Below are 40,873 nucleotides of genomic sequence, written 5' to 3' on the forward strand. Positions count from 1 at the left end.
ATTATAAACAGAAGGTTCAAGATGGTAAAAACAAAATGAGTGTCCTGAATGCTGTTAGAAACAAAATAATCCACAGAATCTTTGCCGTCATAAAAAACCAAACCATTTATAAAAATGATTTGGTTTTGTCATAGAAATCGAGATGACGATTGTATTATAACGATCATATTCACAACATACTGTAATGTTGCTTTCTCTTTTAAATTAGATATGCTGCAAAATCCAGCCTATCCAATTTAATTATACTTTAATTATTAAATGCATTATATTAACACTATGAAATCAAAAAGCCTCTCCTTAATAATTGTATTTGCGCTGTTATTTGTAATTACGAGAGTTAAAGCACAAACCGGCTTATCTCCAGTAAAAGTCAATCTTCAACTCATATCCGATCAATTATCATATCCCACAGCATTTGCGGMGCCAAATGATAAATCTGGTAGTTTATTTATTTGCGAACAAAAGGGGCGGATCAGAATTATCAAAAATGGTAAACTTCTATCCAAACCCTTTTTAGATTTCACAGATGAGGTACTGATGATGGGAAGTAGTGATGAAATGGGATTGTTGGGGCTGGCCTTTCATCCTCAATACGCAGAGAATGGCAAGTTCTATGTTTACTTTAGCAAGCGTGTTCCTAAAACTCCGGGCATAGACCATCAAAGTATTATTCGTGAATACAAAGTTTCTACAGAAAATCCTGATCTGGCTGATAAAACCAAATCAAGGGAAGTTTTGGTTATTGATGAACCTGAATCTAACCACAATGGAGGAGACCTAAAGTTTGGCCCTGATGGGTTCTTATATATAGGCCTAGGAGATGGCGGTGCATATAATGATATGCACGGTACTTATGGCAATGGACAAAATTTAAATACTTTACTTGGTAAAATACTTAGAATTGATGTAAATACGCTTCCTTATGCCATTCCAAAAGACAATCCATTTATAGGAATGGAGAATACAAAACCTGAAATTTATGCATATGGTTTTAGAAACCCGTGGCGGATTAGCTTCGACAAACTTAACGGAAGATTGTTTGCCGGAGATGTGGGTCAAAAGAATTGGGAAGAAATTGATATTGTTACCAAGGGTGGAAATTATGGCTGGCGGGTTAGGGAAGGTACACATGTTAAATCTCCAAATGATCCTGATCCAAAAAACTGGATCAACCCAATAGCCGATTATGGCCGTAATGAAGGTATCAGTGTTACCGGTGGCTTTCTTTATCGCGGTAAACAACTCCCGCAGCTTTTCGGTAAATACGTTTTTGGCGATTTAATGGGAACCATTTGGTCATTAACCGACATTAACAAAGAACTCTGGAAAATGGAAAAACTCTCTATTTCCCGGGAACCTGGAAATTGGCAGATCTATAGCTTTGGTGAGGATCGTAACGGCGAAATCTATCTGCTTGTTAACCTGATTGAAGAAGAAAAAGGTGCGATTTATAAGATCATACCGGGTAAGTAGTTTTTACTTTCTTACCCATCTTTTTTTGAATTACTTCAAAATGAGGAAGCTCATTAGGACTAACCATCGAAATTGCTTCTCCGGGTGTGTCAGCACGGCCAGTTCTTCCAATACGGTGAATATAATCTTTAGGTGACCTTGGAAGTTCATAATTAATCACAAAAGGAAGGAAATTAATGTCAATTCCTCTCGCCATTAAATCTGTTGCTACTAAAACCCTAAGTTTACCAGATTTAAAATGAGATAAAGCCTCTGTTCTTGCTCCCTGGCTTTTTTTACTGTGAACAGCTTTTGCGTCAATATTATTTTTACGTAGCTTGTTTACAATGGCATCAACCTGATGAACCGAAGAAGCAAATACCAACACTTGTTTCATTTCATGATGATTGATCAGATGACGTAAAAACGGGCCCTTTTTCTCATCTGTAACTATATACGCTATCTGGTTGATAAGGTCAAGTGAATCTTCTTCAACCTCAATTTTAATAACTACCGGATCATGTAGTAAGATTTGGTGAATGTGTTGCAAATCATCACTCAATGTAGCAGAAAACAATATATTTTGGCGCTTTTTAGGTAAAAGAGAAATGATTCTGTTTACTTCCTCTTTAAACCCTAGATTAAGCATCTTATCTGCTTCGTCTAGCACCAATGTTTCAATGGTAGATAGGTGCACGGCATTTGATTCTACCAATTCCAATAACCTGCCGGGTGTAGCAACAAGCACATTTACACCTTGTAAAGCCATCATTTGCGGGTTAATAGAAACACCGCCATATACTGCCAATGTTTTAATGGGCACAGTGAGGGCCTTACTAAAAGTCTTAAAAACATCTTTTACCTGTTCGGCTAGTTCACGTGTTGGTACTAAAACCAATACATTCGCATGGCGATTTTTTACCCCTGCTGTTTCTTGCAAATTCATTAGAATTGGCAAAACATATCCCGCAGTTTTTCCAGAACCTGTTTTAGCTATACCCAGCACATCTTTTTTGTTTAATATGGCTGGTATAGCAGTTTGTTGAATAGGAGTAGGTACTGTGAAATTCTGATTTACCAATGCTTCTAATAAAGCAGTCGATAAACCTAAGGAGGTAAAAGACATATTACTTAATATTTGCCGTAAAAATACACAAAAATCGTGTGCCAAAACTTGCCAATGAAAATTGATTTTTTCTGCTTATTTTACATCGGTAAAAGCTATACTGATTATATGGATGTTGGTAAAGGACTCTTATTCTTTTTTGGTGCTTTAGGCGTATTTAACGGGCTCATTTTGAGCGTTTATTTTTTCTTTTTTACCAAAAAAAAACATCTGTCAAATCTATTTTTTGGAGCATTGCTCCTGGCTATAAGCCTAAGGATAGGTAAATCTATTTTTGTAAGTTTTTATCCCTCACTTGCTAAAATTTATCTGCAGATAGGCCTTACAGCATGTTTTTTTATCGGACCTTTTCTTTATTATTTTCTAAAATCAACTATAAACCCTGGTGCGCCTTTAACAAGATCTTCTAAATGGAGTATTGCTGTGTTGTTTGCCATTATCCTTATCCCGGGAATTATATATCCTTATCAAACCTATCCATAGCTTTGGAACAATTATTTTGTACAGATTATCTACGCAGAGTGGTTTGCTTATTTGGTAGCTTCAGGCTTGGTATTAAAAGATATATTGAAAAAACTGTTTGCAAAAGACTATAAAATGAAAGCCTCAGAAATATGGCTCCTTACTGTTTTTGGTAGCACAGCTCTTATCTTTGCCTTTTTCCAGTTGGCTTTGTGGAGAGCCTCGTTTTCACTATATCTCAACGGTTCTCTCGCATTTTCTTTTTGCTTATACATGGTCGTTTTTACGCTTCTGTACCGAAAAAAAACAAGCGACTTATTCATTTTGGGACAGAGCAAGTATCCTAACAAGAAAGTAAGCGACCAGGAGGCAAATACCTTATTTGCACGGCTTGAAAAAATAATGACTGAAAAAGAGTTGTATAAAAATCCGGACCTTAAGTTAAATGAGCTATCAAAAGAAACTAATATTTCCAGTCATCAATTATCTCAACTCCTTAATGATAATCTGGGCAAAAATTTCACTACATATGTTAACGAATTTAGGATCAATGAGGCTTGCAAAATAATGGCTTCAAGTAATCGCTTAACGTTAGAATCTGTTGGTTACGAAGTTGGGTTTAATTCCAAATCCACATTCTTTGCTACTTTTAAAAAGCTTACCGGCACAACCCCAGCTAATCATCAGCAAAAAATACAGATAGACAATATTGCCTACAGTACGGATTTATAAATTCGTACTCCTGATTCCCGATTGCTGCACTTCTAACGGGGAATTGTTTTGGACTTTTGAAAAAAAGTATCCAATACACCACTATGTCCAAAGTTTTTATAATACTATTTATCCTGATCTTTTTTGCCAGAATTAATACTCATGCCCAGCTGGGTAATATTAAGGGAACCGCCGTCGACATGAATACTCGTAAAGGAGTTGAGTTTGCAGTAGCGACCTTACTTTCGGCTAAAGATTCATCTATGATTAAAAGTGTTTTTGCAGATACATCAGGATTTTTTCAGCTAACAAACATACAAGATGGCATCTATATACTGTTGGTTTCCTCCATGGAATATCACAAGCAATATCAGGGTCCTCTGCAGATCAGTTCTGCTCAACGGGTTATAGATCTTAAGGAGGTGCCTATGCTTATCAACCAAAGGATTTTGAAAGGGGTAGAGGTGGTTGGGCAAGTTCCTTTATTTAGAAATAGACCAAACGGGACAATTGAAGTCAATGTGGCCAATACAATTTTAGCAACAAGCACTTCAGCAATTGAAATTCTTTCCAAATCCCCAAATGTTAGCGTTGCTGAAGAAGGAGTGTCTGTTAGGGGGAAGGGAGAATCCGTTATTTACCTAAATGGAAGGCGAATAACTACCGAACAGCTGTCTTCTATTTCCTCTTCACAGATCAGGAAGATTGAAATTATTGCAAATCCCTCTTCAAAATATGATGCGGAAGGTAAATCAGTTATTAATGTGATAACGGTTACAAATGCCGAAGAAGGATATAAAGGGAGTTTTAAACAGATATTTACCACTTCAGATTTTAGTTCTCCAAGTGCAAATACCAATATAGATGTCAACTATAAAAAGGACAAACTATCCTTAACAGGAAGCTATGGGCTATTGCTGGGTAATACCAGAGAAATATTAAATACCACAAGGTCAAGATTAAAGTTTGTGGATCATTTTAGCTCTGTACTCATGACTGACTGGAATAGGAAATATGATAATTTCTCTAATTATAGTCTTGGAGGACAATACGATCTCGACGAAAAGAGTTACCTCTCGGCCGAATATAGTGGATCTTATAATGACTTAGGTGGAAGTACTAAAAGTGAAAATACCATCACTTCTACCTTAATGAAGGGATTTTTTAGGAGTGACATAGCTAATGATAATGTAATCAATAACAACTCCATTAATCTTAATTACAACAGAGATATAGACAGCCTTGGTTCTTCTTTATTTATTGGCGGCCAATACGCGGGGTATATTTCGAAAACAGACGATGATATAAATGAAAATAAGTTAGTTAACGGGCAGGGGTCCTATAACGTTTTAAATAATAAAGCAGGTTATAGAATTAGATTGGCAAACGCCCAGACAGATTATACTAAGGCATTTAATTTAAATAACAGACTTGAATTCGGAGCTAAATACAGCTTTGCTAGTAATAAATTCTATTCAGATTTCTTTACAGTTAAAAATGGAAATGATTTTGTGCTGGATGAGACACGTTCGGCAGACTTTAAGTATCAGGAAAATATTCCTGCTGCATATCTGAATTTCAATGGTCAAATGAGCCTAAAGGTAAACTATGGGATAGGAGTAAGAACCGAATGGACCAGTTATAAATTGGAAACTGATGTTCAGGGACTAGAAGAGATAAAAGACAATTACCTTAATTTTTTTCCGAGTGCCTTTATCGCTGTTAAAATCTCTGATCAGCTTCAGTTTAGAATGTCTTATACTTCGCGGATAACCAGGCCAAGGTATCAGGCTTTAAATCCTTCGGGTATTTATCAGGATGCTTATACCAGTATACAGGGGAATCCTTACTTAAAGCCCGAAAGAACAAATTCTTTTGAGTTAGGAGCATCGTTTAAAAAGTACAATTTTACAGCAGGATATTCAGATACAAGGGATGCTATTACCGGGGCAGCAATACAAGGCGAAGCCGAAAATACCTATGTATTAAAACCATTAAACCTTAGTAAACTTAGTTCCTGGTTTGTTTCCTTGTCCATTCCCTTTAACCTAAACTGGTTTACATCTATGAACACAGTTGATCTAACTTATAATAAGTATATGACTGGCGACTTCCCTTATGGTTTGATGACAAGCCGCCCACAGTTCCATTTTTATTCCAGCAATAATTTTAACATCAATAACTTGTTTAAAATTCAAATATTAGGCAGGTACACAGGAGACAAGTATGACGGGATTTTTTATAGACATAACCAAGTTTTAGCCGCTTTGGGTGTTGAAATGGATTTTTTTAATAAAGCTTTAAAACTCAATTTACTAGCCAACGATATCTTTCGGAAGGATAAACCTGCGGGTTATTATGAAATTGGTGAGACTTATATTKAATTTGCAAGAAAGAACAATAACAAATATTACCGGATTACCCTTGCTTATAGTTTCGGCAGACTTAAAAAGGTTACTTACATTAATAAATCTACAGGGCGCACAGAGAACAGCAGGGCTCAGTAATCACGATTTTCGTCATTTCTTCTTGTTGATCTCCAAATAATAGCGGTTCTCTTTGGGATCAAGTTTTTCTATCGCGCAACGAAGCATTGCTATAGGCATTGAGCGTGCAAAATTGTCTAAGAATTCAATTAGAACTAATTTGTCTCTTTTACCGGCCTCCCTTATCCAGCTTCCAGCTGCCTTTTGAATAAGATCGTGCTCATCGTTTATCAATATCTCCGCAATCTTGAAAGTGTCTGATAAGTCATTTTGCCTGATAAAAAAATAAGTGCTTACAATTGCCGTTCTTCGTTCCCAAACATGATCAGATTTAGCAAGTTTGTATAAAATGTCTCTTGGCTTATCAAACAAATAACCACCAACAACATACGGGGCACTTCTATCAACCAAATCCCAATTATCTATTTTGTCATGACATTTAATATAAAGATCAAATAACTCTTTTTTCCTTAATGGGGTTGTTTTCTTATTCCTTGCCTGAAAATCCATTATGCTTACCGCACCCATTCGTGCTTCATAATACTCACTTCCTATTAATTTTTCAATTTCATCAATAGGCATTTCAATGAACTGTTTTGCTAAATCAAAAATAGCCGCCATTCTAACACCCAAAAATTTATGTTTAGGATCTTTATCTCTAAAAAATCGCTGAACATTCTCGAGCTCAGTAATTGATTTTAGAAGTGAAAGCTGTGTTTCGAATATTTTAGCCGTCAATTCAATCATTTTTACACATCTATTAACTATTAAATAGTATGATACGGTTGAGGTACAGGTCTCTGTGGGATTTTGGCTTCCTTACATGCGTTAACCAAACTTAATGAAAAATAAACTATTTTGCATTGGTAGTTATAAGATCTTCATACCCGTCGCGATTATTACTAATGGAAGGAATAACCTATAAAGAGATAAAACCTAATCCATCTCTTTCTACATTTGTAGACAGCTTTTGGATGCTGTCCAATAAAACCGATCATGAAAAAAGAGTCGTCATTATGCCTGATGGCAGGATAGACCTTTTCTTTTCCTTAAAGGAACCGTACGAGCTTACGCTATTAGGACTGGAAGATGCACCTTCTCAGGGCACCCTGATGCCAGAAACAGTTATGCTTGCAGTTAGCTTCAAATTGCTTGCTATTGAATACTTGTTTGATAGGAAATTTCCAACCCTCGTTGATGCAGTTTATGTTTTGCCATCAGATTATTTTGGAATTACCACAGAAAGCTTTAGTGATTTCGAACAGTTTTGTAATGTACTTACCGATAAACTATTAAATAAGTTAAATAATATAGAGGTCGACTTGCGTAAACAAAGATTATTTGAGCTGGTATATACTTCCGCCGGATCAATCACTATCCAGGAAATTGCTGAAACACTACATTGGACAAGCAGGCAAATTAACAGGTATTTTAATGAATGGTTTGGTATTTCATTAAAAGCTTATTGCACCATTTTAAGGTTTAGGGCTTCTTTTACTCAGATAAAAGAGGGTAAACTATTTCCAGAGCAGAACTTCACAGACCAATCGCACTTTATAAAAAATGTCAAAAAATTTGCCGGTGTTACCCCTAAAGAACTAAGTAAGAACGAAAACGACCGATTTATACAATTTTCAACATTGCCGAAGAAGTAGTTTTGTATTGTAAAAACTAAATTTTCAATTATGTTGATTCAAAATAAAAGAATAGCTATTGTAGGTGGCGGACCCGGGGGCCTTACTTTAGCACGACTACTACAACTTAAAGGTGCAGATGTAAAAGTATACGAGAGAGATTTTAATTCATCTGTAAGGGTACAAGGCGCCACATTAGATCTTCATGAAGAATCGGGCTTAGAGGCACTTCGCAGAGCAGGATTGATTGATGCCTTTTATGCTAATTACCGCCCGGAGGCGGGCAAATTGCTTGTGTTAGACAAAGATCTGAATATTAAATTGGATGGACATTCTGAGGAAGATCATGATGAGGGTCGTCCCGAAATAGACAGGGGGCCATTACGAAACATACTTCTTGAATCGCTAAAGCCGGATACAGTAATATGGGACAGTCAGTTTGTTTCCACGACACCGCATAATGATGGTTGGAAACTATTGTTTAAAAATGGTACTTATGCTGAAGCAGATATCTTAATTGCTGCCGATGGAGCCAATTCTAAAGTCCGTTCATACTTAACAGGTATAAAGCCTATTTATTCAGGTATTTCAATTGTAGAGGGGAATATTTATCATGCTAAAGAAAACGCACCGGAGCTGTATAATATACTTAACGATGGCAAAATATTTGCCATGGGAGATCAAAAGTCATTGATTTTAAGCTCGAAAGGGGATGGGACGCTTTCTTTTTACACCGGTTGCAAAGTGCCAGAATTTTGGGTACGCGATAGCGGTATCGATTTTGCAGATAAGAAACAGGTATTTGAATGGTTCAAAAAAGAATTTGGATCATGGCACATTACATGGCAGGAATTATTTGCCAGCAATGAGGTATCTATTGTTCCACGGCCACAATATCACTTTCCACTAGACCAGCAATGGCCTACATTAGCTAATCTTACCATGATTGGAGATGCCGCCCATCGTATGCCACCATACGCCGGAGAAGGTGTAAATATGACCATGCAGGATGCATTTGAATTGGCTGACCATCTTTCTGATGATAAATTCCCAGACCTCCAAACTGCCATAGCTGCGTTTGAAAAACAAATGTGTGCAAGAGCTTCTGCCGTTACCAAAATGACTTTAGAACAAACTGAAATGCTTCATTCTGATGATGCCATTACCAAATTAATTCTACTGTTCAGTGGTTTCAGTGGAGAAGAGGAGGTGCTGGGATCTTAAATTGCTTTAAGTGATGCGAGAAACGCTTACTGTGCCATATACACCATTCTTTATAATTCATTGGCCCAAATCCACCGTGTATGACTAATGTTTCGGGTTTCATAAAATGCTGATCAAAATCAGCAAGTTCAGTCATTAATTGTTGAATAGCACCAGGTAGATCCGGATAAATTAGTTGATCCGAGATTTCCCCAAAAATCACATTTCTTGGGATTCCTACCGCAGTATAGATGTTGATCTGTTTTGCTACCTGTGCCTGCTGTTCAGAAACTTCGCAAAAAGGTTCCTTTTTACCGTTGGTGTATTGCACCTGATCTATCAGGTGTTCTACCATTTGTTGCGGTTTCATTTTACCCCAAACGGCTGGGGTATTTGGATTAAGCTTCAGAAATAAGGCTTCCAAATATTTTCGGTTATTAGTATCGATCAAGTTGGAAGCCACCGTTAAAGGATTACTGGCTGTTTTCATTTTTTATACCCTTTAATATGGCATAGATAGCCATTGAATGCCCATGGCCCAGGTCATATTCCTCTTTTAACCAATTCACAATTTCACCTGCTTTTACACTAGGAAGAAGCTGCCCGTTTGAGGTGAATTTTTTCTCCTCCGCTTTATTCTTAAAATCCTGTGGATCTAACCCGGTTTTTTCTTTGATGGTCTTTAAGTATCCTTGAAATGACATATTGTTGAGTTTATAAATGTTTATTCTTTGGTATAAAACAAATATAGAGGTAAGTAAGTTAAACTTACATGGTGATAAAAGACAATTAATAGGGGTGATTGCGACATCATCATCTTTATTTAGTCAATAATCTATAAATTAACAGAAATTACAACCAATGAGTAAACATAGTGCCGGTATATTGCTGTATAGGATAAAAAATAAAGAACCAGAAGTTTTACTCGTTCATCCTGGCGGCCCCTTTTTTCGTAATAAGGACAAAGGTTGGTGGACTGTTCCTAAGGGCGAAATATTGCCTAATGAAGATACTTTACAGACGGCTTTGCGGGAATTTAATGAAGAAACAGGTTATCTGCCTCATGGAGATTTTAAAGCGTTGAAGCCAGTGGTTCAGAAGGGTGGTAAAATAGTTAATTGCTGGGCTGTTAGCGGCGATTTAGATGCCGACAACATCACATGCAATACCTTCCCTTTAGAATGGCCGCCTAAATCAGGTAAAATTGTCGATTTTCCAGAAATAGATCAGGCCCGGTGGTTTTCTCTAACGCAGGCCGAGGAATTTATCAGTCAGCAGCAATGCGAATTTCTTAAAGAGCTTAAAAATATGTTTCTATAGTGTTGTAAATTATCTCGGGTTATTAAAACTGCCTATAAAGATCATATCGTTATAGTTTTCAAGGGGATTGTCTATGCTAAGCTCGTCATCTGCATAACAAAGAATAGAGTTTACCGTAGAAATTCCTTTACTGATACAGGCCTGATAGATGTCTACTTCTGTTTGGTCATCCCAGATCGGTAGCTCTTCAATGGCAGCCTGAATGCTGATTCTTTTGCGACCATGATAAATGGTCAGCCAGTCTGCATCGTAGTCATACTCCTTGCCAATGTCTTTGCTGAACTGAGAGCGAAGTTGGAAATCAGGTGCATTTCTGGAATAAGCTTCATCTGTATTAAAACTGTTATTGTCTTTCAGAAATTTACTCTGATCAAAGTATTTATAGAATTGCTCTTCTGTTTTATTTTGTGACATTCCTGCCCAGATATGGATGAGTTGCTCTGCCATGTTGTGTTTTTCTTGTGCTTTCAGCTGGCTGCGTTAGTCGTAATGGCCTCAAGGTACGGATTTTTTAGCTTACACGAATAAGCTATTCATTTTCAACAGACAAAAAGAAGGACTGTCTACTGGAGGCAGACCTTCTAGGTAACTTTAGTCTAATTAACTGTAAGAGATGCAAGCATCTGAGCTTTAGTAAGTTCCTTTGATGTATAATGCAGACTCAGCTCATGATTTGGATTGTTTTTTATCAGCGATAACAGCTCTTTTACGGAGATCACCATAGTTAAATCAGAACCAGTCGCATTGGCAAATGACCAATCTTTCAGTTTCTTTCCCTTTTCATCTTTTAGAACTATATTTCTATTCGTGCCTGCTCCCTTTAAAGTGCAGTGTATGTAATTGATGCGCAACTGATCATTAACATTTGCCTTATCAAGTTGCAGTACCCTTAAGCTCAATTGCTCGTTTACCGACTGTTTAAGAATAAGCTTGTTGTTTAAGTAAATCTCATAACTGTCCAATCCAAATTTCGTGGTGAAACCGAACGTGGTGAAACATAATGTAATCAGCGTAAATATCTTAATAAACGCCTGATTGAATGTTGTAGTTTTCATAATGCAATTTTTAAATTTAAATACCTGAACAATATTAGCTGAAAAGGAAACCATGCAAAAAAATAGTAGACCAGTAAACGAAAAAGTAGACGAACCTCTACTTTTTATGCCGTTCGTCGAAATAATTTTGGAGGTTTAGCACTTTTAAGTTCCTTTATATATGATATTTAAATATGGACTTTCTTGACAAGCAGCTTAAGCTGCCATTTTCAAAAGGGACTGTTTCCCTAAAGTATGTCCTGGCTCATAGTACCTATTGGTTGTTGATCACAGGATTCTTTATATATGAGAAAAGATACCTCATATACAAAGCCAGTATGCCTTATTTTGTTGCTTGCGTAACTGTAAGAATTGCTCTGCTAATTGTCATAGCCTACCTTAACCTTCACTTTTTCTTGCCAAAATACCTGCTAAAGAAACGCTACTTTATATATTCCGTGGCAGTTATTGCTTCAGTAATAGGGTACCTAACAGCCCAGAGTCTTTTTGATTTTTATTTGTATGGTTATGTTATAGGCCCTATGCGCAACAGCGATTTAATGGAAAGTCTATCTTACAATTTCTTTAGCACGTTATGGTATTTAGGTTTAATGCTGGCGCTTAAATTAAGTATGGATTGGTATGGGCAACAGCTTCTCATTCAGAAAATTACCGTAGAAAAATTAAATGCAGAAGTTAATTTTCTTCGTGCCCAGGTAAATCCACATTTCCTGTTCAATATATTAAATAACTTGTATGCATTAACACTTAAAAAATCAGAACTAGCACCAGATGTAGTGCTTAAGCTATCAGAAATGATGGAATATATGCTATATGATAGTACTGATGCAAAGGTACTGCTGGAAAAAGAAATTGCTTACTTAAGTAATTACATTGAATTAGAGCGACTCAGATTTAGTGCTGATTCTGCTATTTTATTAAATATTAATGCTGAACTAAAAGGTCATGAAATTGCCCCTTTATTGTTGCTGCCTTTGGTAGAAAACGCTTTTAAACATGGGCTTAGTAAGCAAACTGAAAATAGTTGGCTTACTGTTGATATAGCATTGAATAATGCAACATTAACAGTTAATATAGAAAACTCAAAACCATCAACAGTTTCTAATAAAGGCAAGGGTGGAATAGGGCTTGATAATTTAAGAAAACGTTTGGAGCTGCTTTATCCGGCTAAACACCAACTTGAATTTGATGATAAGAAAAATGTTTTCCATGCCAGGCTGGTAATTGAATTATAACTAAATGGATTGAAATTAGAAATAATGCTGAGAATTGTTGTTGTAGATGATGAACCGCTAGCGCTTGAAATATTGGACGGTTACTTAAAACGTATCGACAATGTACATTCTGTGTCGTTGTTTGCCAACACACGAGAAGCMTTGCGTTTTTTGCAAAATCAACCTGTCGACGTACTATTTATCGATATTGAGATGCCGGAAATGACAGGTATTGAATTTCTGAACGAATTAACAGATCCACCACTTACAATTTTTACAACTGCTTACCGCGATTATGCTTTTGAAGGTTATGAAATGGGAGTAGTTGATTTTTTATTAAAACCGATTTCTTTTAATCGTTTTAAGCAGGCTATTGAAAAAATCACAGAATTCTTAACCTTAAAAGCGCAGAATATAAATATTGATGATAATCCTGCCTTTCGGGAAACTGATTTTATTTTTGTTAAAAGCGGTGTGCAACGCATAAAACTGCATTTTAATGATGTTACCCACATTCAAGGGCTTAAAGACTATGCAATAATTTATGCTTATACCGGAAAAATCCTGCTCAAAGGGTCAATTAAAGCAATGCTTGATATTTTTCCGCACGACCGTTTCATTCGGGTACATAAATCCTTCATCGTATCCATTCAGAAAATAACGCGTCTGGAAAGGAACAGAATTGTACTGGATGGTTATCAAATTCCTATCGGACGAAATTTTAAAAATAACCTTGAAAAAGCACTCAATATCTAGGTATCTCCTTCTTTATCCTTAAAATGTTTGGAACTTAATTTTTTGTTATTTATATTGTAGATACATTCATCGCGAATTAATCAATCGCAATGGTGCTGTAACCAAATTTACTGTTAAATATTAAGTCCCTAGTATGAAACGAGCAATATCCATTTGTATGGTATGTATTTACATAATGCTACCAACACCATTCCCTTAAAAATTCTGGAGCTCTCCAAGTGCTAAATACCGTGTCTACCTAAATCCCTATACTATGCGTGTTCTGTACTATTATTTAAATCATCTAAAGCTTAAATTAATCTTTGTGGATATCAATTATTTGCCACCATGACTAAATTGTTTTAGCTGATCTACTATTCCAGGAATTCCCTGGTCATTCAAAAAACTAAAACTAAATCCTAAAACTAATATTATGATGAAAAGAATATTTTATTCGGTCATATTTTCTATGCTGTCCTTTCATGCGATGGCTCAGCTTAAGATTATTGGCAAGGTTAGCGATGCAAAAGACAACAGTCCTTTACCAGGTGTAAGTATCCTGGTAAAAGGTACCACACTCGCTACTTCCGCCGATGCCAGCGGGAATTACGGCATTGAAGTAAAAGGAGAAAACGATATTTTGGTTTTCTCGTACACTGGTTATACTACTCAGGAAGTTAAAGTAGGCGCCAGAAAAACCATCAATATCCAATTAGCTGAATCCTCAAGCGGTTTAAATGAGGTTGTGGTAATTGGATACGGTACTGTAAAAAAATCTGACCTTACGGGTGCTGTAGTTACAGTTAAAGGCGAGCAACTGATGGATAAACCTGTGGCTAATATATCTCAGGCTTTGCAGGGTAAAGTTACCGGTGTAGAGGTTAGTATTAACAGTGCTGCTCCGGGTGCGGCCGCAAAGGTAAGGGTAAGGGGTATTGGCTCAATTAACTCCAACATAGATCCATTGTATGTAATTGATGGGGTAGTTGGCGTAGATCCAAACTCTGTTAACCCTTTGGATGTAGCTTCGGTTGAGGTACTAAAAGACGCTTCATCAACAGCTATTTATGGATCAAGAGGTGCAAATGGTGTAATTATGATTACCACAAAACGTGGGAAAAAGGGTGATGCCACTGTTTCTTATGAAAACAATATGAACATAAGTGAGCTATACAGGCATTTACCTACATTAAATTCTGAACAGTTTGTGAAAATATACAACGAGTCTTTTGCAAATGGTCAAAAGTTTGATCCCGCTGGCGCAGTTTGGGCACCTCCGGTAGAACTAAATCATGCTAATTTTCCATTACTTTTTGATACGAACGATAAACCAATTTATGATACAAACTGGGAAAAAGAAACTTATAAACCTGCTTTTTCGCAAAGTCACCAGTTGAATATCCAGGGTGGTAACGAAAAATCAGTTTACAGTTTGTCTTTAGGTTACCTGGATCAGAATGGTTTGGCGCCAACCTCAGCGTTTAAACGCTATTCTGTAAAAATGACAATGGATAATGATGTTAAAGACTGGCTCAAAATAGGTGGAAACATAAACCTGATCAGAAGTTCCCAGCGTTTAGTAACCGACGGAAATGGTAGCTTAAACGTTCCCAGGGCAGTAACAGAAGAAGTGCCTATTGTTCCGGTAAAATATCCGGATGGATCATGGGCAGGAAATTTTGATATTGCCGGACTAGAAGGTGCTCCAAATCCTGTTCACATTGCTAACGAAAGATATACCATCAATAACAATATGCAGATGCTTGGCGATGTATATGCGGTATTACATCTTACCAAAGATCTTGATTTTAAAACTGACTTTGGATATAACCTAAGTGGACAGAARAATAACTTTTATTCTTCTTTAAATTTACCTCACTTATCGCAGGATCAGGGAGGGGTAGCCAATATTAATTCATACCTAAACTATTACTGGCAAACAGAAAACTACTTAACCTGGAACAAGCAGATAAACGACAAACAAAAATTAACCGCATTACTTGGGGTATCTTTTCAAAGAACCGGTTATGAAAGAGTCCGTTCAGAAACGCAATCATTTATTGATGATATTTTCCAATGGCATTATCAACAAGCCGGCTCGGTTAAAAGTGCCAACGAATCTCAAGATGATCAGTCGTCCCTTGCTTCTTTCTACGCTCGTCTTACCTATAATATAGACGAGAAATATTTGTTTACTGCAACAGGTCGTTATGATGGGTCTTCCAGGTTTGGAAAGAACAATAAATATGCATTCTTCCCGTCTGTAGGTGCTGCGTGGCGTATTTCGCAGGAAGATTTTTTAAAGGATAACAAGTCAATTTCTAATTTGAAAATACGGGCAAGTTATGGTACATCTGGTAACCAGGAAATAGGGCAGGCGCGTTCTCTTGCACAAATTCAACCAAATACAACTGTTTTGAATGGTGCAGCTCAGTCTACATTGCTCCCTAGTTATATTGGTAACCCAGATTTAAAATGGGAAAGATCAATACAAGCAGATGGAGGATTGGAGTTAGGGCTATTTGAGGATCGTGTTAATCTTACTGCTGATTATTACAACAGAGTAACCAAAGACCTTTTACTTCAAACACCAATCCCATGGTCGGCCGGCGAGGTAAATGCCAACGTTTACAAAAACGTAGGTTCAGTAAGGAATTCAGGAATTGAGTTAAGCTTAAATACAGTCAATGTTAAAAATGAAGATTTTGAGTGGTCAACAACCTTCCTGTTTTCAAGCAATAAAAACAAAGTACTGAAACTGAATGATGGCAACGCCGATATCTTCCCTGGACCAAACTTCCTGGGCGAAAATTTCGTGATCAGAGTAGGTGAGCCCATCGGATCTTTTTATGGAATGACCCGTCTTGGAACGTATAGCGATTCTGAAAGCGCTGAAGCCGCGGCACATAATTTAAAACCTGGGGATAGAAAATACATTTACAACCCAGATGGTAGTAATTATTACAGCATCATTGGCCAGGCTTATCCAAAATGGACCGGAAATTTCAGTAGTAATTTTAAATATAAAAACTGGGATTTTGCATTTGATATCCGCTTTGTTCAAGGTGTAAATACTGCTGCTAACTTTAAACACTCGGTTGAAGACAGGCAAACACTTTCAAATAGTCTGGCAACTGTGTTAAATGCATGGACTCCAACAAATCAGAACACCTCTGTTTCTCAGGTTCGTAATTACAGATTTGCTCAGGATTCTCATTTTGATACCTGGTGGGTAGAAGATGGTTCATTTATACGTGGCCAGAACTTTATGTTAGGCTTTAGTTTGCCTTCGGCTACAGTAAGTAAATTACATCTTAGTCGCTTGCGCGTTTATGCCAGTGTTCAGAACTTATTTCTCATAACAAAATATACCGGATATGACCCTGAGGTAGATACGTTTAATTCTGGTTACGGTTCTAACTCAGCATTTTCTCAAAATTTGGATTTCTTTTCTAATCCTCGTCCGCGTGTATGGAATCTTGGTTTACAGGCATCATTCTAAAATTTACTCATATGAAAACGATAAAAAATATAATATTGGTAGCATGTATATTACTTACGTGCTCTTGCAAAAAGTTTCTGGAAGAAAAACCCACTTATTTTCTGACACCAGAATCTGACTTGTCAAGCGAAAAAGTGGCCAGAGGGTTTGCAAATGCAGGTTATCAAAATTTGCAGGGCTTATTAGCAGGCCAACCTTCATCTTATGGAGGTAATACCTGGAATCTAATGGAGTTTGTAACCGGTAAAGCAAATAGCGATCTGGGCCAAACGGGCTTCGTTAATTTTTCTAATTTATCTTACAATGCAACCTCATTTTATTTCGACACATGGTGGAGACAGCTTTACCTTGGTATTGGTGCGTGTAATCTGGCTATTCAAAAAATACCAGCCATTAATGCTACAGGCCTAACAGATGAGGAGAAAACCAACATGCTGGCCGAAGTACGTACGTTAAGGGCATTGTATTATTTTTATTTGGTACGTATGTACGGTGCTGTTCCAAAGGTGACCGAAACACCTAAGGACCTTAACCTGAATTTTCCGCGTACAGCAGCAAAGGAAATATATGATAGCATTATTATACCTGACCTGTTGGAGGCAGAAAAATCAACGCTTGCATGGAAAGACGCTACAGGACTAGTATCTATGGGAGCAGTAAAATCAATACTGGCCGACGTATACTTAACCTATGCTGGTGCCGCAATTAATGGTGGAAATCAGTTTTATGCGGAATCGGCTAAGCGATCTTTAGATGTGATTGAGAAAGGCGGTTATACCTTGTTTCCTGAATATACAGATATGATTAAACCTTCAAATAAAAATACTGGCGAGTTCATATTTCAGGTACAATATGCTGCAGCTGTTCCTTCAAATAATCCGCTAACACCATTAACCATTCCTAATTTTTCGGGTATCTCTAAATATTCTGATGAATACGGATCGGTTTATCCAACTCCGCAGTTTATTCAGTCGTTTGCTGCAGGCGATAAAAGAGTTGCCGAAAGACAGTTTTTCTACAGGAGCTATCCAAATATAAAAACCGGACAAACAGTTACTTTCAGACAGGCTTATATTTATAAATGGTTCGATACAGATGCTGTTTTAAATACCGTAAAATCAGATCTTAATTTTACCCTATACCGCCTGCCCGATGTACAGTTGATGTATGCCGAAGCTTCTAACAGAGCCGAGGGAGGGCCTAATTCTAAAGCTATTGGGTATGTAAATGCCATTAGAAACAGGGCAAAACTTGCACCTATCGGAGCGTTGTCTCAAACAACATTTGAACAAGAGGTATGGTTACAGCGAAATTTTGAACTTTGTTTTGAAAACAAAATGTGGTTTGACATGATCAGAACAAGAAAAGTACACAACGATGTAACAGGAAACTGGGATAATTTTGTTGGGCACAGAACTACTTTTGGAGCTACGTTCGCAGAAAAACAATTGCTATTTCCAGTACCACAACAGGAAATTAATGTTAATCCAAATCTGTTACCAAATAATCCAGGTTTTTAACTTAACATCTTGTTAAAACCAAAGTATAAGGAGGGTGTTCAAAAGGGTAAGGCCGTCATTCTGAATTTATTTCAGAATCTCGCAATTACTATTCAAAACCCGCTTAAACGGGATCCTGAAATAAATTCAGGATGACGATAAGCATAAGTAAATAGTAAATATACCTTTTTGGACACCTTCTTTTTAACTATCATCAAATCAGCTTAAAACGTAATACTTTTGCATCAACATTATATAAATAAACAATTAAGATAATTGTTTGTTGTTCTATTGTAGTAAGTGCCAAATAGCATTTGCCGGCCAAATATATCGTCTAACCTGATTTGCAACATGATCTGCAAAAAGAAAAGCATAGATAAGTGTTTTAGTCTGTTAATATTTACTTGTTTTTGTTGTGCTTTTTTGTTTCGTAACCAAGCTATCGCTCAGCAAACATACAATGTTCGCTATAGTTTTGAAAAAGATACTATTAAAGTAAGTGGCGGTCAAACCTTTTCGAATAAACTGATCATAGAGAACCTGTCAGATAAAGCCGTTTTACTAAGTTCCGAAGCAATTAAAACACAGACACTTGCAGGTATGATTACGCTTCCTAAAAGCATTAACTTAAATGCCAAAGAGAAAAAGGCATTCCCATTGAAATACATTACCGACAGAAAAACAATAAACAAAAACATACAAGCTTTTACTGTATCCATTAAATCAGACGATGCGCAGTTAAAAATCCAGCCTGCTGTTTCTTTTTATACGCTATTAAGTGATGCGACTGGGCTGGCTATCAGTACCGAGCAATCAGAATTTTACCTCAATCAGGTTACCGGTCAATCTCAGATCATGCTGTTATGTACCAACAGAGGGATAGTCCCAATTTCCTTCCGCCTGATACTTACTGAAGTGCCAGAAGGTCTGGAGTTCACCGGCGAGAAAATGTCGTTGGTTTTGCRGCCGGGTGCTCAGCAATTGTTGCCTTTTAATGCGCGGAACAAACTGAACAATAAAATTGCTGCCGATTTTAATGTAACCATCCAGGCAGTGGATCAGGGTGGTAATCAGCTGGCGCTAAAAAGAATCAGAATCATGAGTGTCAGCAGTGTAAGAAGATATGGGGCAGGTGATAATCCATATGGCGAAAATCTGAACAATACAGCCGCTTTAAGATATATGAGCATGAGCCAGAACAGCTCATTTTATCAGATGCAGGCTAACGGAAAACTTAACCTATCCAACAATGCCGACCTCCATTATCGTTTCAATTTGGATTATTACCAGGATTTGCAAGGCATTAACCTGTACGATAGTTACCTTGACTACCAGCATAAAGACTGGGGATTAAAGATCGGTAGCATTTATGAAAATCTTGATTATGTCCTAAGTGGTAGAGGCGCTAAAGCTACCCTTAATTTCAATGAAGATAAGAGTCTAAGCATATATGGCATGCAGAACAATTATATGCTGATGAGCCAGGTAACAAACTCATTGGAAGGCCCAACTATTATTGCAGCAAGCTATGCCTTTAAAACCATTGGTGATCAGCATGGCAGGCTAACATATCTTCACAGTCAAAATGGTTTCTTCGGTGTGAACAACCAACAGGTAAGTGGAAAAACAGCCGTCAGGTTAAACGCCACCCAGCAATTAGATCTCGAGGGTGGCTACAGTTTAGAAAAAGCAAATAACCACACAGGCAAACATGCAGCCGCTTTAGGTATAAATTACACACTTAATGCAGGTAGCTATCAATTTATCACTAACAATTATTACAGTACATCCTATTATACCGGACTGCACAGAGGCCTTTTCCAGAGTGATAACAGAGTCGTTAAAACAATGGAAAAAAGTACACTTTCTGCAAGGATCAGTATTTTAAACAATTCGCCGGAGTATCAGGATATTGGAAACCGCTATAACTTTAGTGCAAACAAAAACATCATCAATGTTTACGAGGTAGGTTACAGTATCCTTATGGGGAAGATCAACCTCGATTTCAGACCTTACTTTATGGATCAATCACTTCAGGGGATGCAATTGCTTACACAGCTTAACCAGGATTTTAAATGGAGATCATCTTCAGTCAGAATGCAGGCTAACCTCAATTTTTTTAACAACAACCATAGTTTATCTATTAATGCTGATTATGGATATACCTATAAAAATACTTCTAATGAACCAAAACCGCCATTTCATTCACTTCGCCTAAATAGCAATTACGGTAATCGTCTGTTTGGCTTTACCAGCTACATTCAGCTCAATCCTTATTATTTAAGCGATTCTTTTTCTGCAACAAAAGATGCCGACTATAAGTTGTATTCATTTGGGCCAAATACCAGCTTTACATTGTTTAGAAACAGGTTAAATGTGCAACTGGCAACATTGTATAATTATTACGGTTTTACCCAAACCAAAAATTACGCTTTGAACGGCAGTGCCAAATGGATGATAAAGGGAAACTGGGCATTAACTACCGACTTGTTTTACAGCGTAATGAAAACAAAAGTACCATTTGACTATTACGCAATTAATTCATTCAATTCCAATACCTTCAATACTCGTCAGATTAGGGTAGGTATAGAAAAGCAGTTTTCAGGATTAAATAAAAGCAAGGGAGAGAAGCTGGAGTTAGCATACTTCGAAGATTATAACAACAACGGCATCAGAGATCCAAATGAAAAAGGTGCCGAAGGCATAACCGTTAAATTAAATGAAGAAACAGCGCGGACCAATTCAAAGGGCACTGTTAAGTTTTACGAGGTGAAACCTGGTAATTATACTGTTTATGTGGTTAATAGTAAGAATTGGGGAATGCAGGAACCGATATCAATTATCATTACTAAAAACAAATCGATGGAGATTCCGTTGGTAAAAACTATTGTTTTAAAAGGGAGAATGCAGGTAATAGAAAAAAGCTATCAAAACACCAGTCCGATCCTTTCTGGAATACGTGTCAACGCAAAGGATGCAGGTGGAAAAATATATAAAACACTAACCGATGCTTCGGGAAATTACTCTTTTTATCTGCCTGCAGGTACATATGCCGTTTTTGTCGAAACAGAAGGTATGTCATTTAGCATCGGCAACTCCGAAAATAAAGTAGAGCTAAGTCCGGATAAACCAGATAATCAATTGAATTTTGAGATTAAAGACGAGCGGCGCAAGGTAGGAGTAACCCGTTTCTAAAGCGCTACAAAACTAAAAATTATGGTTGTACTGTAAGATCCTGCAGGTTTTCCAAGCAGCTTATTTGTTTCGCTTGCCGGAATACTATACAGTACATTTAAATTTCTGTCGATTACCGGATTTGCGGTGTTTATAAGCTGTTGTGAGGTTGTAGAGAGTGTAACTGTGTTCATGCCCGTCTGGCCCACCATGGGGCCTATTCTGAGCACATTTAACGGAATCTGATTGGCGCCCGAGCTAAAGCTCTGGGTTAAAGCCCTTACATACAAATTATAGGGTGTGGTTTTACTGATTTTGATATGCGCAGGCATTTGTTTGGAAACTCCTTGCTGATAATCATTTGCTGAAGAAAAGGCCAAAGAAACATTGGTTTGATTGGCTACAACTTCAGAAAGGTCGCTAACGGTAACTTGCAAATTACCAGAACGTGATGTTTGCAAAGTTCCGGAAGGATAGGCCGTACTAAGTTTGTTCCAGGTAAATGTAATGGGCACAAGGTAAGTTCCAGCCTGCACAAAGCTTTGCTTAAGGTTGGCTCCGGTGATGCTAAATGCAGCGTTGAGCACCTGATTGTTATTTGTTGGGACGCCTATTCCTGTAGTGGTAGTTAGTGCCTGACTGGTGGTAGACAAATTAATGGCTGTTGCAGTACCAATTCCGGTTAATGTTCCAGATACCTGGCTAACAGCCGATGAAGGTAGCTGATTATATGGCAAACTTGTATTAAAAGTAAAAAGGCTGCTGCCGGTTTGCAGGTTTAATATATACGGTACCGTATTGGATACGGATATGGTTTTTGTAACCGATAAACCATTTGCAGCACGGTAAATACTAAAACTATTCACTGGTAAATTAACGGTTCCCAATGTGACCTGAGGGGTCATAAATGCAGGAATAGTGATGTCGAAATTAGGAGTGGTTGGTGTAATCCGGTTAGGACTAAGCACGCCTGTATAAAATTGTATTGGCGTACGGTATATTCCAGCAACCCAGGTGTTTGCAGCTGAGTTGATACGGTAATCTACCACAAAAGCTCCGGATGAGAGATTTGCAAGCGCAGTATACATAACCTGATAGGCCGTGGTAAGTGTAACTTCGGTAGCCGAACCAAGAACCGAAAGTGAGCCAATACTTCGTATCTTTAAAAATGCCGTATTTAGTGGCACTGTTGCTGTTCCGCCTACAGTATTTGCAAAATTAGCTGTATTTGCTTTAATCTCAATAACAGGAATAAGACCTATAAGACCATTATAAGTTCCTGAATTTAAAGTTACAGTATAATTGCTGCGTGCCGTTATGTTGGCCTCAGGCAATGTTACAATTATCTGAGCATTAAGTGGAATACACACGCCCATATAAAGCAGCAAAATAAAACTAATATGTAACTTCTTTTTCAGCAACTTTTAAATCGTATTGGCTTCCCGCATCTAAAATCGCGACGGCTAAATAGTTTCCCTTCAGGTTGGCAGGTAAGTCCAGGTTTACCCATTGCTCTGCACCCGGAAGCATTGCAATAGCAATAGATTTTATAGGGATTTCTTCACCTGTATCTTTATTGGTGAGCTCAAATCTAACATAGGCGTCTTTATTGATCTGTCCGGAATTTTTCACCTTTACGGCCATTTTTCGGATACCAGTCTTGCTATTACCGGAAATGCCTTTGTCCACAAAAGCCAGGAATTCCAGGTCACCGGCAGGTAAACCCACTGGCATATGATAAACCTGAACACCAACCTCTATAAGCACATTAACACCTACTTCAGCCTGGTTTGGTTTTTTCTTCATCTGTTCTTTAACCTGTGTAAAAAAAACCATACTATGTGTTAACCTTTTGGAGGTGTCGTTCTTAGGGATTACCAGTGAGAGGTTTACTTCTTTTGTTTCTCCGGGTTTCAATCCAAAACTACCTGCTGAAAGCTGGATCCATTTTCCATTGGAATCTTTGATTTGGCCTACAGGGAAATAGCGTTTTGTTCCTGTTGAATCACGATCCCAATCCTTTATACCGGAGGTGAAGTTAAATTCATTTTTCGAATTGTTAACAAAGGTAATTGCTTGCGTAACGGTTTCGCCAGGCTCTCCTTTAAAAAGAATTCGCGAAGGGCTAACGGACAAGCCCTGACCATGTGCAAAACTTATAGTAAGGATTGGCAGCAATATCCAACTCAGCAAAACAATGTAATGCCTCGTTAATGAATCACAATAAGGCATCTATAACTGTGTTGCTGTATAGATAACCGTTGTAGAATATACCTCGTTTGCTTTACCTAACAAAGGAGCAGCATCCGGAATTGAATAGTTTACATTATACGTTGCTCCGGTAGTTGCTGTCGCATCCGATACCAGTTCGCCTGGTGTCATTGACAATGGTTGCATAGTGAGCGTTCCTCCATTTGCCGTTGCAGGATCAACACTTACCTGAACCACACTTAACGGAACAGCGGTTTGCGCCGGATATACGGTGAATTCAGCCTGAGCCGCAACAGTTATATCGTAATTCTGATTACTGATAACCGTAAAATGCCCAACCTTAGGTTGAGTTTGCGCTACGGTATAATCTGCAGCTGTAGCATACAAAAAGTTTACGGTAGGATCAGCACCAAGATCTATAGAGATTACTGGAGCAGTTAAATCAATATTTACGGTTACAGGCGCAGTCTGATCGGTCTGCGCGTTGGCTGTAATGCTGAAAAGTCCAGCAGAAAGCACTAAGGTTGCTAATAGGGATTTGGTTTTCATCTTAGGGAGATTATGTTCAAACTATAATTAGAACACAAAAGCAGACAAAAAGTTTTTTAAAATGATAAAAAGAATCTTTTCTTTATATTTATAAGGGTTGTACTTCATTATAAAAAACAGTAAATTCAACTTAACCAATGTAGGATACTATTGAATTTTAATTTAATGAATATAAATGGCCATATTTTGATACAAATAACCCTTTATTAAAATTCTCATTAGGTGAAATAATTTTATCCGTTTTATCGCTTGGACAATATTATAGGGATAAAAGAAAAGAGCAAGAAGAGGTGTTTAAAGAGTTTCAAAAACTTGGCAATTTCGATATCTGGCCATTTCTAAATCAGCAGGAGTATGACGAACAACTAAAACATCAGCCTTTTTTAATTGGTCAAAAATTGGGATGACGTAAAAGTCACCAGTTTATTTCTTGTACATTTTCTTTTGCTATCCTTTTGCTATTGTTTTGCTTCCCTTTTACTATTGTTTTGCCTGAGCAATACAGTGGTAGAATTAACGCCAAAATTAGACGATGTATCGGCCAAATCTGACTAACACTTAATATTCGTTTTTGGGTATATTCGTATATGGAATAATTAAGTTCCTGTTAAACAAATAGTTATGGCTCGATTAAAATCTCGGATACTAGGCCCAATGACAGGGAAACTAGCCTATTTGGTAGGTTACGAAAGACTTGGACAGCCCGTTCTAAGAATGAAACCCAAAAAACGTAAGAAAAAGAAACCAAGAACAGATGCTCAGAAAGCAGTGAATTTACGATTTAAAATAGTGAATTTATTTATTTCTGCGATCAATGATTTTACCAATGTTGGCTTTAAGCTTGATGTTGCCGGAACAACAAAAACCGCTCAAAACGGTGCTTCTTCCTATAATATCAGAGAGGCAGTTATTGGCGAATATCCACATCTTGAACTTGATTACACAAAAGTGATGATTAGTAAAGGTGAGTTACCATGCCCGATAAATCCGAAAGTTGAACTTGAAAACAATGTTTTGACTTTTAAATGGCATGTAGACCCCCTATGTGGTTATCCACTCAACAGAGATCAGGTAATGATGCTTGCTTACTTGCCTGCAAACAATACGGTACGATTTGTTTTAAGCGGCGCCAGAAGAAATGCTGGAACTGATACCCTCCTGGTACATCTGGAGAAAGGGGATAGCGAGCAATCTAAAAAGGATGATGTTATAGAAACGTATATTGCATTTATTTCTGACGACAGGCTAAGCATTTCCAATAGTGTATATGTAGGTCGAATTGAGGTTGGTAATTTCAAGAATATCAAGATGATAGAAAAATTTTTAACTACGAATTGATAATTATATTATAATTATTAGTATTGCTATTTGGACTTAATCTAAATAACTCTATATTTGCAGCATAAAAATGCCACACGGTTCGGACCCGTGTGGCTACCGGCTAAGCCGGCTCACCTTTAATCGTAGTTAAAAGTCATGCAAATTAAGAAATTTTTGCTATTGGGTATACTGTGTACCTATGTTATTTTTTCAAAAGCCCAAACAACATCTTCCAGTGTGAGTGGGCAACTCAAAAGCAGTGCAGGAGAACCTGTATCTGCTGCCACAATAAAGCTTCGAAATTCCTCGTACGGAGCAATATCAGATCAAAATGGATTTTATAAAGTCACTAACGTTAAACCAGGAGACTATATTGTCGAAATCAGGGCAATTGGCTTTAAATCTCAAAAGAAGTCAATCAAAATAGGAAATGGTGAAGATGTAAAACTAAATCTAGGGCTCGACGAAGATGTCAAAGAAATGGAAACGGTCAATGTAATTGGTCGGACAAAGGCCCAAGAGGTAAACAGACAGGCATTTAACGTAACCGCAATTGACGCGACTAAACTTTACAATACGACCTTAGATATTTCGGGCGCTTTGGATCGTGTTGCTGGCGTTCGGGTAAGAGAATCGGGGGGTGTGGGTTCCAACTTTAATGTATCATTAAATGGATTTTCAGGTAATCATATCCGCTATTTTATAGATGGTATCCCAATGGACAATTTTGGATCCTCTTTCCAAATTAACAACATTCCTATAAATGTTGCCGAGCGTGTAGAGGTATATAAAGGTGTTGTACCTATGTGGTTAGGTTCTGATGCGTTGGGTGGAGCAGTGAACATTGTGACAGGAAACAGGCATCGGAATTATGTGGATGCCTCTTATTCATATGGTTCGTTCAATACGCACCGTAGTGTTATTAATGCTGCAGCTACTTCAGAGAGTGGATTAACGGTACAGCTAAGCGCTTTCCAGAATTACTCAGATAACAATTATAAAACAGACCTTAAACTTCGGTTGCAGAATGATATGGTGCCTGAAAAAAGAGCGTCTTCGGTAAGGAGATTTAACGACACTTATCATAACGAAACTTTGATAGCAAACGTTGGTGTGGTTAATAAATCATTTGCAGATAACCTTTTGTTCGGAATAACATTAGGTCAGAACTATAAGGAAATACAAACTGCTGCCAGACCTGAAAGTGTTTATGGTCAGTTACACAGGCGTGGAAGAATCGTTATGCCATCGCTTAAATACAAAAAGACAAATTTAATTAAGGGATTGGACCTTACTGTGAACGCAAACTATAACCTAGGATATGAAAAAACAATAGATACGGCGAGAGCAGATTACGATTGGGACGGGATACGGGATCCTAAGCCGACTTTGGGTGAACGAGATGGCGGACAGCTAGCTAAATACAAAAACAATAATGGGCTTGGTACAGCTATGTTGAGCTATAAAATTTCTGACCATCACTCTGTGGCGGTGAACAATGTGTTTTCTACCTTCAATAGAAAGACCGATGACTTATTATTTCCCGAAAAAAATGCATTAGATCCGGCAAAAAAAATGGATAAGAATGTACTTGGTTTCGGGTACGGATATGATGTAGAGAATAAATTGAGCCTAAATCTGTTTGGAAAATACATCTATCTGAACAATGTAATTGGCAGCAGAAACGTAAACAAATCTACAGAGAAACTTGGCTATGGCATGGCCCTGGCTTACTATATAATTCCCGACTTACAACTCAGAACTTCTTACGAACTGACCAACCGGATGCCTGAAGCAAACGAAATATTTGGTGATCTGGAAAATCAGGCTGCTAGTCCGAACTTAAAACCAGAAAAGAGTGATAACCTCAATTTAGGTATTGTATATGGATTTAAGATCAATGAGGTCAATCGCTTTTCCGTAACTGCTAATGCCATTTACAGATATTCGGGCGATTTTATTTACAATAAATTTGTTGGCGGGACAAGCGGATCTCAGAATTTGCTCATCGCAGACAATCGTTCGGGTGTACGCACCACAGGTATTGATGGAGAAATCAGGTATTCCTATAAAAATTGGTTAAGTGCCGGTGCTACCGTTACTTATCAGAAGTTAAGAAACCTTCAAAAATATGATCCTAAACCAGATGGTGGATTTTATGAGAACGAAAGCGTTGTTTACCTGGATCAGATGCCTAACATCCCTTACTTTTTTGGCAACGCAGATGTGTCTGCATCATTTAAAAATGTTTTAAGAAAAGGCAATAACCTTACAGTGGGTTACAATCTGTTGTACGTTAATTCTTTTTGGCTCTATTGGCCAAGCTTAGGGAGTACAAGCGGAGATGACAAAAATGGTATACCTACACAGGTTGCCCATGATATGAATTTTGTTTATAGCATGAAAAATGGCCGCTATAATGTTTCTCTGGAAGTGAAAAACATTACTAATAAACCTGTATTCGACAATTTTAGCCTGCAGAAGCCCGGTCGCGGATTCTATTTAAACTTCAGATACTTCATCAATAAATCGTAATAATCATTTTATAAAAATCAACATGAAAACAACAATTACCAAAACGCTTTCGGCTTTGGCACTTATTGCCGCTTTAAGTTCTTGCGATAAAAAAAGCGATAGGGAGGTTATCCCTGAAAATCCCGGAAATTATGTGTTAGCAGTTACACCGACTGCAATTGCAGGCGTAGCCGACTATCTGCTGACGGCCTCTAGCCTTGACGAAGGTTCTGCATCTATTATAGGTAATGGTGTTGAACAGGATGGTACTTATCGTTACTATGTAACACTTGGCAACAAATTCTTTAGTATGCTTTACGGTCAGGGTAGTCCTGGTGCTGTTACTGTTTATGATGTTAAAAACGGTAAGCTAAATAAACTAAATGATTTTACAGCTGCAACAGTTCAAGCGTTTGCGCCAGTTAATGACGACATCTTAATGGTAAAAGTATCCAGATCTTTTGCAGCAGCTGGAAGCAGTACACTGCATACCTGGTACATTGTAAATTCTAATACCAATAAGCAGACATCGGAGGGTACTATAGATGCACTTCAACCTGCCGGAAATGGTGAAATTGCCCACTTCAGCTGGATTAAACAGGTAGGCAACAAAGTATTTGCGCCATTCTTTAGCATTAAGGGCAGAACCTTTGAAACAGATTTTCCTGATTATGCAGGTATCGCGGTATATTCTTATCCGGGAATGCAATATGAAAAGACAATTAAAGATACGAGAACTAGCTTTATCGGAAGGTATTTTACAGATGGTTTGGGGCAGGTTGAGAATGGAGATGTGTACGCATTCTCTAGTTCGGTAGCAGTTAATGGCGGTGCACTTACTTCAACTAAGCCTTCTTCAATTACCCGCATCAAAGCTGGTACTACAGAATTTGACCAAAGCTACCTGATGAATTTTGAAACTGCATCTAACGGTTACGTAATCACCAACTGGTTATATATTGGACAAAATAAGTTTATTGCCAACATGGAACCTAAGGCAACTAAAGGTGCCTATGTTACCGGTAAAACTTTGGCAGTTGTTGATGTTGTTAACCAAACTGTATCGGCTGTAACAGGTTTTCCTGAGCCTGCTACCATTGTGGACGTAACTGATAATAACTACAGCCCTAAAGATGGCAAAACCGGTTACATCGGTGTGAACTTGAAAGATGGTACTACGTGGGTTTACAAGATCGATGCTTCAACCAGTAAAGCCACCAGAGGGCTTAAAGTAGAAGGTGGTTTGATCACTGCAATCCAGCACCTCCAATAATTGACCCTACAACACACCAATTACATAAAAATATAAACCTAACAAATTAGAACAATGATACCCGGAAATAAAACCTCACCACCGAAAAAGAAGAGCAAGGATTCTCTTTTTAACAGGATTAACAAATGGCTGCATTTATGGCTTGGCCTGGTTTCGGGTATTATTGTTCTAATTGTTTGTATTACAGGATGTATATGGGTGTTTAATGAAGAAATAACCGGATTGTTGGAGCCCGAAACTAAAGTGGAATGGCAGAACAAACCGGTGCTTAAACCTTCGCAGTTAACTGACATTGCCGCGAAATTGTATGCAGATAAAGTTCCTGCTTATGCCAACTATCACCAGGGTGAGGTAATTAACCTTAGTCTGAGAGATAAGATTAAAAAACCTGGACGTCGTGGTGGAGGCGGACGTAGGGGCGGAGGAGTATTGCTGAAAGTTAATCCTTATACAGGAGAGGTGATTAGCAAAGAGGTACGCAAACCGGGCGAGACAGATTTTTTTAGATTTATTCTGAATGGTCACCGCTTTTTATGGATGCCTTATGAAATAGGAAGACCAATTGTAAATTACGGAACAATGGTTTTTGTAGTGCTGCTTATTACGGGGCTGATCTGGTGGTATCCTAAGAAGTGGAACAAATCTACCCGCGATAAAAGCTTTAAGATTAAGTGGGGTGCTTCGTTTAAACGTGTAAATCTGGATTTGCATAATGTACTGGGATTTTATTCCTTGCTGTTCTTGCTGGCCATCGCATTGTCAGGGATGGTTTATGGAATAAAATGGTACAGCGAAGGCCTTTATTGGGTAACTACTGCTGGCGAAAAACTGCCGGAATTTAGAAGAATGGAGTCGGATTCTCTGCAGGCCGGTAAGTTTTATACTCCGGTGCAGGCAATGGATGCGGCATGGACAAAAGTCATTGCCAAGCACCCTAAGTCTACTGGTTTCTATTACAGTTTCCCGGATACCAAACTGGCTAAAGCAACCATCGACATTACGGTTTATCCTACTGCCGGACAGTATTACAATAGTCAGGGCTATTCTTTTGATCAACATACCTTAAAGGAGCTTAAGCGCAAGGATCCTTATTCTGTTCCTTATAATGAGGCTTCGGTTGGACAGAAACTCCGTAAAATGAACTTTGACATTCATGTGGGCAGTATTCTTGGTTTTCCAGGTAAAGTATTGGCATTTCTGGCTTCTCTGATTGGTGCAAGTTTACCAATCACGGGTTTCCTGATCTGGTATGGCCGTAAGTTCAAAAAGAAGAAGGGAAAGTCTGATTCCGGTACCGCAAGCGCTGCAAATCTTTCTGATAAACCTGCAGTAAAACCTAAATTAAAAGTGATAACTAAGGAGCAGGAGCCAGTATTGGCTGCTAACTCTGTATCAACTCAGTAAATACTATTCATTTCCTTAAAACCTTAATAACAAAAAGATGAAGAAAATAACTTTTTTAGCCCTGACCTTGTTGCTCAGCTTTGTAACCACCAGTATTTTTGCTCATGCCTTGTGGATCGAAACAGCGGCATCTGGTAAAGTAGGACAAAAGCAAACTGTTAAAGTATTCTACGGTGAGTATGTGGCCAATGAGCGCGACAGTGTAGCTAAATGGTATTCGGATGTAAAGGAATTTTCACTTTGGCTGGTAGGGCCAGATCAAAAGAAAACTCAGTTGACCCTAACTCCTGGTGCAAACCATTTTGAGGGTACTTTTACACCGGATCAGAATGGGGCTTATACTGTTGTAGTAAGTCACGAAGCCAGGGAACTTGGTGGAACCACAAAATATCATTTCTTATCTAGTGCTGATGTTATCGTAGGAAAAGCATTGCCTGCAGCAGTTCAAAATCCAAACGTATTGAAACTACATGTAGAAGGTGCTTCGGCTGCAAAAATAAATAAGCCGCTTCAGTTGAAGGCCTTCCTTAATGATGCTGCTGCAAAAGGAAAAACGGTATCTGTATTTTCTCCTAATGGCTGGTCAAGAGAATTGACTACCGATGATAACGGTGCGGCAGAATTCACACCTTTGTGGAAAGGCAGGTATGTAGTTGAAGTGAGCGACATGGATAAAACTCCGGGCCAGCATAATGGTAAAGATTATAAAGCAACCTGGAAGGGTGCTACTTACAGTTTCGAGATCAATTAAGCCCTCTTGAAAATGGGGCAGGCGAGGATTCCTCTTGTTTGTCCCATTTACTTTTCCATATTTTCTTTGGGTCTGAAGGTTTTGACTGGACTTTAGACATAAATAGACTGTTGTAGATAAATAATTGCTACAACTTTACAGCTTAACAAAGCTGTAAACAATGCATTCAAATTTCAAGTTCCAATCTGCTTTTGCAGAATCGGAAATTCTTACCTTTAATACACTCCCTCATTTTTGTACTACTGCACTGCACATGGGGCAGGCCCGAAAATTTAGTTTACTGGAAGGGGAGGTACTACTTCAATCTATAAGTCATTATCTGGCGCATATTGAATTGTTTGAATATTMGCTTAGACAGGATACGAGCATAGATTTTTTATTAAGTGAACCCTCTTTGCTTATGTACGTTGTACAACATAAAAGCGCTTGTTTTTTATGTTATCGGCCTGCGGGGGAATACCATAAAATTATACCTGCCGGAAGACATAAGATTTTAGTGATTACATTTAGTCCTGATTGGCTGATCTATAAAAGTAAAAAATTAACTGCTTTAAAACCACTTATAGCCTGTTTTAATGAGTCAGATAACAGGCATGTTAATTTGCCGGCTTTCGGTATTTCTACCAGCATTTTCAATTTACTAATTAAAATGGATGTTAAAACCAATGATTTAGCTATGGATGCAGATTTCTATAATTTTATCAATAGCTGTATTAATAAATATTATAAGCGCCTTGTTGGTGGCGATATTACTAGTGTTTATTACCAGAAAAAAGCTAGCGCTATTGCCGAGTTCATTAAAAAAAACTTTGCCACTGAACTGGTAGATGATTTGGCTGATCTTGCTGCAAGGTTTATGATGTCGGAGCGGAATCTGATGCGTTTATCTAAAATGGCTTTCGGTATTCCTTTGCATGCGCAGGTCATTAAAATCAGGATGTATTATGGGGTAAAGTATCTGCTTACAACAAACAAATCTGTTCACGAAATAGCGGGATTAGTTGGGTACAAAGATCCGCATTATTTTAGCAGTGCATTTAAAAAGTGTTTTGGAGTATCACCTAAATTTCTGATTCAGGGGTGAGATCCTGCCAAAGTATTTCTTAATTATTTTGGCAGTAATCCGTATTTTTTTTAAAATAAATGAGCTGCATTTTTGGACCATTAAAACACATAGTTGTAAACCATGCAAACAATATTCTTTAACCAAACAAAATTCTATTTATCTGCTAAAGCCAGAGTTATTATTGTAGATGCTATTGCTTATTTGATTCTTGCCTTGTTTATGTATACTGCTGCAAGCAAATTATTTGCTATTCGTTCATTTTCTTCTACACTGTCTAAATCACCTTTAATTGGTGAGTATAGTAAATTGGTTGCATGGGGTATTCCAATAGCTGAACTGGTTATTGGTGTGTTGTTAATTTTTGCTCCGATTAGAAAATGGGGATTGTATGCTTCATTTGTACTTATGATTTTGTTTACTCTATATCTGTTATACATGGTTTTTTCTGGCAGCAAGTTGCCCTGTCATTGTGGTGGAGTGATCAGTACAATGACATGGCAGCAGCACATCTGGTTTAATCTGGGGTTTGTGTTACTGGCATTTGCGGGGATTTTTCTTTACAGAAAATAAAGGCTTTACGCGCGTGAAACAGGTAATTGCTGTAGCCTGTTAAAATAAACACAGTCTCATTAAATTAAAACTTTAAAAATGAACAACATTAAAAAAGCGGCGCTGGGTGTGTTAATAGCGGGTTTTGCATTTGGCTTCAGTGCATTCACAACAATTAAAAGGACTAATAAAGTGCTTTATTATAAAACGGATATTACGTTTCCTCTGCCTAGTGATCCAAGAGGTTATCGTTATTATTCTGGTGATCGCTGTGAGCCAATGGGAAGTTTGTGTTCTGCTCAATGGGATATTGGACTTAATACTCATCCTACCTTAGATGGAACATTATTGCCAGTTTCTGGTATGACGTATGTATCTGGGTCCATGGTTACAGGTCATTTCGAATAAAATACATCATGGGGGTGTTACCTACCCCTGTTTTAACTAATCTATTCCCTGTCATTTTGCTGTATTCCAGTTAGGCTCAATTCCATTTCATCAATTGGAAAAATATACCTTTTGTCGTTAGGCATTAGGGTGTAAGTTTGATTGTTGAATGTTCTTGTTAAGGTAATTGAAAATCTATTATCTCTGTTTAAGCGCCTCAGATMCTGCCATCTAAGCCCTCTGAATACTAATTCCTTTCTGCGCTCATTTACAATATAGTTTAATACCTGCTCTGCATTATCGGCGTTAATATCTCTGTATTTGCGGTTATATCTGTTCCTTAAAAGGTGGTTCAAGTCTGCTAGTGCAATAGCAATTTTGCCATCTCTGGCATTAGATTCTGCACGGATCAGAAAAAGTTCATCAGTAGCTAAGCCACCAAATAAATTCTTGTCGCTATTGTAACTGCCTTTGTAAGTTGCGCTTCCATTGGTGTTGTGTTTAAAGAAAATCTTAGGTCGATAATCGTTTTCAGCATAATTACTAAGTAATGTGGGTTCAACAATTAATCTCGAAGCATTAAAAATTCCAAAGGTAAAAGTGCTTTGAAATATTACTTCCGGATTAAATCTCTGAATAGGGTAGGCCGCATCCGGATTTAATGTTGCATAATCCATTAAATCTGATTGGATTTGTAGAGCTGAATCGGCATATAAACCTGCGGGCTGGTAGTCTTCCATAGCCAAATAGGTTCTGGCCAATAATGCGAAAACTGCTTGTCTGGATGGTCTTGTTTTAAATAAGGGTGTAGTGTCCAATAAAGGAATAGCTGATTTTAGGTCTCTAATGATTTGATCGTAAGTTTGTTGTAGAGTGGAGCGTTGCAATTGTATATTCACATTGTAATCCAGTCTTAAAGGTAGTCCTAATTCTGATTTTGCTGTAGCTTGTATGTAGGCTGTACAATATTCCTGAGCAAGGTTAAAAAAATCGAAAGCACGAAAGAATAAGGCGCTGCCATATATGTTATTCCATTCATCTTGTCGGGTAGTGGGGGCTTTTATCTTTTTAATGCCATCAAGGATGACGTTTGAATTTAAGATTCGTCTGTAAGAATTTTCCCAATCGGCACTAGTTTCTCCATTATAAAAGTTAGCTGTTGGAGCCCAGGTATAAGCTGATTTTTCCTGTACGGTAAAAAGTGATTGCCATGAACTATATAAGATATAAAAATCGCCAGAGGCAATTTCAGCTAAGCCACAAGCCTGATTAATATTGAAAGTCGGGGAGGTATTATCAAGTAAGGCCCGAAAATCTTCCAGGGTTTTTGGGACAATAAGGGATTGGTCTGGATTTGCTTCCAGCCAACCTTTTTTGCAAGAGGATAATACCATCATTAAAAATATGGTGGTAAATAGTGCGATTTTATTTGTTTTCATATCACTAAATATTCTTTAAAATCTGGCCTTAAATCCAATAGCAAAACTTTTGGCTATTGGGTGAGATAATCCATTTCCTGTTGCTGGTACAAGATCAGGATCTAATCCGAAATCATTTGCCTTCCAGATAATTCCCAGGTTATTTGCATAAAAATAAAGCTGTAACTGTTTTACCGGTATGTTTTTCCAGTTGGAGCGATCAAGGTCGAAACCGATACTTATGTCCTGTAAACGAATATGGTCGCCAGGTGCTACTGTAGCGGATGAACTATTGTAGAATTTATCCCGAAAATTATTTTCTCCAAAACTCGCCATCGATGGGATGTTTGTAATAGCTTCATCTCCGCTTTTCTGCCAGCGATTTCCAAAATCAGCATTCATGGCTGAACTAATCTCTGTATTATACATTTCATAATAATTCACTGATGGTTTTCTGATATAATAGCCAAATTTATAGCTGATGTTGAAAGCTAATGTGAATTTTTGAAAGAAAAAAACATTACCTACCCCCCCGTAAATAGTGGGTCTTGCCGAACCATTATATTCCACATCTTGMATGGAACTGTTAAGAATGGCTTTGTAATCTTTACTAACCTCGCCATTCAGATAGCCTCTGGGGTCACCGTTTGTTGGGTCTAATCCTGCCCACTTGTAACTGTAAATTCCGTATACAGGTCTATTTAATGTCGGAACACTACTGTAAGTGCCAACGTAGTAGACACTGGCAGGCTCAGCAACACCATAATCAGTAACCCAGTCGTGCACGGTGGAGAGGGTAAAACTTGTGGCCCAACCCAGTTTTCCTTTTAGGTTTTGTGAATTCAGGGATATATCGAGTCCTTTAKCCTTTAATTTCGAGTAATTGCCTCTTAAGATTTTGATGCCGGTATTTGAAGGAAAAGATTTATCGCCCAGGATATCAGAACCATTTTTGATATAATATTCCACTTTTCCATTAATGGAAGGATTTTTAAGACCAAACTCAACTCCAACATTGGCAATTGCTACCTTTTCCCATCTTAACTCTGGATTCCCTATATTGATGATGCTCGCAAAAGTCAGGTTAGTATACGCTGCCCCTAATGCATTATACCTTAAGGTGGTAATTCCTGTGTTAGATTTATCCAGATTGCCACTATAACCATAGGATGCCCTGAGTTTTAAAACAGGCAACCAGTTTAACTTATAAAAATCTTMTCTGTCGATATTCCATAGTGCCCCTCCAGACCATAATGGAACATATTTTTGGTTGGTTTTTATACCAAAATAATTAGAGCCGTCAACCCTTGCACTTCCTGAAAGGGTATATCTGCCGTCGTAAGTATAAGCCACGTTAATATAAGAGGAACGCATTCTATCTGTTTTTTTAAACACGTTATAGTTGGTTCCAATCCGGCCTGAACCTACCGGATTTAAATCAAAATAGCTTACCGTATCTACAGCCGCTGACTTGCCAGAATTCTGATCGTATCCGTATTTAGTTTGCCTGTTCAAGTCAGATATAGATTCTGAGATTTCATAACCTATAATAGCTGAAACTGTGCTTTTTTGCCAGCTTCTCTCATAATTTAATTGGGTGCGTACACTATTAGAAGAAGCTTTGCCATTAGCTGTATAGAGAATTCCTCCTAAGGGGATGTTGTAGCCACTAACTATACCGGAAGTTAGGATAGAATACTGATTGATGAGGTGTCTGGTTTGGTAAGTTTCGATACTGTTATAGCGCGATGCCTTACTATCAAACTGCTGATATTGGTACTTAAGGGTTGCGCTTAATCCTGGAATGATGGTGTAGGTTAGTCCTCCATTTAACCGGAGATCATTATTTTTTATTATTAGTGGAGATTTGCCCAATTCATTTAAGGGTAAATATGACCAATCCAAAAATCCATTGTTTTGAGCGTCTTTTTTGAAACTGGAACTAAAGTTTCTGTCGAACACATTATTTTGGCCATTTGTATCTCTAAATTGATAATAGGGAGCAGTAAGCGATGATATTTCGCTTAGGGCACTATCTACGTTTGAGGTTGATTTTACATAATACAACCCTAGTTCCAGTTCGAGATTTTTAACAGGACGAATTGTGTTTTGACTGTTTATAGTTATTCTGCTGTTGTTATTGGCTATCAAGGACGCATCAGTTTTGTCGTATCCGGTAGAGAAATAATGATTTGTTTTTGCCGTTCCTCCACTTAATGATACGGCATATTGTTGCGAAACCGGTCTCCTGTAAAAATACTTTAACTCGTCATTTCTTACATCTTTAGTCCGTAAAACATTTAATTGTTGCGCCGTTTCATCAGCAGATTGACCCATTCGCTGTTTGTTTAGGATTTGGACAACGGGAGAAATTACATTATAGTTTTGAGGATTATTTAATATTTCATCATATTTTCCATGGTTGAATAAAAATGTTTCTATGTCAATATAATCGGATGAGGATAAAAAAATTTGATTATAAGAAAGATCAGGCTTGCCGGAAATGGCAACATTCGAATTTACAGATACACTTAAAGGCTGCAGGTTCTTACCTCTTTTGGTAGTAATTACAATCACACCATTTCCTGCCCTAACCCCCCATATAGATGTGGCCGCGGCATCTTTTAAAACTGTAATTGTGGCGATGTCATTTGGGTTAATGAAATTGAAGTCTCCATCAAAAGGAAAGTTATCCAAAATGATGAGGGGTTGATCGTTTGCAAAAATGGTGCTCCGGCCGCGAACCGACAAATCAAGGGGCCCAGAATTGGCTCTAACTGTATTCCTATTAAATAATAGACCACTGGTAATTCCCTCTAATCTGGGTAATACATCAGGGCTTACTTTGCGTGAAAATTGTACGCTATCTACCAATGCAAAACTTCCTGTGGCACGTTGTTTTGGTATTTTTTGATAACCTGTACTTACTACTTCTACTTCCTTTAGCAGATCGTTATTTAAAGATAAGCTAACCTTTTCCATTTTGGCTAAAGCCTTTATTTCCTTGTTTTGACAGCCCACGTAAGAAATAATCAGTGTGGCTCCGGTATCTACTCGCTTTAGTAAGTATTGGCCCTTAGCATCGGTAACAGTTATTTTGTTTTCTCCTTTAACACTGACACTTGCACCTTCCAGTAATTGATTCTGCTCATTTATTACTATACCATGTACATCAATAATCGGAGAGGAATTTATGATGATCATTTTTTTTGAAATGATGTAAGTAAGCGGGAGGCCTGATAAAATACGGTTCATGACCTGGGGCAAACTTACATTTTGAAAATCTGCATCGATCCGTTGATCTACGTTTAGTTTTTGCTCATTCCAGATTACCTGATAGTCAGTCTGCCTGGTTATTTCTTTAAAGACTTGAACAAGAGTGACTTTTTTCTTTACGAGATTGAGCTTTTGAGCCGTTACCGATGTGCTGAGCAAGCACAGTATTGATAGTATGAATACTGAATTTAACTTCATTATTTAGTTATAATAACTTTTTTGCCTTGTATTTTAAAGTGTACATCGCTGGCAAGTTCAAGCGTTGTTAGTATAGTAGAAATCTGTTCGGATCTGGTAAATGAGCCTCCCAAAATTTCTTTGCCTATCTGATTGTTTTGATACTCGATTTCAACATCATACCATCTGGCAACTTTACGCATGATACTTTCCAAAGACTCATTTCGGAATGCGAATTTGCCATCTTTCCAGGCAATAACATCACTGGCATCAACTTGCTTAACCTCTATAGGCTTGTTATGGGTAAACGTGGATTGTTGGCCAGGTTTGAGGATTACGTCATCTCGACGATAGGAGAGATCTCTTGAGGTAGCATGACCAAGAGATCCCTCTCCGCTGCGCTTCCCTCGGGATGACGTAACAATTAAACTTCCTTCTAAAAGGGTAGTCTTTATGCTACCTTCATCAGTATAATTGCTAATGTTGAAATGCGTACCTAACACCTCTACCAGCTGTTCATTTGATACTACGATGAATGGATGGGTTTTATTTTTGGCTACCTCAAAATAAGCCTCACCACTTAATTCAATCTTACGCTGCGCTGTGCCGGCAAAACTTGACGGAAACTTTAAAGTGGAGGCTGCGTTTAGCCAAACCCTGGTGCCATCTGGTAATGTGATTTGGTATTGCCCGCCGCGTGGGGTGGTAACTGTTATTTTTTCTGTGCTATTCAAGAGATCTCTTCTGTCGTCGAGATGACGGGGGCTGGTTTGAGAAGATGGCGAATTGTTAGAGATGACTGCAGTGTTATCATTATACTTTAAACTTGAGCCATCAACTACTACACCGGTCTTTGCTTGACTTAAGTGTATCGTTTTGCCATCGGCAAAAGTTAATGTTGCCTTGTTTGTGCCTGGAAGAATATCGTTTTTAGCGAGTGGTAGGTTGACGTCGTTCTGCAAAGAGCCATGATGTTTGCCCTGAGGACTGTTAAAAAACATCCACACTAACCCTAAAATTGCAAAAGCCAGTACAGCTACGCGAATAAGTAAATCTGATAACTTTTTGGGTCTACTGCTCTGTTCTCTAATCTTCATCAGCGTAGTTCCCAAATCAAAATTTAATTTATGGAAGTATATATTCTTTCCGTTATCCAGATGATTTAAAAAATCTGTGATTTCGTCTTTAGAAATGTCGGCAATAAACCGATTACCTTCATAAACGGGCAAAATATCTACGTCATTTTCACGCATTATAGATAGCGCCTCAAAAACCAATTGTTTTGAATCTAGTTTAATAATATACAGTTTAGTTATCTCTATTTGTCTTATCCCATAAAGCTGATTGCCAACGGTAGTCGCTCTCATTAGGGATTAAAGAAACAAATAATAATTCAATTAAAACGTGAACATAAACTACAGTATCTAAAGAATAACAAAAAATGTTATTTGACGACTAAATATTAAAGATATGCGAAATATCTATAGTTAGAAAAAATCTGATTAAAGGTTAGTTATTTGTATTACTGTAATTATCAATAAACCATTTTAATGCAGGATTTCTATTGGTTTGTTTGTAAGCTACAACAACTTCGGTATTTACAGGAATATTTTCCAACTCAATAAATGAAACTTTTAAATATTCATATTGTTTTTTGAGCGATAGGGGTAATATAGACACACCAAGTCCTGCTTCTACTAATTGTAATATAGAGTGGACATTATTAGCTTCATGAGTAATATCGGGCGTAAATTGCATCCGTTTGCAAATTTCAATTAGTTTATTGTTATAATGAGGTGCAAATTCCTTATTAAAAAAAATAAATGGGCTCTTTTTTAAAAAGTCAGCCAGTTCCTTATTTGTGCTGAACTTTTTTGCTGAAAAGGGAATAACAACTACAAAAGGATCAAAAAATAAGGTTTTAATAATTAATTTTTCGGAAAGAATAGGTGCTCTTAAAATACCTACATCTAATTTCCCTTGCTCCAATGCTTCAATTTGGGTTATTGTTGGCAGTTCAAATAAACCTGTTTTTATATACGGGAATTCTTCGCGCATTGCCTTTAAAATTTCTGCCAGATAGGATTGATAGACCGAACTTATATACCCGATCTTTAATTCACCGCTAAGGCTTAAATGGATTTGCCGAACTATATTTTTACTTTCTTCCAGTCTTGCAAAAATAGCATCCACTTCAGTTTTGAAATACTTTCCAGCATCTGTTAAAGCAACGCGTTTGTTGTCGCGCGTAAATAACTGCACTTCTAATTTCTCTTCCAATTCTTTAATCTGACGACTTAATGGAGGCTGAGAAATAAAAAGTTTTGTTGCGGCTTTTGTAAAATGCAATTCTTCTGCAACAGTTTTAAAATATAAAAGATGTCTGAGTTCCATATTTATAATAC

33 protein-coding genes are annotated in these 40,873 nt (G+C 37.7%); 20 read left to right on the forward strand and 13 right to left on the reverse strand.

Annotation, left to right across the window (positions count from 1 at the left end; all coding sequences use genetic code 11):
• The first annotated feature begins 276 nt into the window (after positions 1-276).
• The gene (locus tag AC1DDK_RS24860; protein ID WP_477634149.1) at positions 277-1,473 is read left to right on the forward strand and encodes a PQQ-dependent sugar dehydrogenase; all 1,197 of its coding nucleotides are present in this window, start codon (positions 277-279) and stop codon (positions 1,471-1,473) included.
• Here AC1DDK_RS24860 and AC1DDK_RS24865 read toward each other — a convergent pair.
• A complete protein-coding gene (locus AC1DDK_RS24865; protein ID WP_172663131.1) occupies positions 1,457-2,578 on the reverse strand; it encodes a DEAD/DEAH box helicase in 1,122 nt (373 codons plus the stop codon). The genes AC1DDK_RS24860 and AC1DDK_RS24865 overlap by 17 nt on opposite strands.
• Positions 2,579-2,632: 54 nt before the next feature.
• Between AC1DDK_RS24865 and AC1DDK_RS24870 the strand changes: the two genes are divergently transcribed.
• From AC1DDK_RS24870 to AC1DDK_RS24880, 3 genes are all read left to right on the forward strand, one after another.
• Positions 2,633-3,061 (forward strand): hypothetical protein, encoded by a 429-nt coding sequence (locus AC1DDK_RS24870; RefSeq protein ID WP_288879480.1) that lies wholly within the window; start codon positions 2,633-2,635, stop codon positions 3,059-3,061.
• Positions 3,062-3,175: 114 nt separating this feature from the next.
• Positions 3,176-3,772, forward strand: a complete 597-nt coding sequence (locus tag AC1DDK_RS24875) for a helix-turn-helix domain-containing protein (protein ID WP_337716347.1) — start codon at positions 3,176-3,178, stop codon at positions 3,770-3,772.
• Positions 3,773-3,855: 83 nt separating this feature from the next.
• Positions 3,856-6,258, forward strand: coding sequence for a TonB-dependent receptor domain-containing protein (locus AC1DDK_RS24880; protein WP_477634150.1), 2,403 nt, complete (start codon positions 3,856-3,858; stop codon positions 6,256-6,258).
• A gap of 12 nt (positions 6,259-6,270) precedes the next feature.
• On the opposite strand, the gene AC1DDK_RS24885 is transcribed toward AC1DDK_RS24880, so the two are convergent.
• Complete coding sequence (locus tag AC1DDK_RS24885) at positions 6,271-6,984, reverse strand: DNA alkylation repair protein (protein ID WP_288879476.1); 714 nt, start codon at positions 6,982-6,984, stop codon at positions 6,271-6,273.
• A gap of 158 nt (positions 6,985-7,142) precedes the next feature.
• On the opposite strand from AC1DDK_RS24885, the gene AC1DDK_RS24890 reads away from it, so the two are divergent.
• Positions 7,143-7,892, forward strand: coding sequence for a helix-turn-helix domain-containing protein (locus tag AC1DDK_RS24890; protein WP_172663128.1), 750 nt, complete (start codon positions 7,143-7,145; stop codon positions 7,890-7,892).
• Between the two features lie 30 nt (positions 7,893-7,922).
• On the forward strand, positions 7,923-9,095 hold the full coding sequence (locus AC1DDK_RS24895; RefSeq protein ID WP_288879474.1) for an FAD-dependent oxidoreductase: 1,173 nt from the start codon (positions 7,923-7,925) through the stop codon (positions 9,093-9,095).
• Here AC1DDK_RS24895 and AC1DDK_RS24900 read toward each other — a convergent pair.
• Positions 9,064-9,564, reverse strand: a complete 501-nt coding sequence (locus AC1DDK_RS24900) for a hypothetical protein (RefSeq protein WP_477612180.1) — start codon at positions 9,562-9,564, stop codon at positions 9,064-9,066. The two genes, AC1DDK_RS24895 and AC1DDK_RS24900, sit on opposite strands and share 32 nt — an antisense overlap.
• Positions 9,548-9,778, reverse strand: coding sequence for a DUF4287 domain-containing protein (locus AC1DDK_RS24905; protein WP_048905187.1), 231 nt, complete (start codon positions 9,776-9,778; stop codon positions 9,548-9,550). Before AC1DDK_RS24905 ends, AC1DDK_RS24900 begins: the two co-directional genes overlap by 17 nt.
• A gap of 157 nt (positions 9,779-9,935) precedes the next feature.
• Between AC1DDK_RS24905 and AC1DDK_RS24910 the strand changes: the two genes are divergently transcribed.
• On the forward strand, positions 9,936-10,394 hold the full coding sequence (locus AC1DDK_RS24910; protein ID WP_288879471.1) for an NUDIX hydrolase: 459 nt from the start codon (positions 9,936-9,938) through the stop codon (positions 10,392-10,394).
• Between the two features lie 9 nt (positions 10,395-10,403).
• Here AC1DDK_RS24910 and AC1DDK_RS24915 read toward each other — a convergent pair whose 3' ends face one another.
• Positions 10,404-10,841, reverse strand: coding sequence for an immunity 22 family protein (locus AC1DDK_RS24915; RefSeq protein WP_288879470.1), 438 nt, complete (start codon positions 10,839-10,841; stop codon positions 10,404-10,406).
• Positions 10,842-10,990: 149 nt separating this feature from the next.
• Positions 10,991-11,449: a hypothetical protein gene (locus tag AC1DDK_RS24920; protein WP_172663123.1), complete on the reverse strand. Its 459-nt coding sequence runs from the start codon at positions 11,447-11,449 to the stop codon at positions 10,991-10,993.
• Between the two features lie 173 nt (positions 11,450-11,622).
• Here AC1DDK_RS24920 and AC1DDK_RS24925 point away from each other — a divergent pair, with 173 nt between their 5' ends.
• From AC1DDK_RS24925 to AC1DDK_RS24945, 5 genes are all read left to right on the forward strand, one after another.
• Entirely contained in the window at positions 11,623-12,684 is a 1,062-nt protein-coding gene (locus AC1DDK_RS24925; RefSeq protein ID WP_288879467.1) for a sensor histidine kinase, read from the forward strand.
• 9 nt (positions 12,685-12,693) lie between these two features.
• Positions 12,694-13,419 carry a LytR/AlgR family response regulator transcription factor gene (locus tag AC1DDK_RS24930; protein ID WP_337716345.1) on the forward strand — a complete coding sequence of 242 codons (726 nt, stop codon included), beginning with the start codon at positions 12,694-12,696 and terminating at the stop codon, positions 13,417-13,419.
• Positions 13,420-13,831: 412 nt separating this feature from the next.
• Positions 13,832-16,900: a SusC/RagA family TonB-linked outer membrane protein gene (locus AC1DDK_RS24935; RefSeq protein WP_288879465.1), complete on the forward strand. Its 3,069-nt coding sequence runs from the start codon at positions 13,832-13,834 to the stop codon at positions 16,898-16,900.
• 11 nt (positions 16,901-16,911) lie between these two features.
• Entirely contained in the window at positions 16,912-18,420 is a 1,509-nt protein-coding gene (locus tag AC1DDK_RS24940; protein ID WP_288879456.1) for a RagB/SusD family nutrient uptake outer membrane protein, read from the forward strand.
• Positions 18,421-18,822: 402 nt separating this feature from the next.
• Positions 18,823-21,594: an SdrD B-like domain-containing protein gene (locus AC1DDK_RS24945; protein ID WP_477634151.1), complete on the forward strand. Its 2,772-nt coding sequence runs from the start codon at positions 18,823-18,825 to the stop codon at positions 21,592-21,594.
• On the opposite strand, the gene AC1DDK_RS24950 is transcribed toward AC1DDK_RS24945, so the two are convergent.
• Genes AC1DDK_RS24950 through AC1DDK_RS24960 form a run of 3 tightly spaced genes read right to left on the reverse strand, consistent with a single transcriptional unit; the run spans position 21,591 to position 24,333 of the window.
• Entirely contained in the window at positions 21,591-22,994 is a 1,404-nt protein-coding gene (locus AC1DDK_RS24950; protein WP_288879454.1) for a hypothetical protein, read from the reverse strand. The two genes, AC1DDK_RS24945 and AC1DDK_RS24950, sit on opposite strands and share 4 nt — an antisense overlap.
• Complete coding sequence (locus AC1DDK_RS24955; RefSeq protein ID WP_288879453.1) at positions 22,969-23,805, reverse strand: fimbrial biogenesis chaperone; 837 nt, start codon at positions 23,803-23,805, stop codon at positions 22,969-22,971. Before AC1DDK_RS24955 ends, AC1DDK_RS24950 begins: the two co-directional genes overlap by 26 nt.
• Entirely contained in the window at positions 23,806-24,333 is a 528-nt protein-coding gene (locus tag AC1DDK_RS24960) for a hypothetical protein (RefSeq protein WP_337716341.1), read from the reverse strand.
• A gap of 621 nt (positions 24,334-24,954) precedes the next feature.
• Here AC1DDK_RS24960 and AC1DDK_RS24965 point away from each other — a divergent pair.
• From AC1DDK_RS24965 to AC1DDK_RS25000, 8 genes are all read left to right on the forward strand, one after another.
• Positions 24,955-25,671, forward strand: coding sequence for a DUF6266 family protein (locus AC1DDK_RS24965; protein WP_288879451.1), 717 nt, complete (start codon positions 24,955-24,957; stop codon positions 25,669-25,671).
• Positions 25,672-25,809: 138 nt separating this feature from the next.
• Complete coding sequence (locus AC1DDK_RS24970; protein ID WP_337716339.1) at positions 25,810-28,188, forward strand: TonB-dependent receptor; 2,379 nt, start codon at positions 25,810-25,812, stop codon at positions 28,186-28,188.
• Positions 28,189-28,210: 22 nt separating this feature from the next.
• Entirely contained in the window at positions 28,211-29,440 is a 1,230-nt protein-coding gene (locus tag AC1DDK_RS24975) for a DUF4374 domain-containing protein (protein ID WP_288879449.1), read from the forward strand.
• Between the two features lie 54 nt (positions 29,441-29,494).
• The gene (locus tag AC1DDK_RS24980; RefSeq protein WP_288879448.1) at positions 29,495-30,844 is read left to right on the forward strand and encodes a PepSY-associated TM helix domain-containing protein; all 1,350 of its coding nucleotides are present in this window, start codon (positions 29,495-29,497) and stop codon (positions 30,842-30,844) included.
• A gap of 37 nt (positions 30,845-30,881) precedes the next feature.
• Positions 30,882-31,595 carry a DUF4198 domain-containing protein gene (locus AC1DDK_RS24985; protein ID WP_288879447.1) on the forward strand — a complete coding sequence of 238 codons (714 nt, stop codon included), beginning with the start codon at positions 30,882-30,884 and terminating at the stop codon, positions 31,593-31,595.
• A gap of 160 nt (positions 31,596-31,755) precedes the next feature.
• Positions 31,756-32,679: a helix-turn-helix transcriptional regulator gene (locus AC1DDK_RS24990; protein WP_477634152.1), complete on the forward strand. Its 924-nt coding sequence runs from the start codon at positions 31,756-31,758 to the stop codon at positions 32,677-32,679.
• A 102-nt stretch (positions 32,680-32,781) separates the two neighbouring features.
• Entirely contained in the window at positions 32,782-33,231 is a 450-nt protein-coding gene (locus tag AC1DDK_RS24995) for a MauE/DoxX family redox-associated membrane protein (protein WP_288879445.1), read from the forward strand.
• Positions 33,232-33,309: 78 nt separating this feature from the next.
• The gene (locus AC1DDK_RS25000) at positions 33,310-33,618 is read left to right on the forward strand and encodes a hypothetical protein (RefSeq protein WP_288879444.1); all 309 of its coding nucleotides are present in this window, start codon (positions 33,310-33,312) and stop codon (positions 33,616-33,618) included.
• Between the two features lie 41 nt (positions 33,619-33,659).
• On the opposite strand, the gene AC1DDK_RS25005 is transcribed toward AC1DDK_RS25000, so the two are convergent.
• The 4 genes from AC1DDK_RS25005 to AC1DDK_RS25020 form a co-directional block, all read right to left on the reverse strand.
• Positions 33,660-35,036, reverse strand: coding sequence for a RagB/SusD family nutrient uptake outer membrane protein (locus AC1DDK_RS25005; protein ID WP_477634153.1), 1,377 nt, complete (start codon positions 35,034-35,036; stop codon positions 33,660-33,662).
• A gap of 15 nt (positions 35,037-35,051) precedes the next feature.
• The gene (locus AC1DDK_RS25010) at positions 35,052-38,489 is read right to left on the reverse strand and encodes a SusC/RagA family TonB-linked outer membrane protein (protein WP_477634154.1); all 3,438 of its coding nucleotides are present in this window, start codon (positions 38,487-38,489) and stop codon (positions 35,052-35,054) included.
• The gene (locus AC1DDK_RS25015) at positions 38,489-39,835 is read right to left on the reverse strand and encodes a FecR family protein (RefSeq protein WP_288879441.1); all 1,347 of its coding nucleotides are present in this window, start codon (positions 39,833-39,835) and stop codon (positions 38,489-38,491) included. Before AC1DDK_RS25015 ends, AC1DDK_RS25010 begins: the two co-directional genes overlap by 1 nt.
• A 142-nt stretch (positions 39,836-39,977) precedes the next feature.
• On the reverse strand, positions 39,978-40,873 hold an 896-nt coding region (locus AC1DDK_RS25020), incomplete at its 5' end, for a LysR family transcriptional regulator (protein WP_477634155.1).

The organism is Pedobacter sp. 05T44 (genome assembly GCF_056395985.1).

Bases quoted from the DNA above. Each gene is read 5' to 3' on its own strand.
- AC1DDK_RS24865 (WP_172663131.1), bottom strand. From the start codon at position 2,578: ATGTCTTTTACCTCCTTAGGTTTATCGACTGCTTTATTAGAAGCATTG.
- AC1DDK_RS24870 (WP_288879480.1), top strand. From the start codon at position 2,633: ATGAAAATTGATTTTTTCTGCTTATTTTACATCGGTAAAAGCTATACT.
- AC1DDK_RS24875 (WP_337716347.1), top strand. From the start codon at position 3,176: ATGAAAGCCTCAGAAATATGGCTCCTTACTGTTTTTGGTAGCACAGCT.
- AC1DDK_RS24885 (WP_288879476.1), bottom strand. From the start codon at position 6,984: ATGATTGAATTGACGGCTAAAATATTCGAAACACAGCTTTCACTTCTA.
- AC1DDK_RS24890 (WP_172663128.1), top strand. From the start codon at position 7,143: ATGGAAGGAATAACCTATAAAGAGATAAAACCTAATCCATCTCTTTCT.
- AC1DDK_RS24895 (WP_288879474.1), top strand. From the start codon at position 7,923: ATGTTGATTCAAAATAAAAGAATAGCTATTGTAGGTGGCGGACCCGGG.
- AC1DDK_RS24900 (WP_477612180.1), bottom strand. From the start codon at position 9,564: ATGAAAACAGCCAGTAATCCTTTAACGGTGGCTTCCAACTTGATCGAT.
- AC1DDK_RS24905 (WP_048905187.1), bottom strand. From the start codon at position 9,778: ATGTCATTTCAAGGATACTTAAAGACCATCAAAGAAAAAACCGGGTTA.
- AC1DDK_RS24910 (WP_288879471.1), top strand. From the start codon at position 9,936: ATGAGTAAACATAGTGCCGGTATATTGCTGTATAGGATAAAAAATAAA.
- AC1DDK_RS24915 (WP_288879470.1), bottom strand. From the start codon at position 10,841: ATGGCAGAGCAACTCATCCATATCTGGGCAGGAATGTCACAAAATAAA.
- AC1DDK_RS24920 (WP_172663123.1), bottom strand. From the start codon at position 11,449: ATGAAAACTACAACATTCAATCAGGCGTTTATTAAGATATTTACGCTG.
- AC1DDK_RS24925 (WP_288879467.1), top strand. From the start codon at position 11,623: ATGGACTTTCTTGACAAGCAGCTTAAGCTGCCATTTTCAAAAGGGACT.
- AC1DDK_RS24940 (WP_288879456.1), top strand. From the start codon at position 16,912: ATGAAAACGATAAAAAATATAATATTGGTAGCATGTATATTACTTACG.
- AC1DDK_RS24955 (WP_288879453.1), bottom strand. From the start codon at position 23,805: ATGCCTTATTGTGATTCATTAACGAGGCATTACATTGTTTTGCTGAGT.
- AC1DDK_RS24960 (WP_337716341.1), bottom strand. From the start codon at position 24,333: ATGAAAACCAAATCCCTATTAGCAACCTTAGTGCTTTCTGCTGGACTT.
- AC1DDK_RS24965 (WP_288879451.1), top strand. From the start codon at position 24,955: ATGGCTCGATTAAAATCTCGGATACTAGGCCCAATGACAGGGAAACTA.
- AC1DDK_RS24970 (WP_337716339.1), top strand. From the start codon at position 25,810: ATGCAAATTAAGAAATTTTTGCTATTGGGTATACTGTGTACCTATGTT.
- AC1DDK_RS24975 (WP_288879449.1), top strand. From the start codon at position 28,211: ATGAAAACAACAATTACCAAAACGCTTTCGGCTTTGGCACTTATTGCC.
- AC1DDK_RS24980 (WP_288879448.1), top strand. From the start codon at position 29,495: ATGATACCCGGAAATAAAACCTCACCACCGAAAAAGAAGAGCAAGGAT.
- AC1DDK_RS24985 (WP_288879447.1), top strand. From the start codon at position 30,882: ATGAAGAAAATAACTTTTTTAGCCCTGACCTTGTTGCTCAGCTTTGTA.
- AC1DDK_RS24995 (WP_288879445.1), top strand. From the start codon at position 32,782: ATGCAAACAATATTCTTTAACCAAACAAAATTCTATTTATCTGCTAAA.
- AC1DDK_RS25000 (WP_288879444.1), top strand. From the start codon at position 33,310: ATGAACAACATTAAAAAAGCGGCGCTGGGTGTGTTAATAGCGGGTTTT.
- AC1DDK_RS25015 (WP_288879441.1), bottom strand. From the start codon at position 39,835: ATGAGAGCGACTACCGTTGGCAATCAGCTTTATGGGATAAGACAAATA.